The organism is Rhodococcus quanlei, from assembly GCF_055231015.1.
The window spans coordinates 1-56877 of sequence record NZ_JBUYWD010000028.1 but is presented as its reverse complement, the minus strand read 5'-3'; the positions used below and the strand labels follow the sequence as shown (position 1 = coordinate 56877).

Genomic DNA, 56877 nt, shown 5'->3' with positions numbered 1-56877 from the left:
TCGGGCTCGGCTACCAGCATCAGTGCTGCCATCGAGATCAACAGAATCGTGCCCTGCAGGAACAGGGTTGGTCCGTCGATCACCACCGATCCCAGTGCGGCCAACTGCGCGCCGTCCGCGCCCACCGAACCCGAGACCATCACAACCGCGACGAATGCTCCTACGAGACCCGCGGTTCCGAGGACCACCTGGAACCGAGACCGTAGTGATGCCGGCGCGAATGCCTCGACGAGCACGCTCACGACCGCCACGCCGAACACGATCAGCATCGGAGACAGCACGCCGTATTCGATACTCGGTGCGTTCATCGCTGCGCCCCCGTCTCTTCGTGCGAAACCGCGACTTCTTGGTCGACACGCGTTCCCTGTTCGGCACTGACCGTCGCACTCACCGCCGGTGTGATGACATCCAGCGCGGGTTTGGGATACAAGCCGAGAACGATCAGCAACACGACGAGCGGAGCGACCACCACCACCTCACGCGGCACGAGGTCGCGCACCTTCGCCGCGTGTTCGCTCTTTTCGGGACCGCCCATCATCCGTTGGTACAGCCAGAGAATGTAGACCGCCGACAAGACGAGTGCGCTCGTCGCCACGATTGCCGCGACGGGATACTGTCCGTACGTGCCGATCAAGACCAGGAATTCGCTGACGAACGGTGCGAGCCCCGGCAAGGAGAGCGTTGCCAACCCTGCCACCAGGAAGGTGCCGGCGAGAACGGGGGCGAGCTTCTGCACTCCGCCGTGGTCTGCGATGAACCGGGATCCCGTGCGCGAGACGAGGAATCCGGCGACGAGGAACAGCGCCGCCGTCGACAGACCGTGGTTGACCATGTAGAGCGCAGATCCGGCCTGCCCTTGCGTGGTCATCACGAAGATCCCGAGGATGATGAATCCGAAGTGGGAGATCGACGTGTAGGCGATCAGGCGCATCATGTCGGTCTGGCCGATGGCGCACAGCGCCCCGTACACGATCGCGATCACTGCCAGGGTGATCACGAGCGGCGCAAAGTATGTGGACGCATCCGGGAACAACTGCAGGCAGTACCGCAACATCGCGAACGTGCCCACCTTGTCGACGACAGCCATCATCAGCACGGCACTTGCCGGTGTGGCTTCGACGGCGGCACCGGGCAGCCAGGTGTGAAAGGGCCACAGCGGCGCTTTCACGGCGAAGGCGAACATGAATCCGAGGAACAGTGCGTTCGCGACCGGTGCGTCGATCACGAGCGAACCCGAAGACACGGCGGACGCAATCTCGCGGAGGTCGAACGTTCCGCTCTCGAACGGGCTGTCCGCCCCTGCCGTCACCACGTACAGCCCGATGACCGCAACCAGCATGACGAGACCGCCGACCAGGTTGTACAGGAGGAACTTCAAGGCCGCCGCAGAGCGTTGCGCACCCTTCGTATGACCGAAGCCGCCGATGAGGAAGTACATCGGGATCAGCATGGCTTCGAAGAAGATGTAGAAGAGGAACACGTCGAGGGCCAGGAACGAAATGAGCACCATCGCCTCGACCACGAGAATCAACGACACGTACGTGTGTATTCTTTTCGGGTGATCGGGGCCGCTCACGTCATTCCACCCCGCAAGCAGCAACAACGGTGCGAGGACAACCGTCAGGAGCACCAGACTCAAGGCGATCCCATCCAGCCCGAGAACATATCTCGTACCGAACGCCGGTATCCAGGCATGCGATTCGACGAACTGATACCGCTCGCCGCCTGCGTCGAAACCGATCGCCAGACCCACGCCGAGCACGAGCACCAGCACCGACACGGCCAAGGCCGTCCACTTCGCGAACGCGCCGGCCCGAGCGGGAATGAGCATCACGACGAGCGAACCGACCAAGGGGAGCAGCCACAACGCTGTCAGCCACGGAAAGGTACTCACAGCAGCCTCACCGCCATCATCACGCCGACCGCCAGGGCCGCACCCGACAACATGAACAGCGCGTACGACCGTACGAACCCGGTCTGCATGTATCGGACGCTGCGGGACATCGCACCCACCGACCTGGCCGTACCGTCCACCGCCCCGTCGATCAGTCGATCGTCGGCAACCGTGACTGTAGCGGTCACTGCGCGTCCCGGACGCATGAACACCTCCTCGTTGACCTTGTCCCCATACAGGTCTGCTCGTGCCGCAGTGGTCAGAAACGAAACGTCCTGGGGCGCTTCTCTCGCGATACCGGAGGCACTCGTGTAGGTGCGATAGGCGAACGCGACACCGACGAGCACAACGGCCAAGGTGGTCACCGTGACGACCCAGACGGGCACACCGAGTTCGTCGTGATGTTCACCGACGACCGGCTCGAGCCAATGAGTCAGGGCCCCACCGAATGTCAGTAGTGCGCCGGCCACGACGGATCCTACGGCGAGCAGGATCATCGGCCATGTCATGACGCCGGAAGATTCCTGCGGGGCGGCGTCGTCGGCCCAGCGGCGCGCGCCGAAGAAGGTCATCAGCATCACGCGGGTCATATAGAACGCGGTCAGCCCTGCGCCGAGAAGGGCCGCACACCCGAGGACGATTCCGGAGGCACCACCGGACGCGAAGGCAACCTCGATGATCTTGTCTTTCGAGAAGAATCCTGCGAACGGCGGTACTCCTATGATCGCCAGATAACCCAGCCCGAACGTCACGAACGTGATCGGCATGACGACGCGCAGTCCGCCGTAGCGGCGCATATCGGTTTCCTCGTTCATGCCGTGCATCACCGAGCCTGCGCCGAGGAACAGTCCTGCCTTGAAGAAGCCGTGCGTCAACAGATGCATGATGGCGAACGCGTAGCCGGCCGGGCCGAGACCGGCAGCAAGCACCATGTAGCCGATCTGGCTCATCGTCGATGCCGCCAGCGCCTTCTTGATGTCATCCTTCGCGCAACCGATGATCGCCCCGAACAGCAGCGTCACCGCACCTACGGTCACGACCGCTGTACGAGCGGCAGGTGATGCCTCGAAGATCACGCCCGAACGCACGATCAGATAGACACCGGCGGTCACCATCGTCGCGGCGTGGATGAGGGCGGACACCGGTGTCGGGCCCTCCATCGCGTCGCCGAGCCATGATTGCAGCGGCACCTGAGCGGATTTCGCGCACGCCGCCACGAGCAGCATCAGGCCGATCGCGGTTGCCGTACCGTCACCGACCGACTCGACACCGGCGAACACCGCGTCGAACTCGAACGAACCGAACTCCGCGAACATGATCATCAGTGCGATCACCAGGCCGATGTCGCCGACACGGTTGACGACGAACGCTTTCTTCGCCGCAGTGGCCGCGGACGGCTTGTGCTGCCAGAAGCCGATCAGAAGATACGACGCGAGACCGACGCCTTCCCATCCGAGGTAGAGCACCAGAAAGTTGTCGGCCATCACGAGCACCAGCATCGCCGCGAGGAAGAGATTGAGATAGGCGAAGAAGCGTCTGCGGTCGGCGTCGTGCTCCATGTAGCCGACCGAGTAGATATGAATCAGCGAGCCGACACCGGTGATCAGCAAGGCAAAGCAGATCGACAGCTGGTCCAGCTGCAATCCGAACTCCACGTGTAGATCGGCCACCGGAACCCATCGAAAGAGTGTCTGGTTCACCGCACGGGAAGCGGTATCGGCGCCGAGCATGGTCACGAACTGGGCGAAGGCAACCACGAACGCTGCAAGAGCGGTGCCGCACCCCAGAAAATGCCCCCACGAGTCGGTGCGACGACCACCCACGAGCAATACCACGGCACCGGCAAGCGGTAGTACCGGAAGCAGCCAGAGCGCATCCACGTGCAGGTCTCCCGTCCTCGTCAGTACTTCAACAGATTGGTGTCGTCGACCGAGGCCGACCGGCGGGCACGGAAAATCGTCATGATGATCGCCAACCCGACCACCACTTCGGCTGCGGCAACAACCATGGTGAAGAACGCGAAGATCTGTCCGTCCAGGTTGGCGTGCATCCGGGCAAAGGTCACGAATGCGAGGTTGGTGGCGTTCAACATCAACTCGATGCACATGAACACGACGATGGAGTTGCGGCGCACGAGCACTCCCACGCCGCCGATGGTGAACAGCAACGCCGACAGATACAGATAGTTTTCGGGGTTCACCGCTCTCCCTCCTGCTCGTCGGGGTGCTCGTCCGGATCTCGGGGTGTGAGCAATCGGTTCACGGACAACGACGAGTACGAGCCGTCGGCAAGACGGGCGGGTACGTCCACGGCATTGCGTCTGGCGTAGACCCCCGAACTGGGCAGCGACGTGACCTGCGGACTCGACTCGGAATCCGCCCACGCCCGGAAGCGGTCCTCGGACATCGCGCGTTGCCCCTTCCGGGGCTGCAACCGTTCACGATGCGCCAACACCATCGCCCCGAGGGTTGCGGTGATCAGCAGGGCACCGGTGAGTTCGAATGCCCACACGTACCGCACGAAGATGAGTTCGGCCAGCCCTTCCACACCGGAATCGGCGCCGGGCGACAAGTCTGCGCCCGCTGACCGCGACCAGAGAACACCGAGGTTTCCGAGGCCGGCGATCAGCAGCACCCCGAATCCGAGACCGGCGACGATTGCCGCAACGCGTTGCCCCCGCAGGGTTTCCACCAATGATTCGGAGGAGTCGACACCGACGAGCATCAGGACGAACAGGAACAACATCATGACGGCACCGGTGTAGACCACGACCTGCACCACACCGAGGAACAGAGCTCCCTGGGCGATATAGAACACCGCCAGGATGATCATGGTCATAGCCAGGAACAACGCCGAATACACGGCCTTCGTCGCGCACACGACGCCCAGTGCGCCGATCACCGCAACGACTGCGAGGACCCAGAATTGCACGCCTTCCGCCGTGGACGTCTGGGTGACACCGTCGGCCGCAAGCACCGCATCCGACACGACCGCCCTCGCCGTCATCGACCCTCATCTCCGTCGACCGGCTTGTCGGGGTCGTCGGGTGGCACCAGCAGTCGATCCTTGTCGTAGATCAGGCCGGCCCGGTTGTCGTCGACCATCTCGTAGTCGTTGACCATGGTCAGTGCCCGAGTCGGGCATGCCTCGATGCAGAGGCCGCACCCGATACATCGCAGGTAGTTGATCTGATAGACGCGGCCGTACCGTTCGCCGGGCGAGTAACGCTCCTCATCGGTGTTGTCCGCACCCTCGACGTAGATGGCGTCGGCCGGGCATGCCCATGCGCACAACTCGCAGCCGATGCACTTCTCCAAACCGTTCTCGTGGCGGTTCAGTTGGTGACGGCCGTGGAACCGCGGGGCGGTGGGCACCTTCTCTTCCGGGTACTGCTCGGTGTTCGGTTTCTTGAACATCGTCGAGAATGTGACACCGAAACCGGCTACGGGGCCGAGGAACTCAGGCATCGTGAACCTCCTTCGAGGAGACGCGCTGACCGGGGAGCGGCGGAACGGGGTATCCGCCCGCGAAGGCGTCGAATGGTTGGGGTTCGGACACCGCCTCAACGGAGGGGCGATGCGTTTTCGGCGGCCGAACCAGGCTTCGCACCGCTGCGACGACGATCATGCTGACGACCAGGCCGAGCACCACGAGGGTGAGCGTCCGAAACTCGAAGCCGTTGTTATGTAGCTCGCGTACGCCGGCAACCACCATGACCCACACCAGGGCGACGGGAATGAGAACCTTCCACCCGAGATTCATGAACTGGTCGTAGCGCAGCCGTGGAAGTGTCGCGCGAAGCCAGACGAAGAAGAAGAGGAATCCCCACACCTTCATCACGAACCAGAGCAGTCCCCACCACCCCGGGTTCGCTCCGTCCCACATGTTCAGCGGCCACGGAGCGTGCCAGCCACCCAAGAACATGGTCGCGGCCAGAGCGGATACCGTCACCATGTTCACATACTCGGCGAGCATGAACATCGCGAACCGCAACGAGGAGTATTCGGTGTGGAATCCGCCGACGAGTTCCCCTTCGGCCTCGGGCAGGTCGAACGGTGCGCGGTTGGTCTCGCCCACCATGGACGTCACGTAGATGACGAACGAGGGCAACAAGATGAATACGTACCAGATGCCGTGCTGCGCGTCGACGATTCCCGATGTGGCCATGGTGCCTGCGCACAGGAATACGGCGGCAAACGTCAGGCCCATCGCGATTTCGTAGGAAATCACCTGTGCAGTGGAACGCAGGCCGCCCAGAAGCGGGTACGTGGAGCCCGACGACCAACCAGCCAGGACGATTCCGTACACACCCACCGAGGTAACGGCGAGAATGTAGAGGACGGCCACCGGAAGATCGGTGAGCTGCAACGGGCTCGGCGTGCCGAAGATCGACACCTGCGGGCCGAATGGAATGACGGCAAAGGCCATGATCGCGGGCACCACCGCGATGACCGGCGCCAGCAGATAGATCGGTTTGTCGATACCGGCCGGGGTGATGCCTTCCTTGAGTGCCAGTTTTATTCCGTCGGCAAGGCTTTGGAGGATGCCGGCCGGCCCCAAGCGGTTCGGCCCGACCCGCATCTGCATCCACGCGAGCACTTTGCGTTCGGCATAGATCGCCACCAGCACGGTGAGGACCAGGAACGCGAAGATTCCGATGGCCTTCACGATCACCAACCACCACGGGTCCTGCCCGAAGGCACTGAGATCGTACGGCGCCGCGATCATGACACCGCCCCCAGCGACCCCCGCCGGATTGCGACCACGGAGCCCGGCGCGGCCGCGAGCGAGTCGAACACGGTGCTACCGGGCGAGTTCGAGGGCAGCCACACCACCCCGTCCGGCATCTCCGTCACCTCGAGAGGGAGGGTGATCGCGCCGCGCCCGGTCTCGACGGTCAGAGATTCACCCTGCGCGACGCCCGCCTGATCCGCGGTCGCAGCCGACAAGCGGGCGACGGGTCGCGGAGCCGTACGGGCGAGATCGGACTCCCCGGCTTGCAGGCTTCCGTTGTCGAGGAGCATGCGCCAGGTGGCCAGTATCGCCTCGCCGGCTTCGGGTTTCGTTTCTGATGGTTGCTCGCACGATTCCATGCGTGCGCGCTCGCCTACGTAACCGCTGCGCAGACGAGTGGCGGCCTCGTCGGCACGCCCCAGGTCGAATCCCATCCTGGCGGCGAGAACGCTCAGAACCCGCTGGTCGGGCATGGCTCCCGTGTCCTGCAGCGCGGTGTCGAACGCACGCGAGCGCCCCTCCCAGTCGAGGAAGGTGCCCGACTTTTCGGCCACCGGTGCGACAGGAAACACGACGTCTGCGCGCTCGGTGACGGCAGACGCCCGCAGTTCCAGGCTGACGACGAACCCAGCCGCCTCGACGGCTGCGCGTGCTGCAGCGGGATCGAGCAGATCCGCCGGGTCCACACCCCCGATCACCAGGGCGTCGAGTTCTCCCGTGCGCGCGGCTTCGAGTATGGCTGTGGTGTCGCGCCCCGAAGCTGCCGGCACATCGGCACCCCAGCTGGTTTCGATTTCCCGACGGGCTTCGGCATCGGTGACCGGGCGTCCTCCGGGCAGGAGGTTCGGGAGGGCGCCTGCTTCCACGGCCCCTCGCTCGCCCGCTCTGCGCGGTACCCACGCGAGGGCCGCGCCGGTCCGATCGGCCAAGCGAGCCGCCGCCCCCAGTGCCCCCGGAGCCATCGCGAGACGTTCCCCGACCATGATGACGGCACCGGGCGCCCGTAACCGCTCGTCACCGGCAAGAGCGTCCAGTGCGCGAGCCTCGGCGCCGGGAACCGTGCGCAGCAACGTGCCCGACATCTTCCGCAGGCCACGTGAGGCGAAGGGTGCGATCGACAACACCGTGAGCCCCTTCTTACGCGCGGCCTTGCGCAGCCGCAGGAAGACTATGGGGGACTCTTCCTCCGGCTCGAACCCTGCGAGCAGCACCGTGGATGCCTGCTCGAGATCCGTGTAGGTCACCGTCATCGGACGTCCAGCAACATGGGCGGCCAGAAATTCCGCTTCCTCCGCGGAATGTGGTCGGGCTCTGAAGTCGACGTCGTTGGTCCCCAACGCGACTCGAGCGAACTTCGCATACGCATACGCGTCTTCCACCGTTGCCCGGCCACCGACCAGCACACCCGCCCGCTTACCACGCAATCCGTGGGCGGACACCGACAATGCCTCCGACCAGGACGCCGCGGCGAGGACACCGTCCGCACCGCGCACCATCGGGGTCCGTATGCGGTCCGGTTCGGCGGCGTAGCCGAACGCCCACCGGCCCTTGTCGCAGTTCCACTCCTCGTTGACCTGCGGGTCGTCCCCAGCCAGTCGACGAAGCACCTTGCCGCGCCGATGATCGGTTCGCTGGGCACATCCGCTTGCACAGTGCTCGCAGACACTCGGACTCGACACCAAGTCGAACGGGCGGGCACGGAACCGGTACTTCACGTCCGTCAACGCCCCTACCGGGCACGCTTGAATCGTGTTGCCGGAGAAATACGAGTCGAGTTCGTCACCGTAGACACCGACCTGTTGCAGCGCACCGCGATCGAGCATCTCGATGAAGGGATCACCGGCGATCTGCTGTGAGAATCGGGTGCAGCGAGCACACAACACGCACCGCTCACGGTCCAGCAGCACCTCGGACGACAACGGAATCGGCTTCGGGAAGGTGCGTTTCACGTCTTCGAATCGGGAGTCGGCCTGGCCGTTCGACATCGCCTGGTTCTGCAGCGGGCACTCGCCACCCTTGTCGCACACCGGACAGTCGAGGGGATGATTGATCAGCAGCAACTCCATGACCCCCCGTTGCGCCTTCTCGGCGACAGGCGAGCTGTACTGGGTGTTGACCACCATGCCGTCGGTGGCGACTGTTGTACACGACGCGAGCGGTTTGCGCTGACCTTCCACCTCGACGAGACATTGTCGGCAGGCGCCGACGGGATCGAGAAGCGGATGATCGCAGAACCGGGGTATCTGTACCCCGATGATCTCGGCTGCCCGGATCACGAGAGTGCCCGGCGGAACGTGCACGTCCACACCGTCGATGGTGATCGTCACCAGCTTCTGCGCGGCGGCGCCCCCGTTGGTGCCCGCAGTGTTCTCGTTGGAGGCGGTCATGCCTGTGCCCCCGCCATGAGTGTGGATCGGTACGGGTCGAACGGACATCCGCCGGTGCGGAAATGCTCCAGATACTCGTCCCGGAATTGCTGAACGGACGACACGATCGGGCTCACCGCGCCGTCGCCGAGTGCGCAGAAGGCCCGCCCGAGAATGTTGTCCGAAATGTCGAGCAACTTCTCGAGATCGTCTTCGGTTCCGTCACCGCGCTCGAGGCGCCGCAATATCTGCACCAGCCAGAACGTTCCCTCTCGGCACGGGGTGCATTTGCCGCACGACTCGTGCGCGTAGAACTCGCTCCACCGCAACACAGCCCGCACCACGCAGGTGGTGTCGTCGAAGATCTGCAACGCTTTGGTGCCGAGCATCGACCCGACCGCGCTCACGCCCTCGTAGTCGAGGGGAACATCGAGATGTTCGCCGGTGAGGATAGGGGTGGACGAGCCACCAGGGGTCCAGAACTTCAGCTCGTGCCCGGTGCGGATACCGCCGGCGTAGACGAGCAGCTCCCGCAGCGTGATACCCAACGGTGCCTCGTACTGTCCCGGCTTCTGGACGTGACCGGAGAGCGAGTAGAGAGTGAATCCTGGTGACTTCTCGGTTCCCATGGACCGAAACCAGTCGATACCGTTACGCAGGATCGACGGCACACTGGCAATCGATTCGACGTTGTTGACCACGGTCGGACTCGCGTACAGGCCCTCCACCGCCGGGAAGGGTGGCCGCAGCCGAGGTTGCCCACGGCGCCCTTCCAGCGAATCGAGCAGTGCCGTCTCCTCGCCGCAGATGTAGGCACCCGCACCGGCGTGCACCACCAGTTCGAGATCGAACCCACTGCCGCGGATGTTCTTTCCCAGGTAACCGGCTGCACGAGCTTCGGCCACGGCAGCTTGCAAGCGGCGCAGGACCGGGACCACTTCTCCCCGCACGTAAATGAACGCACGGTTTGCTCGAATGGCATACGCGGCGATGACGATTCCCTCGATCAGGACGTGCGGAGTCGCCATCATCAACGGAATGTCCTTGCACGTTCCGGGCTCGGATTCGTCCGCGTTGACCACGAGATAGTGTGGCTTGTCGTCTCCCTGAGGAATGAACGACCACTTCAGTCCGGTCGGAAACCCGGCACCGCCGCGTCCGCGTAGTCCGGCGTCCTTGACGGTCTGGATCACCGCATCCGGATCCATCGCGAACGCCGTTGACACACCTTCGTATCCGCCGTGGCGGAGATACGTTTCGAGAGTCCACGACTTCGGTTCGTCCCAGTAGCGACTCAGCACGGGAGTCAAGCTCATGTCGGCCTCCCATCGGAGCGGGGAATCCGCGGTGCCGTCATACCGTGTTCACGTGCCACCCGGAGTCCGGCAAGGGTTTCGGGACGGACCTCGGAATCGGAGGCCCCCGGGCGGGTGTCCGGGAATCCGGCGAGCAACCGCGCTGTTTCCTTGAAGGTGCACAGCGTTGCCCCCCGGGTCGGGGAGACAGGTGTTCCGCTGCGAAGTTCGTCGACGAGAGTGCGAGCGGTATCCGGTGTCTGGTTGTCGAAGAATTCCCAGTTGACCATCACCACCGGTGCGAAGTCGCAGGCCGCGTTGCATTCGATGTGCTCGACGGTGATCTTTCCGTCGGTGGTGGTCTCACCGCTTCCGACGTCCAGGTATTCCTCGAGTTCCGCCAGGATCGCGTCACCACCCATGATCGCGCACAGCGTGTTGGTACAGACACCGACGAGGTATTCGCCGGTGGGGTTGCGCCGGTACATGGAATAGAACGTCGCCACCGCGGCCACCTCGGCGGCGGTGAGGCCCAGACGCTCGGCGCAGAACGCGACACCCGCGGGCGTGATGTACCCGTCTTCGGACTGAACGAGGTGCAGCAGCGGCAAGAGCGCCGAACGCGAATTCGGGTACCGGCCCACGATGATATCGGCATCGCCTCGCAGGCGTGCCACGACATCCGGTGAATACCCCCGCGGTGCATCATCGGGCGCGGGCAGAGGCAATTCCTGCGACCTGGGACCGAATTCGATGAACACCGGTTCGCTGGTCATCGGTCCACACCTCCCATCACCGGATCGATGCTCGCCACAGCGGCAATGACGTCTGCCACCAGTCCGCCTTCACACATCGCCGCCACCGATTGCAGATTGGTGAACGAGGGGTCGCGATAATGCACCCGATACGGTCTGGTCCCGCCGTCCGAGACCATGTGCACGCCGAGTTCGCCCCGGGGAGACTCGACGCCCGTGTACACCTGGCCTGTAGGGACTCGGAATCCCTCGGTCACCAGCTTGAAATGGTGGATCAGTGATTCCATCGACGTGTTCATGATCTGATCGACGTGTTCGGGTGAGGTTCCCAGTCCGTCGGCACCCAGGCTGAGTTCGGCCGGCCAACCGATCTTCTTGTTCTCGATCATCACCGGTCCCGGTCGAAGCTTGTCCACGCATTGCTCGACGATCTTCAGCGATTCCTTCATCTCGGCCACACGAATCAGATAGCGACCGTAGGCATCGCAGGTCGTTGCGGTGGGCACGTCGAACTCGTAGTTCTGGTAACCGCAGTAGGGTTCGGACTTGCGGAGATCCTGTGGAAGGCCGGTGGACCGCAGTATGGGTCCGGTCACCCCGAGCGCCATGCAACCGGTCAGGTCGAGGTAGCCGATCCCCTGAGTTCGCGCCTTCCAGATGTAGTTGTCGTTGAGCAGATCCTCCATGTCCTGCAAGCGCTTCGGCAGAATGCGGAGTAGTTCGCGCACTTTCTGGACGGCGTCCGGCGGCAGATCCTGCGCCAAACCACCCGGACGTATGTACGCATGATTCATACGCAGTCCGGTGATCACTTCGAAAACGTCCAGCACCAGTTCGCGTTCGCGGAACCCGAACAGCATGGCGGTGACCGCACCGAGTTCCATCCCACCTGTCGCCAACGCCACGAGGTGCGAGGAGATCCGGTTGAGCTCCATCAACATCACCCGGACGATGTTGGCGCGCTCAGGAATCTCGTCGGTGACATCGAGCAGTTTCTCGACCCCGAGGCAGTAGGCCGCCTCGTTGAAGAACGGCGACAAGTAATCCATTCGCGTCACGAAGGTGACACCCTGAGTCCAGTTCCGATACTCGAGATTCTTCTCGATTCCGGTATGCAGGTAACCGATCCCGCAACGTGCCTCGGTGACCGTCTCCCCCTCGATCTCGAGGATCAACCGGAGCACGCCGTGGGTGGACGGATGCTGCGGACCCATGTTGACGACGATGCGTTCGTCGCCGGCATTCTTGGCAGCCTCGACGATCTCGTCCCAGTCCTGCCCGGACACGGTGTGCATCATCAGTAGTACCCCCGTCGCTCGTCGGGTGGTGGTATCTGTGCGCCCTTGTACTCCACCGGGATTCCACCGAGCGGGTAGTCCTTGCGTTGCGGATGTCCCTCCCAGTCATCCGGCATCTGAATACGTGTCAGGGCCGGATGGCCGTCGAAGACGATGCCGAAGAAGTCATAGGCCTCTCGTTCGTGCCAATCGTCGGCCGGGTAGATGCGGCACAGCGATGGAATGTGCGGATCGGACTCGGGCGCCGCCACTTCGAGACGAATGCGGCGGTTGTGCGTGAGCGAAGCCAGGGGGTACACGGCGTGCAGTTCACGCCCCACGTCGCCAGGGAAGTGCACACCGCTCACCCCGAGGCACAACTCGAACCGCAACCGGGGGTCGTCACGCAGGGTTGCCGCTACCAGTGGGAGGTGTTCACGGCGGACATCGAAGGTCAGTTCGTCGCGAAAAACGACGACGCGTTCGATCGCATCCACGTAACACACGGAATTCTGGCCATCGGCGGCCTCGAGTGCGTCCTCGAGTGCATCGGCGACGTCGTCGAAGTACCGACCGTAGGGACGCGGTGAGCTTCCGGGTAGCACAACTCGACGAGTGAAGCCTCCGTAACCGGAGGTGTCACCGGTGCCGTGGACTCCGAACAGCCCCTTACGAATACCGATTGATTCGCGGTGTCGGTCGGTCATCGCAGCAATCCCCTCGATTCCATCAGGGTCGGCGACGACAACGCTGCCTGTTCCGCCGCGGCGACAGCGTCCTCGCGATTGGCGCCGAGGGGCATCTCCGCTATTTTCTCGTGCAACGCGATAATCGCGTTGAGCAGCATCTCCGGTCGAGGTGGGCACCCGGGAAGGTAGATGTCGACCGGCACCACATGATCGACGCCCTGCACGATTGCGTAGTTGTTGAACATCCCTCCCGACGAGGCACACACCCCCATCGCCAATACCCATTTGGGCTCGGCCATCTGGTCGTAGATCTGCCGCAGTACGGGCGCCATCTTCTGGCTCACACGACCCGCGACGATCATGAGGTCGGCCTGGCGCGGTGATCCACGAAACGGCTCCATCCCGAAACGGGCGATGTCGTAACGCCCGGAGACGGTGGACATCATCTCGATTGCGCAGCAGGCCAATCCGAACGACGCCGGCCACAGCGAACCCTTGCGTGCGTAGCCTGCCACTTCCTCGACGGTGCTCAGCAGGAAACCACTCGGTAACTTCTCCTCGAGACCCACGCTGATTCATCTCCCTGTTCAGATCGATTGGCCGGAAAGCTAGTCCCAGGTCAGACCGCCCCGTCGCCATTCGTACGCATATGCCACAGAAACGTTGAAGACGAACAGCGCCATCGCCGCCAGACCGAACGTCCCGAGTGCGTCGAAATGCACCGCCCACGGATAGAGGAAGACGATCTCGATGTCGAAGATGATGAAGAGCATCGCGGTGAGGTAGTACTTCACCGGAAATCGCTGCCCGACGCCGGGCTGCGACATCGGGTCGATACCGCACTCGTATGCCTCGAGCTTTGCGCGGTTGTACCGCCTGGGCCCCACCAGCGACGCCACCAGCACCGAGAACACCGCGAACACGACGGCGATCGCACCGAGAACGAGAATCGGCACGTAGACGTTCATGTTCACCGCCCTCCTGTATGTGAGCTGCAACACACACAGTACAACCGAAATCCCCACAGTGTGAGTTGTCGACACGGGAGAATTCACCCTGCGAAAAGGGCCGCTCCGCGCCCTGTGAGCGGTTGACGAGTCTCTGGACTCCTCAACCACGCACAGAGAGGAGGAGGTCGACCACGACCTGACCAAGATGGATCGGATCGACCGGACGGGAAACCACCACATCAGCCCGTGACCAGGACGCGAGCCAAGCATCATCCTTGCGGCCCGTGATCACCAACAGGGGAGGACACTGCTCGATCTCGTCACGTAACTGCTTGGCGACCCCCATACCGCCGGCCGGCACGGCCTCACCGTCGAGGATCGCAAGATCGACGCCGCCGGCGTCGAGATGACGAGTCACCATCGGCGCCGTCGCCACCTCGAGGTACTCCAGATCGGGAATCCGCGAGTCGAGCCGCGTACCGAGACCGGTGACCACAGACGATCGCACTGTCTTGTCATCGCTGTAGACGAGTACACGCAGTGCAGGTCGGGCCGGTGAATCGCTGGCTACGTCGGCGCTCGAGTCGCTCACGTCGCCGATGCTACTAAACTCTCGGTGCGCACCAAGGGTTTCGACCCAGACGCACTCCTCGCCATCCTCGGAGCGAGTTCGCTAGGTTAGTGCAGCCTTAGCGTAGTCGTGGAATCGATATGAACGGATGGCGATGGCTGAACTGTCTCGGTATGCAATCGACCTGTCTCCGTTGCGAACCAGCCAGGAATTCAGATTCATCTTCGTTGCACGCACCATATCGATCTTCGGGCTCGGCTTACTGGTTGTCGCCGTCCCACTGCAGGTTTACGACATGACCGGGTCCACACTGGCGGTCGGCGGCGCCAGTATCGTGGTCGGCTCCGCGGTGTTCGTCGGAACCTTGTTCGGTGGCGTGATCGCAGACCGCTTCGACCGGCGCCCCGTCATCGCGATCGCTCGTGCAAGTGCCGGTGTCGCCTTCGCGATCCTTGCGGTCAACGCCTTCCTCCCCACCCCGCATCTCTGGGTCATCTATGCCGCGGGAGTCATCGAAGGTCTCGCCGGTGGCATATCGGCCACCGCGCTCATGGCCGTGATCCCGTCGCTGCTCCCCAAGGATAAGATGGCGGCCGCCGGGGCACTCATGACAGTGATGTCCGATCTCGGCACCGTCGCCTCACCCGCCATCGGCGGTGTCGTCATCGCCGCAACCTCCGTCGGCACCAACTACGTCCTCGCTGCTCTCTCGTCCGCACTCACCGCGTACTGCATCGCGCGACTGCCTTCGCTACCGCCGCAGGTCCGCAACACGGAGGGGCCGTTGCAGTCGATCGCCAGCGGATTCCGGTATGCCGCCCGAGACTCTGTGGTGGGCGGCACCCTACTCGTCGGCTTCTGCGCAATGATGCTCACCGGTTGGAACGTCCTGCTGCCCGCGTACGCCGCGGAAGTCCTCCATGCGGGAGCCGGCACCACCGGCCTGCTCTACAGCGCCCCCGCAGTCGGCGCCCTCGCCGGTTCGCTCACCAGTGGGTGGACCGGCACCGCACGTCGCGGCGGATTGGTGGTCATCCTCGCTGCCGTCGTGGCAGCCGCCGGCCTGGTCGGTGCCGGAACGGTTCCGGCGTTCGCCATGGCTTTTCTCGGTCTTGTCGCCCACGGTTTCGGCCGAGTGGTCGGCGACATCCTTCGGTACGCCGTCATCCAGACCGAAACCCCCGAGGAATACCGCGGTCGGATCGCAGGGGTTTGGGGCGCGCAGATCTCCACCGGTTCGGCGGCCGGCGCACTCGTCGCCGGTTCGATCGGCGCCGCCGTCGGACCGCGCGAAGCATTCCTGCTGTACGGCGCGGGCGGGATGGCGACGCTGATTGCCGCCGCATTCTTCCTGCACGGCCTGCGCACCTACGACCAAAGTTCGACTTCGGAGGCCCTCGACTCACGAACCCGCTGAAACTCGGATTAGCCTGACCCCATGTCCACCCCGATTGCTCGCCCCACCGGACCCGACTTCGTGTTGGCGCGTCCGGGCCGGGTGATCGAATCCTTTGGAACTCGCAAATCTTTCACGAACCCCCACACCGCAGCCGACGCAGTCCGGGCCGGCGAGGTGTCTGCCCTGGTCGGTGCGCTCGCTTTCGATCCGGCGCAGCCCTGTTCGCTGGCCGAGCCGCGCGAGTTGCGCCGCCAGAACACGCGCTGGACGCATGCGCCCGGCGCATCGGACACCCGAGGCGGCGCCGGTGCGGCGATTTTCGAGCCGGACGACGCCACGCACGCCCGCCGGGTCCGCGACCTTCTCAGGATCATCGACCAGGGGCGACTGGAGAAGATCGTGTTGTCACGCAAGGCCCTTGTGACATCTACCGACCCCCTCGATCCGCTCGAGGTTCTCGGACGGCTCGTGGACGCCGACCCCAATGGAAACGGATATCTCGTCGACCTGGGCGGCGACGTTCTCGTCGGCTCCAGCCCCGAGGTTCTGATTCGCCGGCACGGCACAACCGTGAGCTGTCACCCGCTTGCCGGATCGGCACGGCGCAACACCGATCCCGGGCGCGATGCCCGGATCGGCGCCGAACTTCTCGCCTCGACCAAAGACCGCCACGAGCACGCGTTCGTCGTCGAGTCGATTCGACATGCGCTCACACCGCTGTGCTCCGAACTCGACATTGCCGACGCCCCCACCCTGACCACGACCCCGCAACTGTGGCATCTGGGTACACCGGTCACCGGGGTACTGAGCGATCCACAGGTCACCGCACTCGACCTTGCGCTCGCAATCCACCCAACTCCGGCTGTGAACGGGACACCCTTCACCGACTCGCTGGAGGAGCTACGCCTGATCGAACCGGATCGCGGCTTCTACGCCGGCACCGTCGGCTGGTGCGACTCGAACGGTGACGGTGAATGGATCGTCGCCATCCGCTGCGCCCGGATCAGCGCCGACCGACGCTCTGCCACCGCATACGCCGGCGGTGGGATCGTGGCCGGGTCCGACCCGAATCGCGAGGTTGCGGAAACCCTCACCAAATTTCGCACCGTGCTCGCCGCCCTCGGATCGGACTCCTCGAACCTCGAGTGGTGACTGATCGCGAACTATCCGGAGATCACTCCGGCGATGGGGATTCGGCCGTCGACCGCGACGCGGAAATTTCTCATCGCACGTTCGACGTGATTGGTGCTCGACACGACCACCGCTGCCGTTGCCCCGCGGGCTGCCAGAATTCGGTTGGTGTTGTACGCATTCTCGAGAGTCGAACTCGAGTACCCTTCCTCGGTGATCCGGCCGGCCCATACTCCGTTGGCGACCAACCAGTCTCGCATCGCCCGAGCCTCCGTGATCCCGTTCTGTGGCACTCCACCGCTGGTGATGATCGGGGTGAAGGGATACTCCTGTGCGAGTTTCAATGCGACGTTCAACCGCTCCAGCAGCACCGGGGGCATCGAACCGTCGTCGTTCAGGCCCGCACCGAGCACAACGATGTTGGTGCCGAGCGGGTTCAGGTCGAGCACGATCGGTGCGCGTGGCGTCAATATCTCGGCAGCCGTACAGGCCGCGATGATTTCGTGGATGGACGTCTGACAACCGCCGACGGTGGACAAGACACCATTGATGACGGTGGTCGGTGTGATATCCGCCTGGGCGGCGGGAGGAAGCACCACCGACCCTGCAATCGTGGCGGACACGGCGGCCGCCACGCCCCAACCGGACAGATGCTTTCTCGTTGCCACCATGTGAGTTCCCCTCCGGGTGTCGGTTACATCACAAATGAGATCATGGATTTCGTTCCGGCATCACGATTCGTATAAATTCTCAGGTTTTCGATCTCGGGTCGATCACGGGCGGTGGTGCATCTCGGGGGTTGTCCTCACGTGCCCCCTCAGGACCTGCTCAGATCAGGGGCTTGTCACTGGGCAGGCTGATCCAGCTCGGTGCCGCCGGATCCAAGAGGATGTGCTCGGGAGCCAGCTGCGTGTCATGAGTTACCGGGCCGAGACTGATCGCACGAGAAGCATTGAAAGCGTAAACACTCAGACGCAACCGGTGCCCGGGTCGAAGGACCGCATCGGTGGCGAGTGCACCTACGTCGAGCGTGACCGGCTGACCCGGCGTCACCAACTCGCGCGTCGTCGCGTCGAGCATGTAATAAGGGTCCACGAGGTCACCGTTCGGTGCATACCCGGAACGCTCGGGCACGAGTTGATTGCGCAGCGACGCCGTCATCGACCCCGTGCTGATCACAGTCGACGTCCCATCCGGTGCAACGTCGCTGATCACCACGCTGTAGAAACCGTCCGGCTTGTCGAACACGGCATTGAGGTGAACATTGATGGGGCCGTTGATCGACACCGGCTCGCTCACTGTCGGCGACGTGAAGGTCAGCGCGTTCGATTCGGCGATTCGGTTGTCGGCCGCGCAGATGTCGAAGAGCACCAACAGTCCCGTGCTGTCCCGAACTGTGTCGTTCGAGCACAACGTGCTGATTCCGGGCGCAATGGTCCACTTCGCAGTCGTCGTGGGCGCCGCACCGGACAGCGTGCCGTCTGCGACGGCGTGGGGGGCGGTTCCGCTCGGTCGCGGGGCGAGGTATACCCGGCGGTGTTCCTGGTTGTCACGCGGGATGGTGGGCGACTGCACCCATCCGCCACCGATGGCATGGCTGGTCACGGGTGCGTACTGGTCGATGCCGTTGTCGATACCCTTGAGCCACTTGTCGAACCAGGCGCGTTGCAGCACGTCGATACGCGGTGGCTCACCCGGCCCACCCATGTCCGCGCCAGGCGTCACGTGGTAGCCGGTTCCCATGATGAGCTTCTTCTCGTCCGGTCCGAGACTGCTGAGCTGATCGAGCAGACGCCACTGCGCGTTGGTGAAGATATCGTGCCATCCACCTATCGCAAAGGTGGGCGTCGTGATAGCGGCAGTGTCGATCCGGAAATCCGCACGCATGTCGGACGATGCGGTCACCAACTCCTGTGCCTTCGGCGACGCTGCTTCCAGATCGGCGACGGTGATCGCATCGAAGATCTCCTGGAACATCACGGCCGGGTTCTCGAGACGAGACTGCAGCCATACCGGGTCGATATGGCCACGCAACAGATCGCTGACCCCCGGGACCATCTTCGCGCTGTTGACCCCCGCCAACCACATCGTCAAGAAGCCGACTCCGAGACCACCTCCCGGCGCGACGATATCCGGAATGAAGTCGGTCATCGGCTCTACCGCGAACAGTGCGTCGAGCCCTTCCGGGGTACGCGACGCGGCCTGAAGTTGGTTGATCGCCGAGTAGGAAACACCCGACATGCCGAGGTGGCCGTTCGACCACGGCTGCGTCCGCGCCCAGTCGAGCACCTCGATCGTGTCCAGTTGCTCGCGCTCGGTGAGCGTTTGCCACACACCCTGCGACGCACCCGTGCCGCGTACGTCGACGACAACTTGCACGTAGCCGCTCTTGATCAGATCACGGTCGACACCGAACGCGCCGATTCCGCCGCCCGCTATTGCGTCACGCAATTGATCGGCACCCGAGATCGGCGTGCCGGCGAAGTTGAGCGAGTTGATGAAGTCGAGTACGACCGGGGATACCCCGGGAATGTTCAGCGCCGCGTCCGCAATCGCGGACACCAATTTGTTGTACGGCGTCAGATTCACGATCACGGGGTGCTTGCCCGAGGTGGCCGCGCCATCCTCCTCGGCGGGCCGGTACACGTCGGCGCGCAGGACCACACCGTCGGACATCGGTATCTTCACCCCGCGCGTGACGGCGATACCGGGATAGTGCCCGGGACCGTCGTGCACCTGCGTCCACTGAGGCGGATTCAGGCCGATCTCCGCGGGCTGGGCGGACGCCGGCGCTGCTGTGGCGACCGCCAGCAACACGGCCACGAGCGAACAGGCAAGACTCGCTCCGAGTCGACGCACAATGTGTGATAAGACACCAAGCGCACTCGATGTTGCGTAGGTCATAGCGACGGACGCTAACACAACCCTTACCGCGCAGTAGCAACTGTCGACAATCACCGCGCCGATGCGCCCTGGGTGCGAGAACCAACCCCAGGGAGCCGCCCCGGCGCCCACCGGCAACCCCGGCATCCGCACGAGCGGTAGCCTTCGTTGGATGGATGCGGTGAAGATCGACGCGATCGAACGTCCCGCGTTATGAACGGTGCGCCGGTGACGCTCGGTCGACGTCTGCCCGCTCTTGCTTTGTGATGTGCCATTTCGAGAGGAGCAGAGAGTTGCCGGAATCGAAGCCCGATTCGAAAACCAGAGATCCCGAGAAGGGGTACGTAGCCCTTCTCGGTTGGAGCTTGAACGCCGTCGAGGCGATCGACCGCTTCGACAGGCGTTATCTCGTCGTCGCGCCTGACTGGGCCCAGGAGTACTGCGAGGAACATGGCATCCCCTATGTGCCGTGGAACTTCGAGCGGCTCAACGACCGCTCCATGGAGATCGCCGAGACCCTGAAGGAGAAGGGCGTCGACGTCGCGATCCCGCTGTTCGAGGAGACCGTCGAGTGGGCGGGCGCCATCAACTCAGTCCTCCTCGACAATCCGCGGCTGTTCGGTCAGGCACTGCTGCTCCGCGACAAAGCTCTGATGAAGCGTCGCGCCCAGTTGGGCGGCATCCGCGTGGGCATCTTCGAGGAAGCGCACGAACGAGACGACATCGTCCGTTTCCTCAAGCGTGTCAACCAGACACTGCTCAAGCTGGACGGCGACCCGAACGATCCGATCCACCTCAAGGCCTTCGACAAGGCCGGTTGCCTGGGTCACCGCGTGATCCGAACTCCGGACGAGGTCGACACCATCCCCGACGAAGAGTTCCCCGTCCTGATGGAGTCGCATCTCGACGGCTGGGAGTTCGCGGTCGAGGCGTGGGTCCACAACGGCAAGATCCGCTTCCTCAACATCTCCGAATACGTCACCCTCGGCTACTCGGTGTTCGTTCCGGCCACCCCGGAACTCGAGAAGTACCGGCCGGAAATCACCCGGCAGATCGAAAAGCTGATCAAGACGTTCGAGATCGACTTCGGGTTCGTCCATCCCGAATACTTCGTCACCAGCGACGGCGAAATGTACTTCGGCGAGGTCGCTTACCGTCCACCGGGTTTCAAGGTGTTCGAATTGCTCGAGCGCGCCTACGGCTTCAACGCCTACCAGGCACTCGTCCTGGCATTCGACCCCAAAACCACGGAAGACGAGATCGAGGCGTTCTTCCCGAAGGAAGTGGTCGACGCGAAGGGCCACGCCGGTTGCTTCGGTGTCTACCCGCGCCGGCGTGTGGTGAGCGAGCTGTCGATGCCGGAGGAGACCGAGGATCACGAGTACTTCGAATCTCATGAGCTGACAGCTCCTTTGGAGGAGACCGTCACCAAACGGACCGCCTTCGGCACCCATTGGGGTTTGCTGTATTTCTTCGGCGACGACCCCTACGTCATGCGTGATCTCTTGAAACAACAGGAAGAACTCGACTTCTACGTCTAACGACCAGGTCGGTTCATACGTGAGGATCCCCGGTTGACCAGCAGCGACACCAACAACAGCGACACGGACAGCACAACCCGAGTGCTGGACAAACGTCTGGCCGGTCTCGACGACGCCACCCAGGCGCTGGCCGCCACCAGTGATTTCGGTAAGCAGGTCAAACTGCGACCGGTCCTGGACGCGCTGCGGCTCGTTCTGTTGCAGCCGGGTGGGGCTGCCGCGATTCGGCCGCGGGTACACGAGGTCGAAGCTGCTGGTCTGTTCGAGGGAACCGACTGGGCGACACCGCACATCCTCATCCCTTCCCTGAGTACGGGCGCACTACGCAGTCCGAACGCGGACACTGTGGTGCTGGAAGCCGTCAGCGAGCTTCGCCTGCTGGCGGTCGCCAAGGGCGAGTTCGTGCACGAGTTGATCTCGGCGGAAGATGCCGGCCACCACCTGTCTCAGGTCCTCGCCATCAACATGTCGCTGTTGTTCACGGCGCCGAGTGAGGCGGAGCGTGAACAACAGGGACGGATGGCGCAGGTGACCCGGTCGCTGTTCCGGTATCTCGGCGAGAGCGTCGGTTACGAGAACATCCTCGACAACCTCATCGAGGAGATCTGGCGCATTCTTCGGCAGCGGCCGATCCAGGTCGATCAGGTCAAGCGGATGATCACGCAGATCTCGATCTACCGCAGCGACCCGAACGTCGACCTCGGGTCCAGCGGGGTCGGCGCAGACCGTCTGATCAGCAGCTTGTTCGGTACCACCGACGCCTGCCGTGAAGATCCCGGGGTCGGCGTGTACCTCAGTCGCATCGAGGCGATGGACGACAGCGGTTTGCAGTACGAGGCGGCCGGTTTCGCACGCGCGATGCACGACACCGGCCTCGTGTCGCCTTACCACGCGGTGCTGCTGCGGTATCTGGGGGAAAAGGCCGAATACCTCTACCTCGTCGGCGAGGCCCTCGGACTCTCGAGCACCGGACGTGATTGTCTTCTGCGCTACCACGATCTGGTTCGGAATCTCATCGACGAAGCCGTCCACGTGGAGACCGCACAGTGCATTTACGGTCTCGCTCTTATGCTCGAGCGCGGCATTCTCTATCAGCCGCCGGTGGCCCCTTCCATGTGGCGTCAGCTCGCGCAGCCGCTGTCCGAGTACTCGCGGGCGCGGTTGGCCGAAGCCTTCGGACCCGAACCTGGTCCGCGGGCGTGGCTGTTGTCGGGATTGCTGTCCGTACTGGGCCAGCCGCTCGGAATCGGACAGGGCGACAACCCCACGTGCCAATCTGCGCGGGCGTTGTCGATGTGGTCCTACAACGATCCCGACTATCTGATGCAGACCCTGGTGTGGGCGGCCCGAGACGACGAAATCGTCATGCACTTCGAGGGTCTGCCCATTTCGTCGAACGAAAGCGAATCGGGTGTAGCCGTCACCCCGCCGATCGGCCTCGACCCGGTTTCGCTGCTGGTCGTTCCGCACCTGGACCGCATCTACGCGGAGATGGGGCGACGGTGCGTCGGCCGCGAAGGCGACCCGCACCGGTGGGTCAACCCCGAATTCCACGGCTGGTGGTCGGGGCGCGGCTTCCGCATCAACGTGGACGTGCCGACCGGGAAGCTCACGGATCTCGAAGAATTCCTCCGGCACTTCTACGCCAGCTATCACCCGCATTACAACGGCAACCAACCGTTGATCCACCCCCAGCCCGCCGGTGTCGCCGTCACCGACAGCGCAGCCCGGTTCGTCGGCTGGCACGCCATCACCGTCCTGCGGGTGAGCCTCGACCCACAAGAAGAGATGCGGGTGTACTTCTACAACCCCAACAACGACAGCGGGCAGGACTGGGGCGACGGCGTCGTCGTCAGCACGGCAGGTTGCGGTGAACGTTTCGGCGAGGCGTCGCTTCCGTTCGAACAGTTCGCGTCCCGGCTGTACATCTTCCACTTCGACCCCCTCGAGCCGGGTGAACTGGCACGGGTCACCCGGGACGAACTCGATCGTGTGAAGGGCTACATCCAGCGCAGTTGGGGCGCCGACAGAATGGGCGAGGTCCCCCCTCCCCTGTGAGTGGTTAACGAGTTCCTGGACTCCTTTGCCACGCACAGAAGTAATGGTGACAGCGGGTTCTCCCAGGGAGGATGATTGACGTGGCGCGGCCAATTCCGGCCGATTCAGCCACTATCCAAAGAGATGATCATCATGCCTGTCGTCGAACAGTCAGTCGTCGTTGCCCGTCCGACATCGGAAGTCTGGGACTTCCTGGTCGATGCGACGAACTGGCCCACATGGGAATCCTCGATGGTCGAATGCGAGCAGGTGAGTGAGGGAGAGCTCAGCTTGGGCACTCATTGGCGCGGCGTGACCCGAATTCTGGGTAAGAAGTTTCGGTGGGAGACCGAATTCGTCGAGTTCGAGCCTGAAAAGCGAACCGTGGCCAAGTCCGTCGAAGGCAGCGAACTCGGTTTCGCGGCCACAATGCGCCTCGAGAAGGTGGACGGCGAAGGCAGCACCCTGATGACCTACCGGGTCGACGCCGACACCGGCCTCGGCGGAGTCTTCGGCAAACTCGCCGATCCTATCGTCGCAAAGGCCTATTCACGCACGGTGAGAGGTGGTCTGGACAACCTCGCCGACCTGCTCACAACTGACAGCTGAACACATGTAGCACGATCAGCGGGAGCTCTCCGGATGCAGGTGAGCGCGCTTCCCGTCGTGGTCGTATGCGGTAAGGATCTCCACAGGACCGTCGTGGGCACCAACGGCGTGCGGAATCATCGTGGAGAACTCGGCAGCATGGCCGGCCTCAATGAGAACGGTTCGCTCGCCGAGTTGCAATCGGGCGGTTCCGGAGAGAACCGTGAACCATTCGTGTCCGGGATGTACGCCGAGCTTCGAAATATCCACGGGCTCCGTCACAGTCGTGATCCGCATCTTGGCCACCGTGACACCGTTCGGGCTGCCTTCGCGGGTGAGCGTCCACACCGTCACACCCTCCCGGGTATCAGGTTCGGGCCGGATCACCACGTCGTCATCGCTGACGGCTTCGACCAACTGATCGAGCGTCGTTCCCAACGCCTTGGCTATCGGCACCAACTGGTCGAGGGCGATACGTCTGTGTCCGGATTCGATCCGGCTGAGTGTCGACGGGCTCAGATAACAGCGAGCAGCGAGTACGTCGAGTGACCACCCCCGCGCAGCCCGCAGGCCCTTGATCCGCTGCCGAACCACTCGATCGAAATCAACATCTTGCGTCATACGCGAGACTGTATGCCACAACAGCAAAGTAGCGCTACTGTTGGGGCATGAATCACTCTCACCGCCATCACGACCACCCCCGGGTCAGCCACCAACACAACAAACATCGCGACACTGCCGACCTGCTCGATCTGGACGCCGAGGTGCTGAAGACCTTCATCGGCGAGGTGCTCGATTGGGTGGCCCCGCTTGCCGGCGCCCCTCGAACAATTGTGGATCTCGGGTCGGGAACGGGAACTTGGACCCTCGCCCTGGCCCAGCGCTTCGCCGACGCGGCGGTGACAGCAGTCGACGTCTCAGAAGACATGCTCACCCGAGCGCGCACCAAAGCAGACGAACGAGGCGTCGGCGATCGGGTACACACCGTCCTAACCGACCTCGAGACTGGGCTTCTCGACATCCATGCCGACATGTTTTTCGCAGCGCTGTCCCTTCACGAGGTGACCGAAAAGGATCAGGTCCTGCGCGACGTGTTCGCGGCGACCACACCCGGCGGTGTGTTCGCAATCATCGAGATGCAGGCTCCTCCCACTTTCCTGCCCGAGGACATCGGCGTGGGCCGACCGGGTCTCGAACTCCGCATCCGCAAAGCCGTGGAGGCCGCACGCAAGGGCGTCTCCCTGCACCCCCACTGGGGGCCTCGACTGGAAGCGGCCGGATTCGAATCCGTCGGAGAACGATCTTTCGATATCGATCCGGCGCCCCCATATCCCGAATCTGTCGCCCGGTACGCCGATACCTACCTTCGCCGCGTTCGCCCCGGACTCGACGCCGCGTTGGGCACAGAAGACCTGAACGCTCTGGACACGCTATTGGCTGACGGACCGCACGGCCTGCGACACCGACAGGACTTCGAGGTGCGCGGTTCCAGAACGGTGTGGGTGGTGCGGCGGCCAAAGGAGTAGTCAGGATTCGGATGATGCCAAGGTGCGCTTGATATCTCGCACCGCCGCAACCATTCGCTCCGGCTCGTCCACGCACACATTGACAGCATCGACATCGCCTGCGTGGCGCCACGCAGGAACAATCGATGCGATCTCGGCAGCGACCGGCTCCGTGAGAACGAATTCCACGTTCGTTCCGTCCTGATTGGGCAGGTGCAGGCGAGGTCCGTCGATGGCGGGGGCGGTTGGTGAGGGCCTACGGCGTGCGGTCACCGTCAGATGCTCGTCGATGGGGATCTCGGCGACGATTCGTCCGGACTGGCGGAGTACCAGGGTGTTTCCGGTCAGGTAGTGCGGATGGACGAGATCCGTTGCGACGAATGCAAACACGAAGGCCAGACCCCAGACGGACATGATCGCCATCACCACGCTCAGCCACAGCCAGGGAATGATCAGATGCAGTACCGCAATCTCGATCGCGGTCGCGACAGCGAAGGCGGTAGGAATAGTCAGGGCTCCGGACGACGACGTGAACGCAGCATCGCCGGGGCAGTCCTTCTTGCCACGGAACAACATCCAGAGCGACCGGTAGGCACGCAGTTCCGTCTCTGCGAAGCGGTACAGCGGCGACTCCGCCATCACAGCCACGAGCGCGGTGCGGGTCGGCAGGTCGCGTCTTCGCGCCAACATACACATCCGAAACGCGAAGAGCGCCAACGTGACCACCAGCAGCGGTATCTCGACTGCGAGCCACAACATCACCGCAGTCCGTGGCGTGATCACGCCGGTCGCCACGAGGACGATGTCGACCACGACCACGATCACGGTGAGCACCTGGGCAGCTCCGGCGAGCAGACGAGTGTTCATCGCAATTCCGTTCCACGCTCGGCCAGAATATCCACGGCGCGGAGCACGGCCGCGCGTTGTGCCGCATCAGGAATCACGTCTTCGACCGCGAGATCCGTCACTCCGGCATCGAAGGCGCCCGTGGATTCGTCGAACGGCGGGAGCTCATCACCGAGGTGCCCGGCCAAATCGTGCGCCAGTGTTTCGATGTCGGACTCCGCGCGGTCGACGGACCTACCTTCCAGTCGTCCCCATGCGCGCATGATGCGCCGGTAGTCCTGTATCTTGTCCGGGCTGTCCAACATCTGACGCAGCCACTGGAAGAGCTCGTCCGGAGCATTACCCGAAATGGCGAGCACCTCGAGGAAGTCGCGTTCCCTCTCCAACGTGCGCAGTTCTGTGTCGTCGGTCGCCTCCGCACGAATCCGGTCGAAGGTCGCAATGAACTCCTCCGGTAGCGCGGTCAACGGACTGTCCTGTTCGGCGGCATCAAGCATCCGGGTCAGTCGGCGATGCTTGCGCGTCAACTGAGCGAGGTCGTGTTCGCAGGCAGAGACGAGAGCACGCAGATCTGCTCGTACGTCCGCGGCGTCGACAGACGAGTGTTCGGTGCCCTGGACTTCGGCGCCCTGGTTCTCGTCGACCAGAACGGCCGCCACCGACCCGAGCGGTATTCCGTTGTCGGCCAGCCAACGAATACGCATCAGCCTCGCGAGGTCTGCCAGCACGTAATCGCGGTATCCGTTGCTGAGCCGCGCCGGTTCGGCCAACAGTCCGAGCCGGTGGTAATGCCGCACTGCCCGCGGGGTGGTCCCTGCTGCCCGAGCAACCTCACCTATTCGCATGCGTCAAGTGTCAACTATGACGCTGCGTCAAGGTCAAGGTCAGGCGACTCGGACGACGAGTTTGCCGAAGTTGCGCCCGGCGAGCAGGCCCATGAAGGCTTCGGGTGCGTTTTCGATTCCGTCGACGATGTCTTCCTTGTAGGCGATCTTTCCCTCGCCGATCCACTGCGTGACGTCTCGGTGGAAGTCGTCCTGCATGGTCGGGACGAATTCTTGCTGGATGAACCCACGGATGGTCAGACTCTTGACCAGGACTGATCCGAAGAATCCGGGTAGGCGGTCCGGCCCGTCGGGTGCTTCCGTTGTGTTGTATTGAGCGACCAAGCCGCACACCGGAACTCGGGCGAAGGTGTTGAGCAGTGGAAGCACGGCCGACGCCACGGCTCCGCCGACGTTCTCGAAGTAGACGTCGATTCCGTCCGGCACTGCTGCTTTCAGGTCCTCGACGAAGGTGGGAGAGCGGTGATCGACGACGGCGTCGAATCCGAGTTCGTCACGGACGTGGGCACATTTGGCGGGACCGCCCGCGATACCCACGGCGCGAGCGCCCTTGATCTTCGCGATCTGACCGACGGCGGAACCGACCGGCCCGCTGGCAGCCGCGACCACAACAGTCTCGCCGGGTTGCGGCTGTCCGATGCGGAGCAAGCCCGAATATGCGGTGAAACCGGGCATCCCGAGCACACCGAGTGCGGTGGACAGCGGCGCGGCCGAGGCATCGAGTTTGCGAACGTGATTGCCGTTCTCGACGGCATGAGTTCGCCACCCGGAGTAGGAGAGCACGTGGTCACCCGGTGACAATTTCGGATGCCGTGACTCGATCACCTCGGCCACGGTGCCGCCGACCATCACGTCGTCGATCTCGACCGGGTCGGCGTACGACTTGACGGTGCTCATCCGTCCGCGCATATACGGGTCGAGCGACAAGTACAGGACACGGAGCAGCACCTGGCCGTCACCGGGCTGCGGCACATCCACGGTCTCGACACGGAAGTTGTCGACCGTCGGTTCGCCGTCCGGCCTGGACGCGAGAACGATCTGTGTGCTTCGAACAGTGTCGCTTGCGCTCATACTCCACCTGCCATCCGCTCGATTTCGTCCCCCTGCGAAATCCTACGCAGGATCATCGAAGCGATCCGGCGTGTTGCTCAGGAAGAGCCTCTACGCTGGTATTTCGTGGCCTACGACGAGGATCTGGCGAATCGCATCCGAGAGTTGCTCAGCGGGCAAGAGTGCATCACCGAGAAGGCGATGTTCGGGGGACTGGCGTTCATGGTCGACGGGAAGATGGCGGTTGCAGCCGGCAAAGGTGACATCCTGGTGCGAATCGATCCTGCCGACTTGGACGAACTCATGTCCACGACGGAAGCGGATGTGGCGACCATGGGCCAACGCGAAATGCACGGATGGGTAACCGTCGAGCCCGAACATCTGCGCACCGAGGAGCAACTGTCCGCCTGGGTGCAGCGGGGCGTCGCCTACGCGCGGAGTCTGACCGCCAAGTGACAGATGGCCGGATTTCGTGTGTCCTGGTGCCATGACATTCAGTAGCGGATTCGGAGCGATCGACCGGACTCAGATCATCCAACAGGCCGGTGAGCTGAACGCTCTCGCGGAACCGAAGGGCCTCGTCGTGAACACCAAGAACATAGCGGACTTCGTTCTGTTCAACGTCCGATCGAAGACCGATCCCGACGACAACGGTCGCGCGTTCTCCTACGAGGAGGCCAAGGCGTACATCGTCGACGCGTCCGACACCGACTGATCGGGCGTACGGTCGAAGGCATGGCCGACGACGAGGTTGCTCCCTGGGACGCCATCTACCGCGGCGATGCCGCCGAATTCGAGGGTCCTGTCCCGTGGAACATCGGCGAACCGCAGCCGGAGATCGCCGCGTTGATCGAACAAGGCAAGTTTCGTAGCGAGGTGCTCGACGCCGGCTGTGGGCACGCCGAGACGTCGCTGCATCTCGCCGCGCGGGGGTACACCGTCGTCGGCTTGGACCTGTCACCGACTGCGATTGCAGCAGCTCGACAGGCTGCACACGACCGTGGTCTCACCGGCACGACGTTCGAGGTTGCCGATATCAGCGCGTTCACCGGTTTCGATGGCCGCTTTCGGACGATCGTGGACAGCACCCTGTTCCATTCTCTTCCCGTCGATCGACGACGCGGTTACCTCGAGTCCGTTTCCCGTGCGGCCGCCCCCGGCGCGTCGTACTACGTCCTGGTGTTCGCCCGGGGCGCGTTCCCCGAGGGCGAGGGGCCGAACGCGGTGACCGAGGACGAACTACGGGAGACGGTCTCCGAGTTCTGGACGGTCGACACCATTCGGCCCGCGTTCATCCACGCTCTGATGACTCCTCCCGAAGGATCGGACCTGCAGATCGACGACGCCGGACGAACCATGCTTCCAGCGTTCCTGCTGTCCGCACACCTGGGGTGACATCGCCGGCACCCGATCGTGCTGGACGTCCAGAAGAACCCTGTTCACGAACGGTGGCTACAGGACACGATGAGAAGCTGGGGTTGCGTCCGGCTCGGATTCCCACCGGCCGGCCACGAGTACCCCGCGCACTGCCAGATCAGCATCCAACACCACCAGGTCCGCCTTCCGTCCGGCCGCCAGGACGCCGATGTCGTCGCGGCCGAGCAGCGCGGCGGGCGTCGCAGTGGCGGCGGTGACCGCCTGACGCAGGTCCAGTCCCACCGGTCCCACGCAGTACCGGACCGCTTCGCCGAGGGTAAGTGTGCTGCCTGCGATGGTGCACGAACCCGCGACAAACGGGTGCCCATCGCGCATGTGAACGGCGAGCCCACCGAGCGCATAGGTCCCGTCGGGCCGGCCCGCCGCTGAGATCGCGTCGCTCACCAGCACCTGCTGCGCGGGATTGCCTGCGAGCTGGCGCACCATCGCAGGATGGACGTGGCGCCCGTCGGCGATGATCTCGACGAACACCTCCGCCCGTTCCATCAACGCCACCGCCGGGCCCGGCTCACGGTGGTGGATGGGCCGCATCGCGTTGAACACGTGCGTTCCGATGCTCGCCCCCGCGTCCACTGCCGCGACCGTCTGGTCGTACGTGGCAGACGTGTGTCCCACTGCCACGCGTACACCCGCGTCCGCGATCCGGCGCACCGCTTCGATGCCACCGGACAGCTCGGGCGCGAGGGTGACCGTTGCCAGGGTTCCGGCACCGGCCTCGAGCAATCGATCCACGTCCTCGGGCCTCGGCCGCGACAGGGCCTTCGGCACATGGGCGCCGCGATGCTCGGGCGAGAGCCACGGGCCTTCCAGGTGGATTCCGGCGAGCTCGCCGCGCCGCACCAGGGCGCCGAGCTCGTCCATCTGACGTTCCAGCGCATCCACCTGGTCCGACACCAGACTGGCCACCAGAGTCGTGGTCCCGTGCCGACGGTGGAACGCCGCTGCCACACGGGCGTCGTCGGCGCCCGCGTCGAAGGCCCCGCCGCCGCCCCCGTGCACGTGGGTGTCGACGAAGCCCGGCACCACCGTGGCGCCGCGCGCGTCGAAGTCCGGAGCCGCGGGCGCATCGCCCTGGCCGACACGGGTGATCACGTCGCCACGCCAGGCGACCCACCCTGGCTCGAGCACCAGGTGCGGCGTGACGATCCGGGCACCGGCCAGGATCTGTTCCTTCTCCTCGCCGCCGACATCCGTACCGGGCCGAGTGGTGTCCGCGGTACTCACCTCGTCTTCGTGATCTTGTTGAGGCCGCGCGGTGTGTCCGGGTCCAGCCCTCGGGCCAACGCGAGTTCGCATGCCAGTCGCTGCAGCGGGATGATCTGTGTGATCGCCGCGAGATCCTCCGGTAGGCCCTCGCCCGCCGGTACGAGAGCCCCGTCGAAGCCGTCCGGTCGGTGCGACGCGACCACCACCAGGTCGGCGTCCGCAGCACGCAAACCGTCCAAGACCGGAAGCAGCGAGGCGCCCGCCGGGCCTTCGGGCACTATTGCGAACACCGGGTCGCCAGGGTTGACCGCACCGATCGGGCCGTGCAGCAGGTCCGCGCCCGAGAAGCCCTGGGCGGCCAGGTGCGCGGTCTCGACGAACTTGAGCGCGCCCTCGAGTGCGGTGGGATACGAGTACCCCCTGCCGGCGAGGAGGAGACGCTTCGCGTCGTTCAATCGGGTTACGAGATCGTCCGCGATCGGCGCTGCGACGGCCGCCGCGGCGCGCTCCGGCAGATCCGCCGCGCCCGCGCCGTCACGACCGGCCATTGCCTCGACCATCAGCCAACATGCCAACAGTTCACTGGTGTAGGACTTGGTCGAGGGCACCGCCCGCTCGGGCCCTGCCTCGATGTCGAGGGACAGGTGCACGGCCGCGGCCAGGTCGGAGTCGGGTGCGTTCGTCAACGCCACGGTGAACGCCCCCGACTCACGTGCGCTGCGCGTGGCCTCCACCAGATCCGTCGATCCGCCCGACTGGCTGATCGCGATCCACAGCGCCCCCTCCAAGCTGAGCGTGCGCTGGTACACCGTGAAGACCGACGGCGAGGCCAATGCGACGACGATTCCCAACTTCACCTCGAGTAGGTGCTTGAGATAGATGGCAGCGTGGTCGCTCGTGCCGCGGGCAGCAATGACGGCGAACGGCCTGCGTGAGACGTCGATCGCATCGGCCGCGCGGGCGAACGCGCCGCTGCCGGCCTGGCGGAGCAGGAGCGAAAGCCGTTGCGGCTGTTCGGCGATCTCGGTCGCCATCGCCGTCGCCGGTGCGCTGTGCATCGAGGTGTTGTCACTGGTCATGGTTCCGCCTTCGGTTCGCGTGTCGTTGTACTTCCCGTTCCACTCGTTCTCGGACCGTGTCGCCGCACCTTCGCGCAGCAACCGCTCTGCCAAACGCACCGCCCCCTGCACGGGGGATCGTTCGAGCACGCGCACCGGACCCAGCCCGGCCGCGGTGAGACCGCCGGCGACCGCGTTCGCCAGTGCCGGGCTGTGACGCAGCACGCCGCCCGCCAAGAGCACCGGTCCACCGACCCCGGATACCTCGTAGATGCGTTCGGCAATCCGCACCAGCGCACGCGCGGCCGTGTCCACGACCGCTCGCGCTGCGGAATCTCCGGACTCCGCCAGCGTCAGCACCGGTTCGGAAAGGCCTGCCCAGTACGCTCTGTCCGGCCGCGCATGAACAAGCCGTGGCAGGGCCCGGGCGTCGTCGAGGCCGGTGTATTCCAGGACGGCCGCGGCCAAGGCGTCCGGTGGCAATGCACGGTCAACCCTGTCGAGCACTGCCCGGACGGCATCCAGGGCGATCGCGTAGCCGCCGCCCTCATCGCCGAGTCGGGGCCCCCAACCGCCTGCCCGGAAGGCCCTGCCCTCGGTGTCCCGACTGCACGCAACCGAACCGGTACCGGCGACGAGCACGATCCCGGACTCCTCGTCGGCCGCGGCAAGCACCAACTCGGCGTCGTGCAGTACTCGCACCGGGACACCTGGGAAGGACTGCTCGACCACCGCCTGCAGTTCCGCGCGGGATGTGTCGTCGTCCACGCCCGCGGACCCAGCGCACACGGCCGCGACCTGGCCCGGTTCCACCCGCGCAGCCAATGCCGCGAAGACCTCACGTGCACCGTCGACACCCACCGAATTGAGGCCTGCCGAGGGCATGCGGACCGAATCGACGACCCGTCCACCGTCCGCGACCAGCATGCGCGTGGTGGAACCACCGATGTCGATACCGAGCACCGCAGTACGTTTCACAGCCCAGCCTTTCGAATGGTCTACACCTTTCACGAGATTGGCATAGACCATTCGAGGCGTCAAGGTCTACACTGCCAGCCGTGGACAACGAGCACATCGGCCCCCGCTACTACGTGGTCAAACAAGCCCTCGTAGAACGCATCGCCGATCTCGATCCCCACACGCCTATCTCCACCGAACGGGCGTTGGCCACAGAGTTCGGTACGTCGCGTACCACCGTTCGGCAGGCGGTGACCGAACTCGTGGCCGAGGGCAGGCTCGTGCGGATCCAGGGCAGCGGCACCTTCGTCGCCCCACCCAAACACACCTACGTTCGACAACTGACCTCGTTCTCCCAGGACGCGAAAGCGCAGGGACGGCACGCGCGCTCACGGATCATCGCGATCGACCGGGTCACCGCCGACGCCGACGCACGAGTGACGATGGAACTGGCGGCGCGGGAGAAGGTGTGGCGCATCGAGCGGGTACGCCTGCTCGACGACGTCCCGCACGCGCACGAGATCGCGCTCGTGGCCGGGCACTTCCCGCGACTGCCCTCGCTCGTCACCGAGAACTCGTCGCTGTACGAGATTCTCGCCGAGCGTTTCGGCGTTCGCATCGTCGAGGCCGAGGACGCCGTGGAGACCGCATTGGCCGGCCCCGGCGAGGCCGCCACGCTGGGCATCGACGTGGGCGCCCCACTGCTCCTGGTCCAGCGCCTCGCCATCGACGATCACGGTCGGCGTGTGGAGTTCACGCGTTCCCGGTTCCGCGGCGATCGCGCGCGATTCGTGGCACGGCTGCGGCTGTAGCGCCGAACACGGTCCCCCCGAATCCGGACGGCCGACAGGCCCGGTGATGTCGAAGGCTCCCGTCAGCCGGGCGGTGGGTTCACCTCGGCACGTCGGGGCAGGCTCTCGAGCAGGTACCGGACCGCGACCCAGTCGTCACTGCTTTCGGTCAGATCCTGGTCGGTCGAGCCCGACTCGGCGGATCGCAGGTGCCGCAGCCTGATGCCGTCGAGGACCAACCCTACGAGGCTCGAGACATGGTCGGGCTCCGCGAACTCGCGTTCGATCTGCGGACGCAGCCGCGCGAGGGTGCGTTCGTTGCGCCGCACGAAGTAGTCGTGGGCAGGATGTCCCGGATCCAGCGCCTCGGCTTCGAGCGCATCGAAGCCCCCCGCATCGGCGGGGCGTGCGGCGTAGTACTCGCGCGCCATGTCGAACAACTCGAGCAGCGGCAGGCCGTCGGCACCGTCGAAGATGACGGCGAGATCCACTTCGTCGCGGCGATCGAGTACCGCCTCGAGTAGCGAGCGCATGTCGGAGAAGTAGTGCATCAGGCCGGGGGCGGACATCCCGCATCGCCGCGCGATCTCACGGAGACTCAATGCGCGGTAGCCGTCGCCGGCAATCGCGACCTGCGTCGTCTCGATGATCTCGGCTCGCCGCGCTTCGGGACTCAGTCGTCGTGCCACGGAGCTGGCTCCCTTTCTTGACTTTCGCAACTTCGCTCGTAGAGTGACCCTATCTTACGGCTGTAATATATCGACGAGAGGTCGCACGTTGGTGAGTCGAGCACCCGAAACCGTGTCGGTCACGCAGCCGACCGTCGGTGGGCGACTTTCCCCGGACCTGAAGCGACTGTTCGGGTTCATCGTTCCCGTGAACCTCTCGATCTACGTCGTGGTCGGCGCCATCCCCGGGGTGCTGCTCCCGCTGCAGGTGCAAGGTATCGACGAGACGAACAAGGCCGCGAACCTGGCGCTGGTCACCGGAATCGGCGCGGCTGCCGCCATGATCACCGCGCCCGTGGCCGGTATGCTGTCCGACCGCACGCGCACACGATTCGGCCGCCGCACGCCCTGGCTGATCGGTGGGGCGCTGGCTGCCGGGCTCGCACTGATCGGCATGGGTTTCGCCAACGGGATCGCCCAACTCGTCATCGCCTGGACCATCACGCAGATCGCGCTCAACTCGGTGATCAGTCCGCTGACGGCCCTGCTGCCCGACCGGGTCCCCTCAGCCGTGCGCGGCCTGTTCTCGACGTGCTCCGGCATCGGAATGATGGTGGGCATCCTGGGCGGACAGGTGGCGGGTGCGAGTCTCGCCGAAAACGTCCGAGCCGCATACCTGATCTTGCCCGGCATCATGCTGGTGATCCTCGCGGCGTTCACCGTCTTCTGTCCGGACAGGTCGTCGCGCGAACGCGTCGCCGAGCCGTTCTCCCTCGTCGTGTTCCTGAAGATGTTCTGGGTGAATCCCGTACGCCATCCCGACTTCTTCTGGGGGTTCACGAGCAGGCTCACGCTCTACATCGGGTACTACGTGATCTCGGGGTACCAGCTCTACCTCTTGCAGGACTACATCGGTTTGGGCGACGACGCCGTGGCCGCGATTCCGTTGCTCGGTGCAGTCAACTTGATCGTGATGATCGTCGCGATCGGATTCTCGGGACCGCTGTCGGATCGCATGGGTCGCCGCAAGCCGATCGTCGCGGTCGCGGCGCTCATCATGGCGGCGTCCATGACGGTGCCGCTGATGCTGCCCACGCTGACCGGGATGCTCATCCACACCGCCATCTGCAGTCTGGGATTCGGCACCTACATGGCGGTCGACGCCGCACTCATGAGCGAGGTTCTACCGTCGGAGGGAACGTTCGCGAAAGACCTGGGCGTGCTGAACATCGCGGCCACACTGCCTCAGACCATCGGGCCGTTCCTCGCCGGCGCCATCGTGATCGCTTTCGACTACGTCGCGCTCTTTCCCGTCGGCATCGTGCTCGCGATCGCCGGGGCCTTGTCCATACTGCTCATCAAATCCGTTCGATAGAAGGGACCGACCATGCCGCTTTCACTTGTTCCCGCACCCGCTCGCCACACGTCGGAGGAAGGGGTTTTCGAGCTCCGCACCGGTATGCAGGTAGTCGCCGAGTCGGTCGAGTCGGCGACCGTCGCACAGCAATTCATCGACGACGTACGCACCGACACCGGTATCGGTATCGGACTCGAGGCGGCGGCACAGGCGGCGTCCGGGCCTGCCGTCGTCGTCGAGATCGATGACGCGATGCTCGACTCCGTTCCGCCGGCCGCCGGGGCCCGCGCCGACCGCATATCGGCAGCTGATCTTGTCGACGAGCGTCACGGGATCACCATCACCTCGCGCGGCGTACGTGTGTGGGCGAGAACGGCCGAGGGCATCCACCGCGGTCTCACCTCGCTGCGCCAGCTCATCGCGGCGGCCGCCTGTGACGGTCTGGCGACGCTGTCCGCCGGCACGATCATCGACGGTCCCCGTTTCGCCTGGCGCGGACTGTCCTTCGACGTCGTCCGCACCTTCCACGGACCCGAGACGGTTCGCCGGGTCGTCGAGATGTGCTCACTGCACAAACTGAACGTTCTGCATCTGCACCTCACCGACGACCAGGGCTGGCGCGTGGAGGTTCCGTCGCGGCCCGCGCTCACCGAAGTCGGCGCGGCCGGCGCCATGGACGAGCGTCCCGGTGGCCATTACACGCTCGCCGAACTGACGGATCTCGTGGCGTACGCGGCCACCCGGTTCGTCACGGTCGTGCCCGAAATCGACATGCCAGGTCACACCGGCGCGATCTTCCGGTCGTACCCGGAGCTGGCCCCGGCGCAAGCAGACGCCGGCGAACAAACCGGTGGCCTGGTCGTCGGCACACTCGACCACGAGCGCCCCGCGACCTGGAGCTTCGTCGAGGACGTGCTCGACGGGGTCATCCCGCAGTTTCCGCAGAGCGCCTATGTGCACATCGGCGGCGACGAGGCATTCGGTATGGCCGACGAGGCGCACGCGGCCTTCGTCGAACGCATCGCCGAACTCGTGCGTGCACGCGGACGCCGGGTAGTGGGCTGGCAGGAGATCGCCCGTGCCTCGCTGAGCAGCGACGAGACTGTGCAGTACTGGATGGACAGTCGCAACCTCGACGCCATGGCGAACAACGACACGTTGAAGTCGATGGTCCCGCCCGAGTACCTGCCGGTGATCACGGAAGCGCTGGGCAAAGCCGAGCACGACGTGCCCCGTGCGCTCGAGATGGGTTGCACACTGCTGATCTCACCGACCAGTCGCCTGTACTTCGACTCACCACACGCCCATGCCTCCGTCGCCGACGGGCAGGAGGACATGCGCGAACGTGTCGGGCTGCGGGTCTACCCGGCACTGTCGCTACGCGACGGCGTCGACTGGGACCCGATCGCCGATACGCCCGGCATCTCGGACGAGGGCGCCGTCACCGGCGTCGAGGCCGCGATCTGGTGCGAGACCATCACCACCCGAGAAGAACTCGAGTTCATGCTGCTGCCACGACTCGGCGGGCTCGCCGAAAAGGCTTGGGCGCCTACCGGACCCACCGAGTGGACTCCCTACGCGGAACGTCTCGCCGCGCAGTCCGCGATCTGGAACGCCCGCGGCTGGAACTGGTTCGCCTCCGACGAGGTCCCGTGGCAACGCATGCCCGCCCCCAACCCATCTGCAAAGAAAGCGAAGTGACCATGAGCGTCGAAGCCGCACGCTTCCCCTACCAGGACTCGTCGCTGTCCATAGACAATCGTGTCGAGGATCTGCTGTCTCGGATGGACGACGCCGACAAGGCCGGCCTGCTCTTCCACACGATCGTGTCGGTGCGGGATCTCGGTGAACCGAACGAGATGTTCGGCCTGCCGCCGGTTGCGAGCCTGATCCACGACAACCGGATGAACCATTTCAACGTACTCGGCTCCGCACCCAGTGGACGCGAATTCGCGGCCTGGCACAACGAGGCACAGCGCCTGGCCCGCCGCCTGCCGCTGGGTATTCCGATCACCTTCTCCACCGACCCACGGCATTCGTTCACCGACAACCCCGGGGCTTCCATGCTGGCCGGGCCGTTCTCGCAATGGCCCGAACCGCTGGGCCTGGCCGCGATCGGTTCTGCCGAGCGGGGGCAACTCTTCGCCGACATCGCCAGACAGGAGTATCGAGCCGTCGGTTTGCGGCTGGCCCTGCACCCGCAGATCGATCTGACGACCGAGCCGAGATGGTCGCGGATCAACGCGACCTTCGGCGAGGACGCCGAACTGACCTCGCGCCTCGCCGCCGCCTACATCCGTGGCTTCCAGGGCGAGAAGCTCGGACCGGAGTCGGTCTCTACGATGGCCAAGCACTTCCCCGGCGGCGGACCGCAGAAGGACGGTGAGGATCCGCACTTCGCCCACGGACGCGAACAGGTTTATCCCGGAGACAATTTCGAATACCACCTGAAGCCGTTCGCCGCCGCGATCGAGGCGGGTGTCGCACAGATGATGCCGTACTACGGGATGCCGGTGGGCACCGAACACGAGGAGGTGGGCTTCGGATTCAACCGCTCGGTGATCCAGGGATTGCTGCGCGACCGATTCGGGTTCGACGGCATCGTGTGCACCGACTGGGGCCTGATCACCGGATCCGACCTCATGATCGCCCACGCCTGGGGCGTCGAACATCTGACGCGTGAGCAACGGATGCTGAAGATCCTCGATGCCGGCGTCGATCAGTTCGGCGGCGAAATGTGCACCGATCTTCTGCTGGACCTGCTGGCGGCGGGCACCGTCGAGCGCGAACGCCTCGACGTGTCCGTGCGCCGCCTGCTGCGCGAGAAGTTCACCCTCGGCCTGTTCGAGGATCCGTTCGTCGACGAAGATCGCGCGAACGCCGTGGTCGGCAACGCCGACTTCGTCGCGGCCGGTGTGGACGCACAAAGCGACTCACTGACGCTGCTCACCAATCGTGACCGGACGCTGCCACTCGGTCGCGGCCTTCGTGTCTACGCCGAGGGGATCGACATTCAGGTTCTCGGCGACTACGCGGAGGCGGCCGCGACTCCTGCGGAAGCGGATGTGGCGATCGTGCGGGTCAAGGCTCCCTACGAGCCCCGCACCAACGGTTTCGAAGCCTATTTCCACACCGGCTCTCTCGAGTTCCCCGCGACGGAACTGCAGCGACTGAACACCATTGCGCGGGCCGTGCCGACCGTGATCGACATCTACCTGGAGCGTCCCGCGGTACTCGGCGGTCTCGAGGACACAGCAGCGGCCGTGATCGGCAACTACGGAGCCTCGGACGCCGCGCTGTTGCGGGTGCTTTTCGGCGACCGCGGTCCGCAGGGCTCGCTGCCCTTCGACCTGCCCCGGTCGATGGATGCAGTGGTGGCCAGCCGCTCGGACGTGCCGTTCGACACCGACCGGCCCGTCTTTCGCTTCGGACACGGCCTGCGCTACTGAGACGCACCGGCGGCAGAGCCGCCCCTGGTGGCATGATGGCCGTGTGGACCAAGTGTTCGAGTTTCTCTCCAACTATTGGTGGCTGGCATTCGTCTTCGGTGGAAGCATCGGCGGGGCAGTGAAGGCGGTAGGAGCCGCCAACTCGCGCCGCATCGACCGGCGCCAAGAGCGCTTCCGTTTGAAGCAAGAAACCAAAATCGCCGTTGCACAAGCGAAAGCACAGAATCAGGTCGACGAAGAAGCGGTCCTGCGCGACATCGCCAAAACGGTCGACGAACACGAACAAACCGACGTCCGCTGGTTCGCCTACGAAATGGACCTGGTCACCCTGCTCGACTATCCGATGATGACCGACATGCGTGAACCGCTGACCACCGAATTCCACAAGGCGAAGCGACGCGCAGACCTCCTGAAACCGTCCGATCCGGAAACACTCGTGGGCGATCGCGATGGGCGTAACGCTTACCGGGATGCCGTACACGCCTACGCCATTGCGTTCGACGTCGCGGAGAAGGAAGCGAAACGCCGACGGCAAGGCGACTTCTCCTACAACGAGCAGGAACGCCTGGTTCGAGCACAGCGACTGCTGAGACTTGCGATGGACGACGGCGCCACACAGCAGGAACGCCAGAACGCCTACACGAAAGCCCGCAAAGAACTAGAAGGACTCATCGCCGTCCCGACCAGCGCACGCCTGCAGCTCGAGCGGAAGATCGCCGGTCAGATCGAGGCGTAGGGCCTTCGGCCCTGTGCGTGGTCTGCGAGTCCAGAGACTCGCAGACCACGCACAGGGGTGATCAGGCGGCGGGCGCCGGGGTGGTCGTGGTGGTCACGACCCCGGTTGTGGTGGGCGAGGTCGAGTCGGTCGTTTCCTGTCCATCCGTGCCGGGCTCCTCGGTCTGCGCCGGCTGCTCAGGCTGCGGGCTCGCAGCCTCGGGTGTGACCTTCACGCCCTCGGTGGCTGTGGGCGCATCCGATTCGGCAGGACTTGTCGAGGTGGTCGAGGCCGTGTCGGATTCGCTGCCCTCGACGGAAGCGGTGGCACTGTCACCGTTGTCCGTCGGCTGTTCCGTTTCCGACGTGGTTGTCGACGCTTGGTCCTTTGCGCCGGACTCGACCTTCGTCGACGCGTCTGCCTTCTTCGCCTCCGCCGCCAGTGCGAGGGCCGTCTCGACATCTGCAGGCTCCGGCTCCTGCTCCGTATTCAACGGCTTGCCGTCCGCCGCCTGCTTGGCCAAGTGGGTCAGCCAGGCTGCCGCGTACTCGGCGGAAGTGAGCGGCTTGCCGTTCTCCGGGTTCGCGTTGTCCCAGTAATCGAAGTGGTGTCCCGTTGCGTTCGGGCCGAGAGTGAGGTTGTACGGGTCGTTCATGACCACCGGAATGGTGTTGGTGTTCGTCATGATGAGTCCGACGATCTCCCTGAAGAACTTCTGTGGCAGGTAGGCCAGGGGTGACAGCTCTTCCTTCTCGATCGAGTCCTTCGGCGCTTCCCCGTCAGTCGAGCCTTCGTCGCCCGCCTCGGCGCTGACGTCGGTCGTAGCGTCGCCCTCGGTGCTGACATCGGTCGTAGCATCACCGTCGGTCGGTGTCTTCAGCTCGTACCCCGGGGTCGAAACCTTGATGAGCACTTCGAGGAATGTCTCGTCGCTCTGCATCCAGTTCTCTTGCGAGCCGATGTCGGCGAAGGCTGCGAACGCGATACGGCCGAGCGCCGTGGCCACGTCCTGCCCGGTGGCGGGGGTCAGACCCTCCGCTTCCAGTGCGTCGACATTGATCTGGCGACCGACGTTGACGGCCAGTTGGAGCAACGAAATGTTCTGGGGAGCGGCGCAGGTGAGGTCACCGTCGGAGCAGAACGACGCGACCTTGCCGTCCAACGCGCCGAAGCTACCTCCGGTATCGGGCAGCGCGCCCTTGCCGCCAGCGGTATTTTTGCCGTTCTGGTAGTCCCGGTCGAAGTTGTCGGGCCTGGTGAACGGGTCTTCCGCGCCGGGGAACGGCCCCTGCCCGACGGTGCGGCCCGCGTCGGCGAGGATCACGACACCGAGCACACGGGCCGGGTCGACGATTCCGTACGTGCCGTTGTCGGCTTCCTGGTTTCCGATGTTCATCGCGACACGGCGGGCGACGTCCGCGCCCTCGCTGTACCCGACGATGGAGAACTGGGTGTCCGCGCAGGCCGCCTGGATTTCCCGCATGACCTGCTGGGTGTTCTCGACCCCGGCCACAACCGCGTCTTCGTAGGTGGCCATGTTCGCCGGGTACTCGATGTACATCGCGGCGTAGTCCTGGCTGGGCGCACCCGGGGCGTTGACGATCGGGTCGAGCCAGTCGCTGCTGTAATCACCGGACATTGCTGCCGGCAGCGCTGTCCCGTCTTCCCTGACCAGCATTGCCGTGCCAGGGATGCTGCTCGGGGTGTCGTTGCGGCCGGCAATCGAGATGGTGACCATGTCATGACACTCGGTGACCAAGGACGTCAGTTCGGTGTCGATGCTTTCCGACCCCGAAGGAATCAAGAACGACGCGGCGACGATGGCCGCCACCCCCAACGTTGCCGGTGCGGCCACAGCCGACGCAATGCGATGCCGCTCGAAGAACCCACGAATATCCATGTCCACGTCCTTTGTCCCCAACCCAATCGGTTTACGCGGACCGACCCCCGCGCTGTACACGTCACCACGAACGTCGTATGAAGGAACGAGTCCGTTACACGGCCGTTTTTGATTGACTACAGGGAAGTACTGGTTGACGGCGCCCGGATCCGGGTTACCGGGCCAGAACACTCACTTCTGTCGTGGAGGTGCAGATGACGAACGATGTCGAAAAGCGCTGGTCCGACCGACCGACGATGCGCCAAGCCGCCTGGTACACGTCAAGCGTGATCGCCGTGGCGTTTCTCGCCACAGGGATCATCATCGCCTGGGCGCTGGGAACCAGCGAAGCGGAATGCGCCACCGCAGAGTTCCGGGTGTGCGCAACCCCGGACCGCTACCTCTTGGCTTTCGTCCCCGCCGGAATCTTGTTCCTCGGCGGTGTCGGCGCCTTCGTTCGCACCTACACGACGTGGCGCAACGGCGGAACCTGGCCGATCTGGCAGGGTGCTGGATGGATACTGTTCGTTCTCATGCTGGTCTACGTCTTCACGTCCGCCAGCGTGCTGTAGTGAATCAATCCGGGCTCTGGTGGTCCGGCTCTACGGGCTCGACAGTCGATCGATCGGACGGTGTGCCCGCGACACCTCGCGACTCGGATTCCTCGATGACTCTTTCCTCGAGAGCCTCGACCATCTCCGACACGTCACCACGTTCCTGCGCGTCGCGAAGGCGGTCACTCGACGTGTTACCTGTGTCGTCATGGTCCACGCGATCGTCTTCCGTACCCATGGAACCTCCTGTCGTTCGGTACCGGTTTCCCGCTCTCACTCATTGTCCAGGAACTTTCGTTCCCACGGCGCGTACGTCACATGACGTACACCAAATCCGCTTCGGTGCGGACGACGTCGAATACCCGCGACCATAGTGTCGAATCATGTCCTTTCCGCAGCGCCTCAGATCCGGCGTGGCCGTTGGGTACAGCTGGATCACGATCATCGCCTTCGGTGGCATCCTCGCCGAAACGATTGTGATCTACCCCAATGTGTTTCATGACCCACCGACATCGCTGGAACAGTCGACTCGGTTCTTCACAGTCACCGGACCTGCTGACTACTTTCCCCCGCTGGGTGCCGTCACCGTCGTCGCCGCCGTGACGGCACTCGTCGTTCTGTGGCGGCATCGACCCGCCCGTATCTGGGTGGCCGCCAGCTTGATCTCGCTGGTGGTCGGGGAGTTTCTGTTCTCGGCGGCGTACTTCTGGCCGCGCAACGAAGTCCTGTTCGACGAGGGCGCCGCCATGCATTCGGCCGAGTTTCTGCGGCAGACCGCGTTCGAGTTCGAGACCGGTCACTGGGTGCGGCTGGCGATGAGCGGCGCAACGGCTGTGTTCGCCTTTCTCGCGCTGTATCGAGTTCTCACCAGTCGTGAAGCGCTGACCGAGTCGCACCCAATGGAGGTGACAGCATGAGTGATACCCGCCGGTACCCGGCCCGGCTGGGCTTGTCGTGGTGGACGGCCATTGCGTTGGCGGCTGTGGGCGTTCCGCGGGTGGTCGCGCACCACCTCGATCTCGTCGGTCCGGCAGCGAACGCCGTACTGGTGTTCACACCGCCCGCGGTGTGGCTTGCCGTCCTGATCTGGCGACGGGTCCCGAATCCATTACTCACCGGGGTCATGATCGGCATTGTCTACGGGGTGCTGCTGGCCGCAACTCACCAGATGCTGTGGGCTCAGGCGTTCGGCGACAATCCGCCGCAGCTCGGCGGTAACCTCACCGATGCCGTGCCGACAGGCATGGAGTCCGTGATCGTGCGTGGCTTCTCCGTCGTCAGCAGCCTCGCGACCGGCGCTCTCGTCGGCGCTCTCGTCGGAGTGGTCGCCTGGCTACCCTCGAAACTCAACGGAGAGAGCCGGCAGGGAGGAGCACGCAATCTCCGCTGAGACGTTGCGCCACCGCCAGGTCGCGATCGACGCGGCCGTCGCCGTGGTGGTGTTCGTCGTGGTCGGTGTCGCGATCTCCGCCGACGTCGGTTCCGACGCCGAGGCGCCGGCTCCGACCGCGTACCTGTTCGCCGCAGCCCTGTCCGGGCTCATGTTCTTGCGGCGGCAACGCCCGGTCGCCACCCTCGTCATCACCGCAGCGATACTCGTGGCCTATTACATGGCCTCCTTTCCGCCGATCGGATTGGCCCTCCCTCTGGCGGCCGCACTGTATTCGGCGGCAGAGCAGGGACGAGTCCGGTGGGCAATCGGGGTTGCCGCCGCCATGTTCGCGCTGTCGACGACGGTTCGGATTGCGCAGGACACCGATCTCTCGTATCTCCTCGGGTTCGAGTTGGCCAGCTCCCTCGGTCTGGCAGTGGCGGTGATCGCGCTCGGCGACAGCGTGCATGCGCGCCGCCTATTGCGCGCCGAGATGGACAGACGAGTAAGAGCCGCCGCGCTCGAACGCGAGCGCGAAGCGACCCGACGTATCGAGCGAGAACGACTGCATATTGCCCGCGATCTACACGATCTTCTTGCTCACACCGTCTCGGTCATTTCATTGCACACCGACGTGGCCACCGAATCGCTCGAGGACGACCCGCCGCTCGCACGGCGTTCACTGGTCGCCGTTCGTGCCGCCTGCACGCAGGTGGTGACCGAACTGCGGGCAACGCTGCGCGCGTTGCGCACTCCTGCCGAGGAAATACCCGAGGACGATCGCGGACCGGTGGCCGGGCTGGCCGGCCTGAGCAGTCTCGTCGAGGGCGTCCCTGCAACCGGACCGACCGTCAGCGTGGATACCCACGGAACGCCGGCTGTCATGTCCGCGGTAACCGACGCCACCGCGTATCGCGTTGCGCAAGAGGCGCTGAGCAACGCCCTACGGCACGCACATGCATCGGAGGTCATCATCGCGCTCGAGTACGCCGAGGAGGCCCTGCACCTTTCGATACGCGACAACGGTCAGGGCACAGACGATCTCACCGCTGGTTGGGGAATCACGGGGATGCGCGAGCGGGCCCGCCTGATCGGTGGCACTGTGGAGACCAGTGCACCCGACGGTGGAGGTTTCGTTGTGACGGTAGAAATTCCGTACGAGCCGCGTCCATGATCCGCGTTGTCATCGTCGACGATCAAGCCATGGTCCGGGAGGGTTTGCGCGCCCTCCTCGACCGGACGGACGACATCACCGTCGTCGGCGAGGCAGCGGACGGTGAATCCGGATACCGCATGGTGGCGAGAACGAACCCCGACGTCGTACTCATGGACATTCGGATGCCCGGCACCGACGGCATCCGGGTCACGCGGCAGGTCACCCACGACGCCAACCTGTCGGACGTGCGGGTGGTGGTGCTGACGACGTTCGACACCGACGAGAACATCCTCGACGCCATCCGCGCCGGTGCTGCAGGCTTCCTCCTCAAAGACGCCAGTCCGCAGGAACTTCGCTCCGCAGTCCGCGCCGTGGCGGCCGGCGACGCCATGTTGTCGCCGACCGTCACGAGTCGCGTTATGCAGGCGGCAGCTCGCAATCCCAATCCCGCACGTGCCGGGCGACTCGATGTCCTCACCGACCGTGAACGCGAAATCCTGCGCGAGGTCGGAGCAGGCCGCTCGAACGACGAGATCGGCCGCAAACTGTTCATCAGTACCGCCACGGCACGCACCCACGTGGGCCGGATACTCGGCAAGCTCGGGGCACGAGACCGGTCCAGGCTCGTCGTGATCGCCTACGAGACCGGGTTGGTCACGCCGGGTGCGGACGCCTGACCTCGGGAACGTTCCTGCCGTGCACAAGAGAGGTTCTGTCGGCGTAGTGTGTGGCAATCATGGAGGAGAACCCATTCGGCCGCGTCATCACTGCAATGGTGACGCCGATGCACGACGACGGATCGATCGACTACAACGGGTTGCAGCAGCTCGCCGTACACCTCGCCGATCACGGGCACGACGGGCTTCTCGTCAACGGCACCACCGGGGAGTCACCGACCACCACGGACGACGAGGACTACGACTGTGTGCAGGCGGTCGTCGAGGCTGTGGGCGACCGGGTCGCGGTGATGGCCGGTTGCGGCACCAACGACACGGAACACTCTGCGCGAGCTGCGCGGGAGATGGTGGCCCGCGGCGCCGACTCGTTGCTGGTGGTCACGCCGTACTACAACAAGCCGCCGCAGGACTGCATCCTCGAGCACATCCGGTTGGTCGCCGAGGCCGGTGAGCAGACGCCGGTGATGCTGTACGACATTCCCGGCCGCACCGGGACCGCGCTGACCACCGACACGATTCGTCGCGCGGCGGACATCGAGCAGGTGAAGGCTCTCAAGGACGCCAAGGGCGACTTCTTCGAGGCCAGCCGGTTGATGGCCGAGACCGATCTGCTCTGGTTCTCCGGCGACGACATCGTCAACCTCCCGCACCTCGCGCAGGGCGCCACCGGCATCGTGTCGGTGGTCGGCCACGTTGCCGGCGACCTCTACGCAGAAATGATCGCTTGTGTCGACCGGGGAGACCTGCCCCGGGCGCGGGAGATCCACCGGCAACTCATTCCTGCCATAGACGCGATCATGCACACCTCGCAAGGTGCCATTCAGGTGAAGGCGGCGCTCAAGATGCTGGGACTCATCGGCTCCGACCATCTCCGCATGCCCCTACGGCAGGGTCCGGCCGCGCACATCGATCGCCTGCGGGCCGGGCTCACCTCGTCCGGGCTGCTCTGAGTCGTGCGTCGACGCACTCGAACATCCATTATCGGCGCGGTCGCATCGGCTGCCCTGATCGGATTCGCCGTACCTGCAGCCGCGCAGCCACCATCCCTCGACGGATCGACCGTGCTGCAAGTACCAGGTGTGCTCGTCGGGTGGCCACTCACCCGAGGCGCCGCCGTCTACAACCCCACCGTGTTTCACGGAGACGGCCGGATCAACCCGACTCCAGCCGGTTTCGGATACGTGTACCAGTGGAACAACCTGTCGACCGGCGCATCCGGGACGATTACCGACCAGCATCCCGAGCGTTCGGCGGTGCCCACCGGGCCGGGCCAGGTCGTCGTGACCGCCACCTACTACCTGCCCGGCACAACCGATGTCTACGGCACGCCGAGTGTCGGTACCTTCTTCGTCACGCCGTAGCGCTCGGGTACGACCCGCTCAGGTCAGGGTGTCGACCATCCACTCGATCCCTGCGGCAACTGCCTGCTGGGCGTGCGGTTCGGGTTCGAGTGCGTCGAATCCATGTGCCGCACCGGGGACCGACTGCACCGTGACCGGTGAGGCGATCTGTTCCACGCGGTCGAGAAAGACCTGTTGATCGGGTGCGAACATCGGCATCTCGTGTTCGACGACGGTGATGAACGTGGGCACCGTCTTCGTTCCGGCCACCGCCTGATCCATCGTCGGCCAACCGGGGATGTCCTCGGCGGGCAGCATCGGGTAGCTCAGTGCGATACCGCGCAGCCACGGTGGCGGGTCTGCGAGGAACGGGTACGACAACGGTCCACCACCGGAGAAGATCCAGAGCCCGACCACGTCGGCATCGGCTTCGGGCTGACCGCGGAGTTCTTCGACGACACGACCAACCGTGGCGGACGCTTCCGGAAACCTCATGCCCTCGATCAGATCGTGATCGACGACGCCGGCAACGAGGCCGCGGCGAGCCAAGTGACTCGCGTAGTCGCGGAAGAATCGGGAGTGACGGGGCGTCACTTCTGGGCGCTCCGGAAACAGGCCGTGAACGATCAGCACGCACGGTGCAGCGCCGCCTACATCCGGCAGATACACATCCAGATCTCCGCGCGTGACCGGAACGACCGGCTCCACGGGCAAGATCATCGACGGTCCGCTGGGCTCGATCATGTATGCACCCTTCAGATTTCAGTTGACGGTGTGAGGCTCTCACCGCAACGTACGACTGCGGGGCGGGCCCGCGCCACCGATTTTCCTCTGTGAGTGGTTGACGAGTCCAGAGACTCGTCAACCACTCACCGTGGGGGTAGTGCTTGCGCTTCCCGTTGTTGCAGCAGCAGGTTCATGTATCCGAGCTCTTTGGTCTGATCGCGAACCATTGCCCGCGCCAGGCGCTCGACAGCAGGGTCGGGTTGCATCTGGACCGCGGCGGTGGCCATGTCGACACCGCCCTCGTGATGTCGGATCATCAACTGCAGAAAGTACGTCTCCGCTTCACGGCCCTGCAGGCCGGCGAGGGTGTTGATTTCGTCCCAGGTGGCCATACCGGGCATCGTGGTGTGTGCGGACGCAAGTTCGGAGTGGTGACCGTGTGCGCTTGCCTGCACATCCGGCATCCAGGCCATCGGGTCGTCAGAACTCAAGGGCGCGCCCACCAGTCTGAGCCATCCACGCAAGGTGCCGATCTCCAATGTCTGCTTCGCGATGATCTGCTGCGCCAGCTGGTACACCACAGGGGCGGCACTGTCGTCGAGGTTCTGGGCGATGAACAGCGCCTGTTCGTGGTGGACCGACATGTCCTGCGCGAAACCGATGTCGACCGCGCTGAGCGATACGCCCTCACTGTCTGCCGAGGAGGCAGGAATCACCACGGGCCGCAACGCTGCGCCCATCACGAGCAGCAGCAAGCCCGCTGCGACGACGACCGAGTACGTGATCCACCGGTTCGGTGTGGAGCTCACAGTCACGACCCGACCGTGGATTCCTGATTCGGTGGCGGCGTGTACACACCGTTCTCGAGTTGAATCACCATGAACCCGTTGTCCATACAGGTGGTCCACAGTTGGGTGCCGCGCCACTCGGGCGGCGAGAGGCACCAGTCGGACGAGAGGTCACCGAACAAGACCTGGTTACCACGAGGTCCGAGGGCATCGAGCGGATTCTGCCCGTCTTCGACCGCAGCCCGCCCAATGGCGAACGCGCTGAGAAATGGGACGCCGACGATGGAGGCCAGGGCGTGCGCCGAATTGGTGAGTTGAAGGTTCTGTCCCTTCAGCGCCGGCGGATTGAAATAGGCGATCTCGTGAATGTCGTGCGGGTCGCTGACATCGAAAACCCGAATTCCGGAGGAGATCCAGCCACAGGCCAGAGCGGTAGGATCGTTGGGGCGATCAGCGGCGCAGTAGTGCGATTCGTAGGCGAAGGCCGAACCACCCATGGACGAACGAAGATTCGCTTCCATGTTCTTCGGCAGGTTGATCTCCAGTTTGATGGTCTCGACGATCTCGAGTGCGTCGTCCTGGGAAACGTCGATGAGTTTGACGCCACCCGAGCCGGCCTCGTTGGGCGTGAAAATATAAGGTTTGCCGTCGTAGGTGACCGGAACGCTGTGTTGCGGTATCTGACCATCGGCCCAGAACAGATTGCCGACGTGCGGCACCTGAGGATTGGGATCACGCCGCTGCACGGCACTGATGTCGAGCACCGTGATCCCCGCGATCGCGGACAGGTACATCCGGTTGCCGTCCGGGCTGATACCGAAACCGTGTTCTTCGATCCCGGTCAGGCCCTGCCAGATGATGTGCGGGTTCGTCGGGTCGGAAATGTCGATCGCCGCGAGATGCCCGGGCGCGATCCCGGAAGCCCAGTAGGTGTTGCCGTCGGGCGAGAACCCGCCCTCGTGTGAGGTGAACGGCAACGGCATGGCTGGGTTGGTCCCGGGACCCGGGTTGAGCAACTTCGGGTGAGCGCAATCGGAAGTATCGTAGACCGAGAAGTAGGCACCGCCCCAGAGAAATGGGACGGACGTCGCGGCGAGGAGTTCGCGTTCCGTATTGACCTTGAGCGTTTCCCAGGTGCCGCCCATCATCGCCGGTTCGGTCAGCGTGGTGGAGAGGACGGGGTTCGCCGGATCCGATGCGTCGATGACCTGCACTCCCGGGTGCTCACCGAGCAGGTGGCCCGGGAAGAAGGACGGGGTGTAGGAGCAGTGCTCGAAGGTGGTTGCGGTGACCGCACTGCCACGGCCTCGGTGTTGCCCGACCAGACTGGCATTGCAGCGGTAGCCCTGCTCACTACGTCCGCTGTTGCGGTCCTCGGCAGGGACGTCGCCTTGCAACCCGGTCTCGGGGAGCGAGCCCGGACCACATTCGGCCCGGGGCACGGCCTCACGCACGACGTCGATGACCGGGTTCTGCTCGGCGAGCACCCTCGCGTCGGTGCCGAGCGCGGCAACCACCACCCCGACGATGATCAACGATACGGATCGTCCCCTGACCCAAGCAGTTCTGGCCCGCACGGCGTGTCCCCTCCGTTGGATGTTCCCGGTCCGCACGGCTCGGAGCGGACCGGGAACATGCTCGAACATGACATTCCGAACGTAGACTGTCCACCTGCATGGCTGCGGCGTTTTTCGGAATCTGTTCGAACCGAGGTCCGGGGAGTGCTGTTCACACCGTCAGTTCGTGACGAGAACCTGGGGTGCGAGAGAGTTTCCAGGCGCGATGCTGCCGCAATTGGACGGCGGCGGAACGTCGTTGAAACGATCGTTGATCCACATCAGGGCACCGGGGACCCAGACGGCGAGGGACGGGATATGGCTCAGTAGGTCGTACTGGTCGTACTGAATGGCCAGTCCGGCAGCGCAGTACTGACGCATGAGGGTGCGGACGTCGCCGGCGACCATGATGCCGTCTCCACGCCCGACCAGTGGACTCGGGGCGGTGCCCTCGAGAATGCCATTGGCTCCCTGTGCGACGAACATCGGAATCGTCGGGGTGGCGGCGGTACCCATGTTGATCTTGTTGACGGCGTCGACGAACTCGGGAACCGAGTTCGGATCGGCGTATTCCGGCTTGGCGAGATCCTGCCAGGTCAAGCCCGGATACTGGAAGATCACATTGGCAATGGACGCGTCTTGGAATCGGGCCATGGCCTGGTGTCCACGCTCGTTCAGGTACGGATCCATATTGATGTCGTAAGCGCGGGCGACACCGAGGACTGCCATTCCGACAACGCCGGCCCATCCGATACTTCCGTTCGCGTAGCGCAGGTTGTGCGCGGGGTCGACCAGCAGCCCACCCTGCGCAGCGCCGATCAGGTCTTCGTCGACGTCCGGAGCGTATGCGGGTGCGAGGATGGCGGCCCAGTTGGTGGCGATCGCCCCACCCGAGTAGCCCATGAGTCCGATCTCGGCATCATCGGTGATACCGGTTTCGGCAACCTGGCGGGTGGCGCGGATCGAGTCCAGCGTCGTCATGCCGTATTCGGGACCAGCGGCGAAGTCCGCAGTCGGCCCCTGGGTGTCCGGGACCACGATGGTGTAGCCCTGTGCGAACAGGGGGCCGAATATTGCGGCCTCGACGGACGTCAACGTGCCGCCGAGGTTGAAGTTCATACCACTCGGTGTGAACCGGCCGATCGGTGTGTTACCGGCGATGGCGCGGGAAGGACTGTCGTCCGGATTCAGTGAATCGTAAAACGACTGGTAGGAGACGACCTTGCCCGGCTGCGCGTTCCCGGGCCGCAGAACGGAGGTCACGTTCGCCGTGGGATCTCCCGCCGCGTCGGTGGAGCGATAGAGAATCTGCACCGCCTGAATCGGCGTCGGCACGTTCAACAGGCTGTACGGCACGGACCGCGTATCGAGCACATCGCCCGGTGCGTACGACGACAGCGGAGCCGCGCCTTCGTAGCTGTAGAAGGAATCCAGTCCCGGCTGGGCGACTGCAAACGGCGCGGCCGCACCGGTGAGCGCAACAGCAAGCGCTGCCACCATGGTCCGCATAAGAACTCTCGACGACATTCCCTACCCCTCGTTGTCCTCATTCCCCGCCCTCCCGCGGAGCAATGTGATCCAGACCATACCCGAGAGGGGCAATTCCCCGTGCGCGGTCTGCGAGTCCAGAGACTCCTTAACCACTCACGGGGGCTCCGCCTCTCACGGCTGCAGCAGAACCTTGATGGCCTCGCGCTTGTCCATCGCGTCATACCCCTCTGCGGCCCGCTCCAACGGCAGTGTCTTGTCGAAAACCTTCCCCGGATCGATCTTTCGATCCCAGATCAGCTGGATCAGCTCGGGGAGGAACCTGCGCACCGGAGCCGGGCCGCCGTGCAGATGCACCAGCCCGAAGAACAGTCGCCCACCGGGTAGCGCCACGTCGTGGGACAGCCCGACGTATCCCACGTGCCCACCCGGACGGGTCGATCGGATCGCCTGCATCATCGACTCCTGCGATCCCACCGCTTCGATCACGCTGTGCGCTCCCAGGCCGTCGGTCAGTTCCTTGATCTTCGCGACGCCCTCCTCGCCGCGCTCCTCCACGATGTCGGTTGCGCCGAACTCACGAGCCAACTTCTGCCGCGACTCGTGACGGCTCATGGCGATGATCTTCTCGGCCCCCAGGTGTTCGGCGGCCATGATTCCCAACAGGCCCACTGCACCGTCACCGACGACAGCCACGGTCTTTCCGGGGCCCACCTCTGCAGCAACAGCTGCGAACCAGCCGGTACCCAACACGTCGGAGGCAGCCAACAGGGATGGAATGAGGTCGTCGTCGGGCTTTCCCGGGGTCTTGACCAACGTTCCGTCCGCGAAGGGAATGCGTGCGTACTCCGCCTGCGTCCCGATACTGCCATCGACGAAAATGCCATTGACGCACCGTGACTGATATCCCGCATCGCAGATCGGGCACGTATTGTCCGAGATCACGAAGGATCCGACCACGAAGTCGCCCGGCGAAACGGTTGTCACCTCGCTGCCGACCTGCTCGACCACCCCGACGTATTCGTGGCCCATGAGCTGCTTGTCCGGGGTATCGGCCCCGCGGTACGGCCACAGGTCGGACCCGCACACACAGGCGGCTACGACCTTTATCACTGCATCGGTGGGCTCCTGAATCTGCGGGTCTTCTCGTTCCTCGACCCGAACGTCGCCGGGGCCGTACATGATCACACCGCGCATTTACCTGTCCTCCCTGTTGGGACTGCTGCTACTTCCGCTTGCTCTGATACCTGTGTACCGAAAGGGGAACGAAGACGACGAGAATGATGACTACCCAGATCAGGCTGTAGGCAATCGGATTCTGCATGGACCATGCGTCCGCGACCGGCATGGACGGATCGGTATTTCCGAACAGTTCCCTGACTGCCTGAGTGACTGCGGAAACCGGGTTCCATTCGACGAACCCTTGCAGGAAGGACGGGAAGGATTCCAGGGGCACGAACGCATTGGAGACGAACGTCAGCGGCATGATCACCATGAACGATGCGTTGTTGATGACATCCACACTGGGAACCATCAGGCCCACGTAGGCCATCACCCAGCTGAATGCGTAGGCGAAGAGCAGTAGCAGCGCGAAGCCGGCCAACGCGTCCATCAACGAATTCCGGATTCGCCAACCCACCAACAGGCCGGTCAGTGCCATTACGACGATGGAAACGAGGTTGTACACGATATCGGACACGGTTCGTCCGATCAGAACGGCAGATCGTGACATCGGCAGTGAGCGGAAACGGTCGATGATGCCCTTCTGCATGTCCTCCGCCAACCCCGCTCCGGTGTACACGGACCCGAAAACGACTGTCTGGGCGAAGATTCCACCGATCAGGAACTCGCGATAGTTGACGCTACCGCCGGGGTCGATGGCGCCACCGAACACGTACGCGAAGAGAAGCACGAACATGATCGGGGACATCAGCACGAAGATCATCACTTCGGGCACGCGTTTGATCTTGATCAGATTGCGCTTGGCGATGGTTCCGCTGTTGGAGATGGTACGGGTGAGCGTGACGGTCATCGGGCATTCTCCTTCACACGGGCCTCGGAATCGGATTCTGACTCGGACTCGGACTCGGACACCATGTCGTCGGTTCCGCGGCCGGTGAGCGTGAGAAATACGTCGTCGAGGGTGGGGCGACGAACACCGACGTCCAGAACCGCAATGCTCTGGGCGTCGAGCTGTCGAAGCAGCTGCATCAGTGCGTCCGCGCCCGTGTCGACGGGGGCAGACAAAGCACGTGTCGGCTCGTCGACCTGCACCGGGCCACTGGAGATCGACGCAATAGCGGCACGAGCGGCGGCGACGTCGGCGGACTGCGCGACCACGAGCTCGACGTGATCACCGCCGATCTGGCGCTTGAGCTGGTCGGCGGTACCCCGTGCGATCGCACGGCCTTGGTCGATCACCACGATCTCGTCCGCAAGCCGGTCCGCCTCCTCTAGATACTGGGTGGTCAGCAGCAGCGTGGTGCCACCGTCCACGAGTTCGCGAATCACGTCCCACATGCCGATCCGGCTGCGTGGATCGAGACCGGTGGTCGGCTCGTCGAGCACCAGAACCGGCGGGGCGGCAACCAGCGCGCCGGCCAGGTCGAGGCGCCGGCGCATGCCTCCCGAGTAGGTTTTCGACGGCCTGTCTCCCGCATCCGACAGCGCGAAGCGTTCCAGCAATTCCCGTGCACGGTCCCGGGATTCGGCACGACGGAGCCCGTACAGGCGGCCGATCATGTCCAGATTCTCGAACCCGGTGAGGTACTCGTCGACCGCAGCGTATTGGCCGGCCAACCCGATGCGCGCTCGCACCCCGTCCGGATCTGCAAGGGCGTCCACCCCCGCGATCTCCACCGTTCCCTCGTCGGGCTCGAGCAGTGTCGTGAGTACGCGCACTGCCGTGGTTTTACCGGCACCGTTCGGCCCCAGAAGCCCCAGAACGCTGCCCTCGGGCACGTCGAGATCGAGGCCGTCGAGCGCCCGGACTTTCTTGTACTGCTTCACCAGCCCTCTGGCGCGAATCATCTGTGCGGCCATGGGTCCACCTTCCGATGTGCTGTGTCGGTCTCGAATCAAGGTTGGTCTCGAATCAACCGGGTATGCTGTACGCAGAATCTTTCTGAGTAGAGTGTACTCAGATTATTGGTTCGTACGCCAGGAGGTTCTCGATCGTGGCACTCACCGGCGCGGTCCCGGAGCACCCCGAGCGCCTACTGCACCTACTGTGGGCTCCTCCCAATGCAGGTAAACGTGGGCCCAAGCCCGCCTTCACCAGAGAAGCGGTGGTCGAGGCCGCTGTTCGACTGGCGGACAGCAGCGGCCTCACGGAGTTCTCCATGCGCGCCGTCGCCGAGTCGCTCGGCATGGGAACCATGTCGCTGTACCGGTACGTACCCGGCCGAGACGAGCTCCTCGCCCTCATGGTCGACACCGTCACGGCAGAAACCCCCTTTGCCAACGACGGCGGCGAAGGGTGGCGCCGCCAACTCGAGCACGTGGCTCACGGAGATTGGGACATGTATCTCCGTCATCCGTGGATGCTCGCACTGCCACTGGATCGCATCTCACCGGGACCGAACGCCACCGCCCGTTTCGACGCAGCGGTGGCCGCCGCATTGTCGACCGGTCTGCCGCCGCGCGACGCACTGAATGCGTACTCGACCGTGGACCACGTTGTACGCGGATCTGCCAGTGCCGCAACACAAAACGCCCAGTTGGTCGAGGCGACCGGCATCGGGATCGACGAATGGTGGACGCGGCAGGCGGCTCAACTCGAGACGCTGATCGATTATTCACAGCATCCGGCACTGCAATTCGTCGTCCAACAAGGCGCGTTCGGCCCCGGACCCGACAGCACCGACACCTACCGCGACAGCTTCGAGTCCGCGCTCAAACTCGTACTCGACGGTGTTCAGCTGCAGATCGACAACGCTCGGGCACAGCAAACGGGGTAGCACAGGGCAGACGGGGTAGCTCAAGAATTCAGGAAGTCCAGCAGATCATGATTGATGGTGGCGGCTTCGGTGGTCGGCATTCCGTGCGGAAACCCCTTGTATGTGTTGAGGGTGCCGTTCTGGACCAGCTTCACCGACAGCGCACCCGAGTCTGCGTAAGGCACCACCTGGTCGTCGTCACCGTGCATCACCAGAACCGGCACCGTGATGCGCTTCAGGTCCTCGGTGAAATCGGTCTGAGAGAAAGCGACGATCCCGTCGTAGTGCGCCTTGGCACCTCCCATCATGCCCTGACGCCACCAGTTCGCAATCACCCCTTCGGATGGCTGTGCGCCCGGACGGTTGTATCCGTAGAACGGGCCTTCGGGTACTTCCCGGTAGAACTGCGACCGTCGTGTCGCCACCTGCTCCTGGAAGCCGTCGAACACCTCTTTCGGCAGCCCACCCGGATTGGCCTCGGTCTGCACCATCAACGGCGGCACCGAGCTGATCAGAACAGCCTTGGCCACCCTGCTTTCGCCGTGTCTCCCCAGGTAGCGGGCCACCTCGCCGCCGCCGGTGGAGTGACCGACGTGAACCGCATCGTGTAGATCCAGGTGCTCGGTCAGCGCCGCCAGGTCGTCGGCGTAATGATCCATGTCGTGACCGTCGCCGGTCTGCGCCGATCGCCCGTGCCCGCGCCGATCATGGGCGACCACGCGGTATCCACGCTCCAGAAAGAACATCATCTGCGCGTCCCAATCGTCGGCCGACAGCGGCCAACCGTGACTGAACACGATCGGCTGACCCTGCCCCCAGTCCTTGTAGAAGATCTCGACGCCGTCCGGTGTGGTGATCGACCCCATGACCAGTGCCATCCTTCTTTTCAGGTGATGAAGCAGCCCTGTAAGCCTATGCGCGTCGACCTGCTGTCGGCTAGGTTTCGACTGCGAATCACCATCGCAGCCGGCACGACCGGGCCAGGCCACCTCGCCGCAACATTGGGGACCGACACCGCAGGGGTTTGAACTGTTCGACACTTTCTGAGCAAACGTGAGCATATGTGCACCTATCTGAGCGGGTGCGTTGGCTGAGTGATGTTTGTCCTCAGCCTGCCGGAGCCATGCCGGTGATTGTCGACGGGATGCGTCGTGAGGAATCGACGCCGACCTGGTTCGGCGGGTTGCGCGCGCAGTGGGTAGGTGATTACCAACGAGCGCACTGGGGAAATGGTGTGAGAGAGGGGGGTTCCGATCAAAATGGGAGCCGCCCCTGAAGTGCGGGCGGCGTATCGATGTCGGACCCTTCTGCAAGTGTGGTGATCGTGGAATATCGCGGCGGTCTGCCCCAGTGGGGAGTCGAGTACCTCGCCGCCGTGCTGGCCGGCCGTGGCCGCACGCTTGTCGGCA

Annotated in this window: 55 protein-coding genes and 1 pseudogene (1 of these 56 only partly in view); 22 read left to right on the top strand and 34 right to left on the bottom strand. The window is 64.3% G+C overall.

All coding sequences use genetic code 11. From position 1 onward, the window contains the following. The 15 genes and pseudogenes from nuoN to ACZI8Q_RS19395 form a co-directional block, all read right to left on the bottom strand. A protein-coding gene (gene nuoN, locus ACZI8Q_RS19465; protein ID WP_463375221.1) for an NADH-quinone oxidoreductase subunit NuoN crosses the window boundary here: on the bottom strand, positions 1–308 show its 5' portion. Its footprint begins 1279 nt before the window's first position; only the first 308 of its 1587 coding nucleotides appear in the window; it begins with the start codon at positions 306–308; its stop codon lies off the left edge, out of view. Next, positions 305–1894 carry an NADH-quinone oxidoreductase subunit M gene (locus ACZI8Q_RS19460; protein WP_463375220.1) on the bottom strand — a complete coding sequence of 530 codons (1590 nt, stop codon included), beginning with the start codon at positions 1892–1894 and terminating at the stop codon, positions 305–307. Before ACZI8Q_RS19460 ends, nuoN begins: the two co-directional genes overlap by 4 nt. Then, the gene (gene nuoL, locus ACZI8Q_RS19455; RefSeq protein ID WP_463375233.1) at positions 1891–3780 is read right to left on the bottom strand and encodes an NADH-quinone oxidoreductase subunit L; all 1890 of its coding nucleotides are present in this window, start codon (positions 3778–3780) and stop codon (positions 1891–1893) included. Before nuoL ends, ACZI8Q_RS19460 begins: the two co-directional genes overlap by 4 nt. Before the next feature lie 14 nt (positions 3781–3794). Further along, the gene (gene nuoK, locus ACZI8Q_RS19450) at positions 3795–4094 is read right to left on the bottom strand and encodes an NADH-quinone oxidoreductase subunit NuoK (protein ID WP_463375219.1); all 300 of its coding nucleotides are present in this window, start codon (positions 4092–4094) and stop codon (positions 3795–3797) included. After that, positions 4091–4900, bottom strand: coding sequence for an NADH-quinone oxidoreductase subunit J (locus ACZI8Q_RS19445; protein ID WP_463375218.1), 810 nt, complete (start codon positions 4898–4900; stop codon positions 4091–4093). The genes nuoK and ACZI8Q_RS19445 overlap by 4 nt, the downstream gene beginning before the upstream one ends. A gap of 41 nt (positions 4901–4941) precedes the next feature. After that, positions 4942–5361: pseudogene (nuoI, locus tag ACZI8Q_RS19440) on the bottom strand (NADH-quinone oxidoreductase subunit NuoI); the annotation flags it as partial. Beyond that, positions 5354–6622, bottom strand: a complete 1269-nt coding sequence (gene nuoH, locus ACZI8Q_RS19435) for an NADH-quinone oxidoreductase subunit NuoH (RefSeq protein WP_463375217.1) — start codon at positions 6620–6622, stop codon at positions 5354–5356. The pseudogene nuoI and the gene nuoH, both read right to left, overlap by 8 nt. Beyond that, positions 6619–9015 (bottom strand): NADH-quinone oxidoreductase subunit G, encoded by a 2397-nt coding sequence (locus tag ACZI8Q_RS19430; RefSeq protein ID WP_463375216.1) that lies wholly within the window; start codon positions 9013–9015, stop codon positions 6619–6621. The genes nuoH and ACZI8Q_RS19430 overlap by 4 nt, the downstream gene beginning before the upstream one ends. Continuing rightward, entirely contained in the window at positions 9012–10310 is a 1299-nt protein-coding gene (nuoF, locus tag ACZI8Q_RS19425) for an NADH-quinone oxidoreductase subunit NuoF (protein ID WP_463375215.1), read from the bottom strand. The genes ACZI8Q_RS19430 and nuoF overlap by 4 nt, the downstream gene beginning before the upstream one ends. Next, positions 10307–11065 (bottom strand): NADH-quinone oxidoreductase subunit NuoE, encoded by a 759-nt coding sequence (gene nuoE / locus ACZI8Q_RS19420; RefSeq protein WP_463375214.1) that lies wholly within the window; start codon positions 11063–11065, stop codon positions 10307–10309. Before nuoE ends, nuoF begins: the two co-directional genes overlap by 4 nt. Then, positions 11062–12342 carry an NADH dehydrogenase (quinone) subunit D gene (gene nuoD / locus ACZI8Q_RS19415; RefSeq protein ID WP_463375213.1) on the bottom strand — a complete coding sequence of 427 codons (1281 nt, stop codon included), beginning with the start codon at positions 12340–12342 and terminating at the stop codon, positions 11062–11064. The genes nuoE and nuoD overlap by 4 nt, the downstream gene beginning before the upstream one ends. Next, a complete protein-coding gene (locus ACZI8Q_RS19410; RefSeq protein ID WP_463375212.1) occupies positions 12342–13028 on the bottom strand; it encodes an NADH-quinone oxidoreductase subunit C in 687 nt (228 codons plus the stop codon). Before ACZI8Q_RS19410 ends, nuoD begins: the two co-directional genes overlap by 1 nt. Continuing rightward, positions 13025–13579, bottom strand: a complete 555-nt coding sequence (locus ACZI8Q_RS19405; protein ID WP_463375211.1) for a NuoB/complex I 20 kDa subunit family protein — start codon at positions 13577–13579, stop codon at positions 13025–13027. The genes ACZI8Q_RS19410 and ACZI8Q_RS19405 overlap by 4 nt, the downstream gene beginning before the upstream one ends. A 39-nt stretch (positions 13580–13618) precedes the next feature. Further along, positions 13619–13978 carry an NADH-quinone oxidoreductase subunit A gene (locus ACZI8Q_RS19400; RefSeq protein WP_463375210.1) on the bottom strand — a complete coding sequence of 120 codons (360 nt, stop codon included), beginning with the start codon at positions 13976–13978 and terminating at the stop codon, positions 13619–13621. 142 nt (positions 13979–14120) lie between these two features. Further along, positions 14121–14552 (bottom strand): hypothetical protein, encoded by a 432-nt coding sequence (locus tag ACZI8Q_RS19395; RefSeq protein WP_463375209.1) that lies wholly within the window; start codon positions 14550–14552, stop codon positions 14121–14123. A 133-nt stretch (positions 14553–14685) separates the two neighbouring features. Here ACZI8Q_RS19395 and entS point away from each other — a divergent pair, with 133 nt between their 5' ends. Together entS and ACZI8Q_RS19385 are read left to right on the top strand one after the other, a co-directional pair. Continuing rightward, complete coding sequence (entS, locus tag ACZI8Q_RS19390) at positions 14686–15948, top strand: enterobactin transporter EntS (RefSeq protein ID WP_463375208.1); 1263 nt, start codon at positions 14686–14688, stop codon at positions 15946–15948. A 21-nt stretch (positions 15949–15969) separates the two neighbouring features. After that, positions 15970–17082 carry an isochorismate synthase gene (locus ACZI8Q_RS19385; protein ID WP_463375207.1) on the top strand — a complete coding sequence of 371 codons (1113 nt, stop codon included), beginning with the start codon at positions 15970–15972 and terminating at the stop codon, positions 17080–17082. A gap of 11 nt (positions 17083–17093) precedes the next feature. Here ACZI8Q_RS19385 and ACZI8Q_RS19380 read toward each other — a convergent pair whose 3' ends face one another. Both ACZI8Q_RS19380 and ACZI8Q_RS19375 read right to left on the bottom strand, forming a co-directional pair. Further along, entirely contained in the window at positions 17094–17732 is a 639-nt protein-coding gene (locus ACZI8Q_RS19380; RefSeq protein WP_463375206.1) for a YdcF family protein, read from the bottom strand. Positions 17733–17889: 157 nt separating this feature from the next. Further along, entirely contained in the window at positions 17890–19884 is a 1995-nt protein-coding gene (locus ACZI8Q_RS19375; protein ID WP_463375205.1) for a CocE/NonD family hydrolase, read from the bottom strand. Positions 19885–20444: 560 nt separating this feature from the next. On the opposite strand from ACZI8Q_RS19375, the gene ACZI8Q_RS19370 reads away from it, so the two are divergent. From ACZI8Q_RS19370 to ACZI8Q_RS19360, 3 genes are all read left to right on the top strand, one after another. Beyond that, positions 20445–21485, top strand: coding sequence for an ATP-grasp domain-containing protein (locus ACZI8Q_RS19370; protein ID WP_463375232.1), 1041 nt, complete (start codon positions 20445–20447; stop codon positions 21483–21485). Between the two features lie 33 nt (positions 21486–21518). Then, positions 21519–23543, top strand: a complete 2025-nt coding sequence (locus ACZI8Q_RS19365) for a hypothetical protein (RefSeq protein ID WP_463375204.1) — start codon at positions 21519–21521, stop codon at positions 23541–23543. Positions 23544–23675: 132 nt separating this feature from the next. After that, positions 23676–24131, top strand: a complete 456-nt coding sequence (locus tag ACZI8Q_RS19360) for an SRPBCC family protein (RefSeq protein WP_463375203.1) — start codon at positions 23676–23678, stop codon at positions 24129–24131. Between the two features lie 15 nt (positions 24132–24146). Here ACZI8Q_RS19360 and ACZI8Q_RS19355 read toward each other — a convergent pair whose 3' ends face one another. Next, on the bottom strand, positions 24147–24731 hold the full coding sequence (locus ACZI8Q_RS19355) for a helix-turn-helix domain-containing protein (RefSeq protein ID WP_463375202.1): 585 nt from the start codon (positions 24729–24731) through the stop codon (positions 24147–24149). Positions 24732–24778: 47 nt separating this feature from the next. Here ACZI8Q_RS19355 and ACZI8Q_RS19350 point away from each other — a divergent pair, with 47 nt between their 5' ends. Then, complete coding sequence (locus ACZI8Q_RS19350) at positions 24779–25636, top strand: class I SAM-dependent methyltransferase (RefSeq protein WP_463375201.1); 858 nt, start codon at positions 24779–24781, stop codon at positions 25634–25636. Here the strand turns inward: ACZI8Q_RS19350 and ACZI8Q_RS19345 are convergent, their stop codons facing one another. The 3 genes from ACZI8Q_RS19345 to ACZI8Q_RS19335 are packed head-to-tail and all read right to left on the bottom strand — an operon-like array spanning position 25637 to position 28377. Next, positions 25637–26482 (bottom strand): hypothetical protein, encoded by an 846-nt coding sequence (locus tag ACZI8Q_RS19345; RefSeq protein ID WP_463375200.1) that lies wholly within the window; start codon positions 26480–26482, stop codon positions 25637–25639. Then, a complete protein-coding gene (locus ACZI8Q_RS19340) occupies positions 26479–27306 on the bottom strand; it encodes a MerR family transcriptional regulator (protein WP_463375199.1) in 828 nt (275 codons plus the stop codon). Before ACZI8Q_RS19340 ends, ACZI8Q_RS19345 begins: the two co-directional genes overlap by 4 nt. A gap of 39 nt (positions 27307–27345) precedes the next feature. Beyond that, the gene (locus ACZI8Q_RS19335) at positions 27346–28377 is read right to left on the bottom strand and encodes an NADP-dependent oxidoreductase (RefSeq protein ID WP_463375198.1); all 1032 of its coding nucleotides are present in this window, start codon (positions 28375–28377) and stop codon (positions 27346–27348) included. Positions 28378–28482: 105 nt separating this feature from the next. Between ACZI8Q_RS19335 and ACZI8Q_RS19330 the strand changes: the two genes are divergently transcribed. The 3 genes from ACZI8Q_RS19330 to ACZI8Q_RS19320 are packed head-to-tail and all read left to right on the top strand — an operon-like array spanning position 28483 to position 29751. Then, positions 28483–28812, top strand: a complete 330-nt coding sequence (locus ACZI8Q_RS19330) for a TfoX/Sxy family protein (protein WP_463375197.1) — start codon at positions 28483–28485, stop codon at positions 28810–28812. Between the two features lie 31 nt (positions 28813–28843). Beyond that, positions 28844–29071, top strand: a complete 228-nt coding sequence (locus tag ACZI8Q_RS19325) for a hypothetical protein (RefSeq protein WP_463375196.1) — start codon at positions 28844–28846, stop codon at positions 29069–29071. A 20-nt stretch (positions 29072–29091) separates the two neighbouring features. Beyond that, complete coding sequence (locus ACZI8Q_RS19320) at positions 29092–29751, top strand: class I SAM-dependent methyltransferase (protein ID WP_463375195.1); 660 nt, start codon at positions 29092–29094, stop codon at positions 29749–29751. A 57-nt stretch (positions 29752–29808) separates the two neighbouring features. Here ACZI8Q_RS19320 and nagA read toward each other — a convergent pair whose 3' ends face one another. Together nagA and ACZI8Q_RS19310 are read right to left on the bottom strand one after the other, a co-directional pair. Continuing rightward, on the bottom strand, positions 29809–31017 hold the full coding sequence (gene nagA, locus ACZI8Q_RS19315) for an N-acetylglucosamine-6-phosphate deacetylase (RefSeq protein WP_463375194.1): 1209 nt from the start codon (positions 31015–31017) through the stop codon (positions 29809–29811). Continuing rightward, positions 31014–33035, bottom strand: coding sequence for an SIS domain-containing protein (locus ACZI8Q_RS19310; protein WP_463375193.1), 2022 nt, complete (start codon positions 33033–33035; stop codon positions 31014–31016). The genes nagA and ACZI8Q_RS19310 overlap by 4 nt, the downstream gene beginning before the upstream one ends. 80 nt (positions 33036–33115) lie before the next feature. On the opposite strand from ACZI8Q_RS19310, the gene ACZI8Q_RS19305 reads away from it, so the two are divergent. Continuing rightward, complete coding sequence (locus ACZI8Q_RS19305; protein WP_463375192.1) at positions 33116–33826, top strand: GntR family transcriptional regulator; 711 nt, start codon at positions 33116–33118, stop codon at positions 33824–33826. 62 nt (positions 33827–33888) lie between these two features. On the opposite strand, the gene ACZI8Q_RS19300 is transcribed toward ACZI8Q_RS19305, so the two are convergent. Next, positions 33889–34494, bottom strand: a complete 606-nt coding sequence (locus tag ACZI8Q_RS19300; RefSeq protein WP_463375191.1) for a TetR/AcrR family transcriptional regulator — start codon at positions 34492–34494, stop codon at positions 33889–33891. A gap of 91 nt (positions 34495–34585) precedes the next feature. Here ACZI8Q_RS19300 and ACZI8Q_RS19295 point away from each other — a divergent pair, with 91 nt between their 5' ends. From ACZI8Q_RS19295 to ACZI8Q_RS19280, 4 genes are read left to right on the top strand one after another with little or no spacing between them, the layout of a single operon-like run. Then, complete coding sequence (locus ACZI8Q_RS19295) at positions 34586–35848, top strand: MFS transporter (protein WP_463375190.1); 1263 nt, start codon at positions 34586–34588, stop codon at positions 35846–35848. A 12-nt stretch (positions 35849–35860) separates the two neighbouring features. Beyond that, entirely contained in the window at positions 35861–37531 is a 1671-nt protein-coding gene (locus ACZI8Q_RS19290; RefSeq protein WP_463375189.1) for a beta-N-acetylhexosaminidase, read from the top strand. A 2-nt stretch (positions 37532–37533) separates the two neighbouring features. Next, positions 37534–39279 (top strand): glycoside hydrolase family 3 protein, encoded by a 1746-nt coding sequence (locus ACZI8Q_RS19285; RefSeq protein ID WP_463375188.1) that lies wholly within the window; start codon positions 37534–37536, stop codon positions 39277–39279. A gap of 43 nt (positions 39280–39322) precedes the next feature. Further along, a complete protein-coding gene (locus tag ACZI8Q_RS19280; RefSeq protein ID WP_463375187.1) occupies positions 39323–40015 on the top strand; it encodes a hypothetical protein in 693 nt (230 codons plus the stop codon). A 61-nt stretch (positions 40016–40076) separates the two neighbouring features. Here ACZI8Q_RS19280 and ACZI8Q_RS19275 read toward each other — a convergent pair whose 3' ends face one another. Then, a complete protein-coding gene (locus ACZI8Q_RS19275) occupies positions 40077–41894 on the bottom strand; it encodes a cutinase family protein (RefSeq protein WP_463375186.1) in 1818 nt (605 codons plus the stop codon). Positions 41895–42088: 194 nt separating this feature from the next. Here ACZI8Q_RS19275 and ACZI8Q_RS19270 point away from each other — a divergent pair, with 194 nt between their 5' ends. Continuing rightward, the gene (locus ACZI8Q_RS19270) at positions 42089–42445 is read left to right on the top strand and encodes a hypothetical protein (RefSeq protein ID WP_463375185.1); all 357 of its coding nucleotides are present in this window, start codon (positions 42089–42091) and stop codon (positions 42443–42445) included. Between the two features lie 4 nt (positions 42446–42449). On the opposite strand, the gene ACZI8Q_RS19265 is transcribed toward ACZI8Q_RS19270, so the two are convergent. Beyond that, the gene (locus tag ACZI8Q_RS19265) at positions 42450–42665 is read right to left on the bottom strand and encodes a hypothetical protein (protein WP_463375184.1); all 216 of its coding nucleotides are present in this window, start codon (positions 42663–42665) and stop codon (positions 42450–42452) included. A 145-nt stretch (positions 42666–42810) separates the two neighbouring features. On the opposite strand from ACZI8Q_RS19265, the gene ACZI8Q_RS19260 reads away from it, so the two are divergent. From ACZI8Q_RS19260 to ACZI8Q_RS19235, 6 genes are read left to right on the top strand one after another with little or no spacing between them, the layout of a single operon-like run. Further along, positions 42811–43344, top strand: a complete 534-nt coding sequence (locus ACZI8Q_RS19260) for an anthrone oxygenase family protein (RefSeq protein ID WP_463375183.1) — start codon at positions 42811–42813, stop codon at positions 43342–43344. Further along, a complete protein-coding gene (locus ACZI8Q_RS19255; protein WP_463375182.1) occupies positions 43341–43817 on the top strand; it encodes a hypothetical protein in 477 nt (158 codons plus the stop codon). The genes ACZI8Q_RS19260 and ACZI8Q_RS19255 overlap by 4 nt, the downstream gene beginning before the upstream one ends. A 4-nt stretch (positions 43818–43821) precedes the next feature. Then, the gene (locus ACZI8Q_RS19250; protein WP_463375181.1) at positions 43822–44973 is read left to right on the top strand and encodes a sensor histidine kinase; all 1152 of its coding nucleotides are present in this window, start codon (positions 43822–43824) and stop codon (positions 44971–44973) included. Beyond that, positions 44970–45632, top strand: a complete 663-nt coding sequence (locus ACZI8Q_RS19245) for a response regulator (protein WP_463375180.1) — start codon at positions 44970–44972, stop codon at positions 45630–45632. The genes ACZI8Q_RS19250 and ACZI8Q_RS19245 overlap by 4 nt, the downstream gene beginning before the upstream one ends. Before the next feature lie 59 nt (positions 45633–45691). Beyond that, entirely contained in the window at positions 45692–46582 is an 891-nt protein-coding gene (gene dapA, locus ACZI8Q_RS19240) for a 4-hydroxy-tetrahydrodipicolinate synthase (protein WP_463375179.1), read from the top strand. Positions 46583–46585: 3 nt separating this feature from the next. Then, a complete protein-coding gene (locus ACZI8Q_RS19235; RefSeq protein ID WP_463375178.1) occupies positions 46586–46993 on the top strand; it encodes a hypothetical protein in 408 nt (135 codons plus the stop codon). 18 nt (positions 46994–47011) lie between these two features. On the opposite strand, the gene ACZI8Q_RS19230 is transcribed toward ACZI8Q_RS19235, so the two are convergent. The 7 genes from ACZI8Q_RS19230 to ACZI8Q_RS19200 form a co-directional block, all read right to left on the bottom strand. Further along, entirely contained in the window at positions 47012–47716 is a 705-nt protein-coding gene (locus tag ACZI8Q_RS19230; protein WP_463375177.1) for a dienelactone hydrolase family protein, read from the bottom strand. A 125-nt stretch (positions 47717–47841) separates the two neighbouring features. Beyond that, entirely contained in the window at positions 47842–48513 is a 672-nt protein-coding gene (locus ACZI8Q_RS19225) for a DUF305 domain-containing protein (protein ID WP_463375176.1), read from the bottom strand. Continuing rightward, complete coding sequence (locus ACZI8Q_RS19220; protein ID WP_463375175.1) at positions 48510–50132, bottom strand: LVIVD repeat-containing protein; 1623 nt, start codon at positions 50130–50132, stop codon at positions 48510–48512. Before ACZI8Q_RS19220 ends, ACZI8Q_RS19225 begins: the two co-directional genes overlap by 4 nt. 90 nt (positions 50133–50222) lie before the next feature. Then, positions 50223–51569: a lipase family protein gene (locus ACZI8Q_RS19215; RefSeq protein ID WP_463375174.1), complete on the bottom strand. Its 1347-nt coding sequence runs from the start codon at positions 51567–51569 to the stop codon at positions 50223–50225. Positions 51570–51704: 135 nt separating this feature from the next. Then, positions 51705–52727 (bottom strand): zinc-dependent alcohol dehydrogenase family protein, encoded by a 1023-nt coding sequence (locus tag ACZI8Q_RS19210; RefSeq protein ID WP_463375173.1) that lies wholly within the window; start codon positions 52725–52727, stop codon positions 51705–51707. 28 nt (positions 52728–52755) lie between these two features. Then, a complete protein-coding gene (locus ACZI8Q_RS19205) occupies positions 52756–53562 on the bottom strand; it encodes an ABC transporter permease (protein ID WP_463375172.1) in 807 nt (268 codons plus the stop codon). Continuing rightward, positions 53559–54572 carry an ATP-binding cassette domain-containing protein gene (locus ACZI8Q_RS19200; protein ID WP_463375171.1) on the bottom strand — a complete coding sequence of 338 codons (1014 nt, stop codon included), beginning with the start codon at positions 54570–54572 and terminating at the stop codon, positions 53559–53561. The genes ACZI8Q_RS19205 and ACZI8Q_RS19200 overlap by 4 nt, the downstream gene beginning before the upstream one ends. 134 nt (positions 54573–54706) lie before the next feature. On the opposite strand from ACZI8Q_RS19200, the gene ACZI8Q_RS19195 reads away from it, so the two are divergent. Next, a complete protein-coding gene (locus tag ACZI8Q_RS19195; RefSeq protein ID WP_463375170.1) occupies positions 54707–55489 on the top strand; it encodes a TetR/AcrR family transcriptional regulator in 783 nt (260 codons plus the stop codon). Positions 55490–55509: 20 nt separating this feature from the next. On the opposite strand, the gene ACZI8Q_RS19190 is transcribed toward ACZI8Q_RS19195, so the two are convergent. After that, positions 55510–56334 carry an alpha/beta fold hydrolase gene (locus ACZI8Q_RS19190; RefSeq protein ID WP_463375169.1) on the bottom strand — a complete coding sequence of 275 codons (825 nt, stop codon included), beginning with the start codon at positions 56332–56334 and terminating at the stop codon, positions 55510–55512. Positions 56335–56877 lie beyond the last annotated feature (543 nt).

What these genes read in the sequence shown, in the direction of transcription:
- ACZI8Q_RS19445 (WP_463375218.1), bottom strand. Translation starts at nt 4,900, where the DNA reads ATGACGGCGAGGGCGGTCGTGTCGGATGCGGTGCTTGCGGCCGACGGT.
- nuoH (WP_463375217.1), bottom strand. Translation starts at nt 6,622, where the DNA reads ATGATCGCGGCGCCGTACGATCTCAGTGCCTTCGGGCAGGACCCGTGG.
- ACZI8Q_RS19430 (WP_463375216.1), bottom strand. Translation starts at nt 9,015, where the DNA reads ATGACCGCCTCCAACGAGAACACTGCGGGCACCAACGGGGGCGCCGCC.
- nuoF (WP_463375215.1), bottom strand. Translation starts at nt 10,310, where the DNA reads ATGAGCTTGACTCCCGTGCTGAGTCGCTACTGGGACGAACCGAAGTCG.
- nuoE (WP_463375214.1), bottom strand. Translation starts at nt 11,065, where the DNA reads ATGACCAGCGAACCGGTGTTCATCGAATTCGGTCCCAGGTCGCAGGAA.
- nuoD (WP_463375213.1), bottom strand. Translation starts at nt 12,342, where the DNA reads ATGATGCACACCGTGTCCGGGCAGGACTGGGACGAGATCGTCGAGGCT.
- ACZI8Q_RS19410 (WP_463375212.1), bottom strand. Translation starts at nt 13,028, where the DNA reads ATGACCGACCGACACCGCGAATCAATCGGTATTCGTAAGGGGCTGTTC.
- ACZI8Q_RS19400 (WP_463375210.1), bottom strand. Translation starts at nt 13,978, where the DNA reads ATGAACGTCTACGTGCCGATTCTCGTTCTCGGTGCGATCGCCGTCGTG.
- entS (WP_463375208.1), top strand. Translation starts at nt 14,686, where the DNA reads ATGGCTGAACTGTCTCGGTATGCAATCGACCTGTCTCCGTTGCGAACC.
- ACZI8Q_RS19385 (WP_463375207.1), top strand. Translation starts at nt 15,970, where the DNA reads ATGTCCACCCCGATTGCTCGCCCCACCGGACCCGACTTCGTGTTGGCG.
- ACZI8Q_RS19380 (WP_463375206.1), bottom strand. Translation starts at nt 17,732, where the DNA reads ATGGTGGCAACGAGAAAGCATCTGTCCGGTTGGGGCGTGGCGGCCGCC.
- ACZI8Q_RS19370 (WP_463375232.1), top strand. Translation starts at nt 20,445, where the DNA reads ATGGAGATCGCCGAGACCCTGAAGGAGAAGGGCGTCGACGTCGCGATC.
- ACZI8Q_RS19360 (WP_463375203.1), top strand. Translation starts at nt 23,676, where the DNA reads ATGCCTGTCGTCGAACAGTCAGTCGTCGTTGCCCGTCCGACATCGGAA.
- ACZI8Q_RS19355 (WP_463375202.1), bottom strand. Translation starts at nt 24,731, where the DNA reads ATGACGCAAGATGTTGATTTCGATCGAGTGGTTCGGCAGCGGATCAAG.
- ACZI8Q_RS19350 (WP_463375201.1), top strand. Translation starts at nt 24,779, where the DNA reads ATGAATCACTCTCACCGCCATCACGACCACCCCCGGGTCAGCCACCAA.
- ACZI8Q_RS19345 (WP_463375200.1), bottom strand. Translation starts at nt 26,482, where the DNA reads ATGAACACTCGTCTGCTCGCCGGAGCTGCCCAGGTGCTCACCGTGATC.
- ACZI8Q_RS19340 (WP_463375199.1), bottom strand. Translation starts at nt 27,306, where the DNA reads ATGCGAATAGGTGAGGTTGCTCGGGCAGCAGGGACCACCCCGCGGGCA.
- ACZI8Q_RS19335 (WP_463375198.1), bottom strand. Translation starts at nt 28,377, where the DNA reads ATGAGCGCAAGCGACACTGTTCGAAGCACACAGATCGTTCTCGCGTCC.
- ACZI8Q_RS19325 (WP_463375196.1), top strand. Translation starts at nt 28,844, where the DNA reads ATGACATTCAGTAGCGGATTCGGAGCGATCGACCGGACTCAGATCATC.
- ACZI8Q_RS19320 (WP_463375195.1), top strand. Translation starts at nt 29,092, where the DNA reads ATGGCCGACGACGAGGTTGCTCCCTGGGACGCCATCTACCGCGGCGAT.
- ACZI8Q_RS19290 (WP_463375189.1), top strand. Translation starts at nt 35,861, where the DNA reads ATGCCGCTTTCACTTGTTCCCGCACCCGCTCGCCACACGTCGGAGGAA.
- ACZI8Q_RS19285 (WP_463375188.1), top strand. Translation starts at nt 37,534, where the DNA reads ATGAGCGTCGAAGCCGCACGCTTCCCCTACCAGGACTCGTCGCTGTCC.
- ACZI8Q_RS19275 (WP_463375186.1), bottom strand. Translation starts at nt 41,894, where the DNA reads ATGGATATTCGTGGGTTCTTCGAGCGGCATCGCATTGCGTCGGCTGTG.
- ACZI8Q_RS19270 (WP_463375185.1), top strand. Translation starts at nt 42,089, where the DNA reads ATGACGAACGATGTCGAAAAGCGCTGGTCCGACCGACCGACGATGCGC.
- ACZI8Q_RS19265 (WP_463375184.1), bottom strand. Translation starts at nt 42,665, where the DNA reads ATGGGTACGGAAGACGATCGCGTGGACCATGACGACACAGGTAACACG.
- ACZI8Q_RS19260 (WP_463375183.1), top strand. Translation starts at nt 42,811, where the DNA reads ATGTCCTTTCCGCAGCGCCTCAGATCCGGCGTGGCCGTTGGGTACAGC.
- ACZI8Q_RS19255 (WP_463375182.1), top strand. Translation starts at nt 43,341, where the DNA reads ATGAGTGATACCCGCCGGTACCCGGCCCGGCTGGGCTTGTCGTGGTGG.
- ACZI8Q_RS19245 (WP_463375180.1), top strand. Translation starts at nt 44,970, where the DNA reads ATGATCCGCGTTGTCATCGTCGACGATCAAGCCATGGTCCGGGAGGGT.
- dapA (WP_463375179.1), top strand. Translation starts at nt 45,692, where the DNA reads ATGGAGGAGAACCCATTCGGCCGCGTCATCACTGCAATGGTGACGCCG.
- ACZI8Q_RS19230 (WP_463375177.1), bottom strand. Translation starts at nt 47,716, where the DNA reads ATGATCGAGCCCAGCGGACCGTCGATGATCTTGCCCGTGGAGCCGGTC.
- ACZI8Q_RS19220 (WP_463375175.1), bottom strand. Translation starts at nt 50,132, where the DNA reads ATGTTCGAGCATGTTCCCGGTCCGCTCCGAGCCGTGCGGACCGGGAAC.
- ACZI8Q_RS19215 (WP_463375174.1), bottom strand. Translation starts at nt 51,569, where the DNA reads ATGTCGTCGAGAGTTCTTATGCGGACCATGGTGGCAGCGCTTGCTGTT.
- ACZI8Q_RS19210 (WP_463375173.1), bottom strand. Translation starts at nt 52,727, where the DNA reads ATGCGCGGTGTGATCATGTACGGCCCCGGCGACGTTCGGGTCGAGGAA.
- ACZI8Q_RS19205 (WP_463375172.1), bottom strand. Translation starts at nt 53,562, where the DNA reads ATGACCGTCACGCTCACCCGTACCATCTCCAACAGCGGAACCATCGCC.
- ACZI8Q_RS19200 (WP_463375171.1), bottom strand. Translation starts at nt 54,572, where the DNA reads ATGGCCGCACAGATGATTCGCGCCAGAGGGCTGGTGAAGCAGTACAAG.
- ACZI8Q_RS19190 (WP_463375169.1), bottom strand. Translation starts at nt 56,334, where the DNA reads ATGGGGTCGATCACCACACCGGACGGCGTCGAGATCTTCTACAAGGAC.